This is a genomic window from Methylobacterium sp. J-090 (assembly GCF_022829345.1).
Lineage (GTDB): Bacteria > Pseudomonadota > Alphaproteobacteria > Rhizobiales > Beijerinckiaceae > Methylobacterium.
On sequence record NZ_JAKSXV010000119.1, the window covers coordinates 1 to 40,500 of the forward strand.

38 protein-coding genes are annotated in these 40,500 nt (G+C 70.2%); 14 read left to right on the forward strand and 24 right to left on the reverse strand.

Features of this window, described 5'->3' with window-relative positions; translation table 11 throughout:
• Positions 1–2,791: phosphoenolpyruvate carboxylase (locus MKK49_RS24250; RefSeq protein WP_244032777.1), on the forward strand; the 2,791-nt coding region annotated here is incomplete at its 5' end.
• Positions 2,792–2,894: 103 nt separating this feature from the next.
• Here MKK49_RS24250 and MKK49_RS24255 read toward each other — a convergent pair.
• From MKK49_RS24255 to MKK49_RS24265, 3 genes are all read right to left on the reverse strand, one after another.
• Complete coding sequence (locus MKK49_RS24255; protein ID WP_244032779.1) at positions 2,895–3,107, reverse strand: DUF1127 domain-containing protein; 213 nt, start codon at positions 3,105–3,107, stop codon at positions 2,895–2,897.
• A gap of 176 nt (positions 3,108–3,283) precedes the next feature.
• On the reverse strand, positions 3,284–4,573 hold the full coding sequence (locus tag MKK49_RS24260; protein WP_244032781.1) for a hypothetical protein: 1,290 nt from the start codon (positions 4,571–4,573) through the stop codon (positions 3,284–3,286).
• 119 nt (positions 4,574–4,692) lie between these two features.
• Complete coding sequence (locus MKK49_RS24265) at positions 4,693–5,514, reverse strand: hypothetical protein (protein ID WP_244032783.1); 822 nt, start codon at positions 5,512–5,514, stop codon at positions 4,693–4,695.
• A 406-nt stretch (positions 5,515–5,920) separates the two neighbouring features.
• On the opposite strand from MKK49_RS24265, the gene MKK49_RS24270 reads away from it, so the two are divergent.
• Positions 5,921–6,850 carry a lipid kinase gene (locus tag MKK49_RS24270; protein WP_244032785.1) on the forward strand — a complete coding sequence of 310 codons (930 nt, stop codon included), beginning with the start codon at positions 5,921–5,923 and terminating at the stop codon, positions 6,848–6,850.
• 52 nt (positions 6,851–6,902) lie between these two features.
• Positions 6,903–7,712, forward strand: a complete 810-nt coding sequence (locus MKK49_RS24275; RefSeq protein ID WP_244032787.1) for a TerC family protein — start codon at positions 6,903–6,905, stop codon at positions 7,710–7,712.
• A 109-nt stretch (positions 7,713–7,821) separates the two neighbouring features.
• Here MKK49_RS24275 and MKK49_RS24280 read toward each other — a convergent pair whose 3' ends face one another.
• The 6 genes from MKK49_RS24280 to MKK49_RS24305 form a co-directional block, all read right to left on the reverse strand.
• On the reverse strand, positions 7,822–8,700 hold the full coding sequence (locus MKK49_RS24280; protein ID WP_244032789.1) for an acid phosphatase: 879 nt from the start codon (positions 8,698–8,700) through the stop codon (positions 7,822–7,824).
• 135 nt (positions 8,701–8,835) lie between these two features.
• Positions 8,836–9,711: an alpha/beta fold hydrolase gene (locus tag MKK49_RS24285; protein WP_244032791.1), complete on the reverse strand. Its 876-nt coding sequence runs from the start codon at positions 9,709–9,711 to the stop codon at positions 8,836–8,838.
• 104 nt (positions 9,712–9,815) lie between these two features.
• On the reverse strand, positions 9,816–10,658 hold the full coding sequence (gene dapD, locus MKK49_RS24290; protein WP_244032794.1) for a 2,3,4,5-tetrahydropyridine-2,6-dicarboxylate N-succinyltransferase: 843 nt from the start codon (positions 10,656–10,658) through the stop codon (positions 9,816–9,818).
• A 61-nt stretch (positions 10,659–10,719) separates the two neighbouring features.
• A complete protein-coding gene (locus MKK49_RS24295) occupies positions 10,720–11,160 on the reverse strand; it encodes a hypothetical protein (RefSeq protein ID WP_244032801.1) in 441 nt (146 codons plus the stop codon).
• A gap of 164 nt (positions 11,161–11,324) precedes the next feature.
• Positions 11,325–11,783 (reverse strand): Crp/Fnr family transcriptional regulator, encoded by a 459-nt coding sequence (locus MKK49_RS24300; protein WP_244032803.1) that lies wholly within the window; start codon positions 11,781–11,783, stop codon positions 11,325–11,327.
• Between the two features lie 56 nt (positions 11,784–11,839).
• Positions 11,840–12,526, reverse strand: a complete 687-nt coding sequence (locus MKK49_RS24305; RefSeq protein ID WP_244032804.1) for a response regulator transcription factor — start codon at positions 12,524–12,526, stop codon at positions 11,840–11,842.
• A gap of 316 nt (positions 12,527–12,842) precedes the next feature.
• On the opposite strand from MKK49_RS24305, the gene MKK49_RS24310 reads away from it, so the two are divergent.
• The gene (locus MKK49_RS24310; protein WP_244032808.1) at positions 12,843–13,376 is read left to right on the forward strand and encodes a L,D-transpeptidase; all 534 of its coding nucleotides are present in this window, start codon (positions 12,843–12,845) and stop codon (positions 13,374–13,376) included.
• Between the two features lie 21 nt (positions 13,377–13,397).
• Here MKK49_RS24310 and MKK49_RS24315 read toward each other — a convergent pair whose 3' ends face one another.
• A complete protein-coding gene (locus MKK49_RS24315; protein ID WP_244032810.1) occupies positions 13,398–14,738 on the reverse strand; it encodes an MFS transporter in 1,341 nt (446 codons plus the stop codon).
• A gap of 115 nt (positions 14,739–14,853) precedes the next feature.
• Here MKK49_RS24315 and MKK49_RS24320 point away from each other — a divergent pair, with 115 nt between their 5' ends.
• Positions 14,854–15,279 carry a MarR family winged helix-turn-helix transcriptional regulator gene (locus tag MKK49_RS24320; protein ID WP_244032812.1) on the forward strand — a complete coding sequence of 142 codons (426 nt, stop codon included), beginning with the start codon at positions 14,854–14,856 and terminating at the stop codon, positions 15,277–15,279.
• A 25-nt stretch (positions 15,280–15,304) separates the two neighbouring features.
• On the opposite strand, the gene MKK49_RS24325 is transcribed toward MKK49_RS24320, so the two are convergent.
• A complete protein-coding gene (locus MKK49_RS24325; protein WP_244032814.1) occupies positions 15,305–16,018 on the reverse strand; it encodes a YggS family pyridoxal phosphate-dependent enzyme in 714 nt (237 codons plus the stop codon).
• 191 nt (positions 16,019–16,209) lie between these two features.
• Between MKK49_RS24325 and leuS the strand changes: the two genes are divergently transcribed.
• The 3 genes from leuS to holA all read left to right on the forward strand — a co-directional run bounded on the left by leuS (position 16,210) and on the right by holA (position 20,580).
• The gene (leuS, locus tag MKK49_RS24330; protein WP_244032815.1) at positions 16,210–18,813 is read left to right on the forward strand and encodes a leucine--tRNA ligase; all 2,604 of its coding nucleotides are present in this window, start codon (positions 16,210–16,212) and stop codon (positions 18,811–18,813) included.
• A 161-nt stretch (positions 18,814–18,974) separates the two neighbouring features.
• Positions 18,975–19,532, forward strand: a complete 558-nt coding sequence (gene lptE / locus MKK49_RS24335; protein ID WP_409565136.1) for an LPS assembly lipoprotein LptE — start codon at positions 18,975–18,977, stop codon at positions 19,530–19,532.
• 19 nt (positions 19,533–19,551) lie between these two features.
• Positions 19,552–20,580, forward strand: a complete 1,029-nt coding sequence (gene holA / locus MKK49_RS24340; RefSeq protein WP_244032818.1) for a DNA polymerase III subunit delta — start codon at positions 19,552–19,554, stop codon at positions 20,578–20,580.
• Between the two features lie 43 nt (positions 20,581–20,623).
• On the opposite strand, the gene MKK49_RS24345 is transcribed toward holA, so the two are convergent.
• From MKK49_RS24345 to MKK49_RS24385, 9 genes are all read right to left on the reverse strand, one after another.
• A complete protein-coding gene (locus tag MKK49_RS24345) occupies positions 20,624–21,520 on the reverse strand; it encodes a ParB/RepB/Spo0J family partition protein (RefSeq protein WP_244032836.1) in 897 nt (298 codons plus the stop codon).
• 123 nt (positions 21,521–21,643) lie between these two features.
• Positions 21,644–22,486 (reverse strand): ParA family protein, encoded by an 843-nt coding sequence (locus MKK49_RS24350; protein WP_244032837.1) that lies wholly within the window; start codon positions 22,484–22,486, stop codon positions 21,644–21,646.
• Between the two features lie 20 nt (positions 22,487–22,506).
• On the reverse strand, positions 22,507–23,145 hold the full coding sequence (gene rsmG / locus MKK49_RS24355) for a 16S rRNA (guanine(527)-N(7))-methyltransferase RsmG (protein WP_244032844.1): 639 nt from the start codon (positions 23,143–23,145) through the stop codon (positions 22,507–22,509).
• On the reverse strand, positions 23,135–25,018 hold the full coding sequence (gene mnmG / locus MKK49_RS24360) for a tRNA uridine-5-carboxymethylaminomethyl(34) synthesis enzyme MnmG (RefSeq protein ID WP_244032846.1): 1,884 nt from the start codon (positions 25,016–25,018) through the stop codon (positions 23,135–23,137). Before mnmG ends, rsmG begins: the two co-directional genes overlap by 11 nt.
• A 74-nt stretch (positions 25,019–25,092) precedes the next feature.
• The gene (gene mnmE / locus MKK49_RS24365) at positions 25,093–26,610 is read right to left on the reverse strand and encodes a tRNA uridine-5-carboxymethylaminomethyl(34) synthesis GTPase MnmE (RefSeq protein ID WP_244032819.1); all 1,518 of its coding nucleotides are present in this window, start codon (positions 26,608–26,610) and stop codon (positions 25,093–25,095) included.
• Between the two features lie 160 nt (positions 26,611–26,770).
• Positions 26,771–28,114 carry a transcription termination factor Rho gene (gene rho, locus MKK49_RS24370; RefSeq protein ID WP_244032820.1) on the reverse strand — a complete coding sequence of 448 codons (1,344 nt, stop codon included), beginning with the start codon at positions 28,112–28,114 and terminating at the stop codon, positions 26,771–26,773.
• Between the two features lie 260 nt (positions 28,115–28,374).
• Positions 28,375–29,040 carry a Smr/MutS family protein gene (locus tag MKK49_RS24375; protein WP_244032825.1) on the reverse strand — a complete coding sequence of 222 codons (666 nt, stop codon included), beginning with the start codon at positions 29,038–29,040 and terminating at the stop codon, positions 28,375–28,377.
• Positions 29,037–30,173 (reverse strand): MltA domain-containing protein, encoded by a 1,137-nt coding sequence (locus tag MKK49_RS24380; protein ID WP_409565135.1) that lies wholly within the window; start codon positions 30,171–30,173, stop codon positions 29,037–29,039. Before MKK49_RS24380 ends, MKK49_RS24375 begins: the two co-directional genes overlap by 4 nt.
• Positions 30,174–30,280: 107 nt before the next feature.
• A complete protein-coding gene (locus MKK49_RS24385; protein ID WP_056089758.1) occupies positions 30,281–31,006 on the reverse strand; it encodes a Tim44/TimA family putative adaptor protein in 726 nt (241 codons plus the stop codon).
• Between the two features lie 603 nt (positions 31,007–31,609).
• Between MKK49_RS24385 and secB the strand changes: the two genes are divergently transcribed.
• Complete coding sequence (gene secB, locus MKK49_RS24390) at positions 31,610–32,116, forward strand: protein-export chaperone SecB (RefSeq protein WP_244032827.1); 507 nt, start codon at positions 31,610–31,612, stop codon at positions 32,114–32,116.
• Between the two features lie 127 nt (positions 32,117–32,243).
• Here the strand turns inward: secB and MKK49_RS24395 are convergent, their stop codons facing one another.
• Complete coding sequence (locus MKK49_RS24395) at positions 32,244–32,417, reverse strand: hypothetical protein (RefSeq protein WP_244032828.1); 174 nt, start codon at positions 32,415–32,417, stop codon at positions 32,244–32,246.
• A 439-nt stretch (positions 32,418–32,856) separates the two neighbouring features.
• Between MKK49_RS24395 and hisS the strand changes: the two genes are divergently transcribed.
• Positions 32,857–34,380, forward strand: a complete 1,524-nt coding sequence (gene hisS / locus MKK49_RS24400) for a histidine--tRNA ligase (RefSeq protein WP_244032829.1) — start codon at positions 32,857–32,859, stop codon at positions 34,378–34,380.
• 72 nt (positions 34,381–34,452) lie between these two features.
• Here the strand turns inward: hisS and MKK49_RS24405 are convergent, their stop codons facing one another.
• A complete protein-coding gene (locus MKK49_RS24405) occupies positions 34,453–34,875 on the reverse strand; it encodes an organic hydroperoxide resistance protein (RefSeq protein ID WP_244032830.1) in 423 nt (140 codons plus the stop codon).
• A 252-nt stretch (positions 34,876–35,127) separates the two neighbouring features.
• Here MKK49_RS24405 and MKK49_RS24595 point away from each other — a divergent pair, with 252 nt between their 5' ends.
• Positions 35,128–35,706, forward strand: coding sequence for a MarR family winged helix-turn-helix transcriptional regulator (locus tag MKK49_RS24595; RefSeq protein ID WP_279595766.1), 579 nt, complete (start codon positions 35,128–35,130; stop codon positions 35,704–35,706).
• 71 nt (positions 35,707–35,777) lie between these two features.
• Here MKK49_RS24595 and MKK49_RS24415 read toward each other — a convergent pair whose 3' ends face one another.
• Positions 35,778–36,140 (reverse strand): c-type cytochrome, encoded by a 363-nt coding sequence (locus MKK49_RS24415; RefSeq protein WP_244032831.1) that lies wholly within the window; start codon positions 36,138–36,140, stop codon positions 35,778–35,780.
• A 329-nt stretch (positions 36,141–36,469) separates the two neighbouring features.
• Between MKK49_RS24415 and MKK49_RS24420 the strand changes: the two genes are divergently transcribed.
• The 3 genes from MKK49_RS24420 to MKK49_RS24430 all read left to right on the forward strand — a co-directional run bounded on the left by MKK49_RS24420 (position 36,470) and on the right by MKK49_RS24430 (position 39,259).
• Positions 36,470–37,903, forward strand: a complete 1,434-nt coding sequence (locus tag MKK49_RS24420) for an FAD-linked oxidase C-terminal domain-containing protein (RefSeq protein ID WP_244032832.1) — start codon at positions 36,470–36,472, stop codon at positions 37,901–37,903.
• A gap of 110 nt (positions 37,904–38,013) precedes the next feature.
• Positions 38,014–38,280, forward strand: coding sequence for a hypothetical protein (locus MKK49_RS24425; RefSeq protein ID WP_244032833.1), 267 nt, complete (start codon positions 38,014–38,016; stop codon positions 38,278–38,280).
• 292 nt (positions 38,281–38,572) lie between these two features.
• Positions 38,573–39,259, forward strand: a complete 687-nt coding sequence (locus MKK49_RS24430) for a YoaK family protein (RefSeq protein WP_244032834.1) — start codon at positions 38,573–38,575, stop codon at positions 39,257–39,259.
• 330 nt (positions 39,260–39,589) lie between these two features.
• Here MKK49_RS24430 and MKK49_RS24435 read toward each other — a convergent pair whose 3' ends face one another.
• Complete coding sequence (locus tag MKK49_RS24435; RefSeq protein ID WP_244032835.1) at positions 39,590–40,285, reverse strand: spermidine synthase; 696 nt, start codon at positions 40,283–40,285, stop codon at positions 39,590–39,592.
• Positions 40,286–40,500 lie beyond the last annotated feature (215 nt).

Here is a 40,500-nt window from a genome sequence, read left to right on the forward strand (position 1 = left end):
GTTCCGCAACCCCGTGCTGGCCGTGACCCTGGCCATCACCCGTCGGTTCGATCGCGGCGAGATCGACGAGGAGGCCCTCGACGGCCTGTTCGCCCGGCTGCGGGCGCAGTCCCTGGCGGACCGGGCCGGACGCCTGCGGGCCTATGTCGGTCTGGAACGGGATGCGGGCGCGTCGCACGAAACCCTCACGCCGGCGCGCCTCGTCGCGGCGATCCCGAAGCGCCAGGGCGATTTCGAGGTGTTTCGCGATCTCGTCGGCCGCACGGGCTTTGCCGTGGTGTTCACCGCCCACCCGACCTTCGGCATGCCCAAGGCCGTGGCGCGCCTCATCGCCCAGGCCGCGAGCGAGGCGGATGCGGCCGCGCGCCGGCCCCTGACGGAGAAGGCCGCCGCCCTCTCGACCCGGCCCGATCCGGCGATTTCCCTCGACGACGAGTTCGACCAGGCCTGCGTGGCGGCCAACCACGGCCGCGAAGCCGTGGACGCCTTCAACGACGCCCTCCTGGAGGCCGCGCGCCAGCGCTGGCCCGACCGCTGGACGGAACTCGTACCGAAACCCTTCGCCATCGCGAGCTGGGTCGGCTGCGATACGGACGGGCGCACGGATATCGGGTGGTGGGACACCCTGCGCTACCGCATCGAATCGAAGCGCATGCAGCTCGACCGGGTGATGCGCCACCTGCCGCAGGTGCCGGCGACGCAGGTGGTGCGCGACCTCACGGCCGGGGCACTCGCCGCCGTCAACCGCCAGCTCGCCGTGGCCCCGCGGCTCGGCACCAAGCCGTCCCTGGAGGCGGTGCACCGCTTCGCGCTGGCCCTCATCATCGAGCGCGAGCGCGCCCAGACCGACGCCACCGCGATCCTCGCCGGCCTCGCCGGGGCCATGGGCGGGGTCACGACGGACGCGGAGCGGCGCGCCATCGCGATCCTGCGCTCGGGCATCGCCACCCACGGCCTCTCCAACGCCCTGCCCCACTTCCGGCTCAACGCCAGCCAGATCCACAACGCCGTGCGGCGGGTGACGGATTTGGAGGGCGAGCCGACGGACGCCGCCCAGCGCCGCTCCCACCTCTCGACGATCCACGCCCTCCTCAACGACGTCCACGCCGTCGACGTGGATTTCGGCGCGCTCGCCGCCGAGCGGGCCTCGGCCGCCCGGCTGATGATGACCATCACCCAGATCCTCAAGCACGTGGACGGCACGCATCCGGTGCGCTTCCTCATCGCCGAGACGGAGACGGGCTACACCCTGCTCGCCGCCCTCTGGCTCGCCCGCCATTACGGGATCGCCGACAAGGTCGAGATCACGCCCCTGTTCGAGACGGCGTCCGCCCTGGAGCAGGGCATCCGCGTCCTCGACGACGCCCTGCGCAACCCGCACTGGCGGCAATACCTCAAGCGCATCGGCCGGCTCACGGTGCAGTTCGGCTACTCGGATTCCGGCCGCTACGTCGGCCAGCTCGCGGCGAGCTTCTGGATCGAGCGCCTGCGCCTGCGCATCACCGAGCTCATGGTGCAGAACGACCTGACCGGCGTCGAGCTCGCGATCTTCGACACCCACGGCGAATCCATCGGCCGGGGCGCCCACCCGGCGAGCCTGCGCGACCGCCTCGCCTACCTCGCCCCCGAGGATGCGCGCCGGCGCAACCGGGCGGCGGGCATCCGAGTCCGCCTCGAATCGAGCTTCCAGGGCTCGGACGGCTACCTCATGTTCGGCACCCTGCCGCTCGCCAAGGCCACGGTGGAGCGCATCGCCGAGCACGTCTTCGCCCTCGATCTCGCCGACGACGATTCGTTTGCCGACTACGTGCTGTCCGATGCGGCGAGCGGCGCCGACGAGGCCGACGACCCGATCTACGGCGAGGCCGACTTCTCCGCCGAGTTCTTCACGGTGGTGCGCCAGGACATGGAGGCCCTGGTCGACGATCCGGGCTACGCCGCTCTGCTCGGCACCTTCGGCCCGAGCCTCCTCGACCGCACCGGCTCACGGCCCGTGGCGCGCCAGTCCGATGGCGGCGGGCCGACCATGATCACCCACCCGCGCCAGATGCGGGCGATTCCCAACAACGCGATCCTGCAGCAGCTCGGCTTCCTCGCCAATTCCGTCCACGGCATCGGCCGCGCCGCCGGCCGGGCGCCGGACCTGTTTCGCGACATGCGCCGCGATTCCGTGCGGTTCTCCCGCGCCTTCCGCCTCGTCCAGCACGCGGCCAGCGTCGGCGACCTCGACGTGCTGCGCGCCTACGTCGACACCCTCGATCCGGCGGTGTGGCTGGAGCGGGCGCGGCGGACCCAGCGCGACGGCCGCCGCGAGGAGCTCGTGGTCATCGCCACCGCCCTCGACCGCCTGCGCCTGGCGCCGGATCTCAGGCGCCTGTTCGGGCGGCTCACCTGCGACTGGCTCAGCCTCCAGGCGGCGGCCCCCGATCTCGGCAAGATGTCGCCCCGCCTGACCCTGCTGCACGCCATCCGCCTCGCCCTGATCCACCGGATCTGGTTCCTGGCCGTGCACATCCCCGGGTTCCGGCCGCAATCGGGCGTCAGCCGCGAGGCGCTCATCGAGCGCTTCCTGCGCCTCGACATCGACGGCTGCCTGACCCTCCTGGAGGACATCTTCCCGGTGACGCCGGACCCGACCCTCGGGCTCAACTTCGGTGAGCCGGCCGGGCCGCGCGACGTCGGCACCTATGAAGCCGAGCACAGCACCCTGTTCGAGCCGATCCGCCGCTCCTTCGCCCGGGTGCGCGAACTCTCCGGCATGATCCAGCACGAGGTCGGGGCGTTCGGATAGCACCGTCGCGGCGTGCTGCACCGCACATGGAAACGCCGGCCACAAGGGGCCGGCGTGTTCAGGCGATCGCGTCGACTCCCCGACCCTCGGTCGGAAAATCCGGTCAGGCGGAGGGAAACGAGGCGTAGCGGAGCGGCGACTGCGTTCCGCGCAGGCCATCGGCGACGCGGTAGTTCTGAGCCTTCGAAAGGATGCGGCCGCCGATCTGCTGGGCGCCGATATCCGCGAGTTCGCGGTCCGTCAGCCGGGCGATCTGGCGGGCGGTTTCGTTGTCCTTCCAATGGGACTTGAGGCTGGTGATGAGGGAGAGGGTCACGGGCTTTGCTTTCCGGCTTTGTCTTCGCCGCCCTGGTCTCGTGCGGCGGCGTCTGAGCGGAAAGTAAGGTTTGTGCACCGCAACGACGAGGGGGAAAGCCGGTAGATCACCTATGCCCCCTGAGCATGGAGTGAGCAGGACTTGCTTAATCCCTATGCAATCCGACCTCCGGATTCCTAACGGGCCCAGACCCCCAGGCGCTCCGAGCGGGCGCGATCCTCGGCGGCGACGAGATCGGGCGTGGCCTCGGACGAGGCGCGGCCGCCGCCGTTGAACAGCACCACCTCCGAGAGGTCGCGGCCGTCGACGTTGCACAGGCGCGCCTCGCTGCCCGCCACGGGCTGGCAGGTGACCGTGCGACCGGCAAGGTAGCGCGTCAGCTCGTCGGCCTGCCCACCGCGCACCCACTCGACGCCGAACAGGCGCACGAGCTTGCCCGCCACGCGCAAGGTCGCGGTGTCGATGACCTCGACGGGACCGCTGAGCGCGTTGGCCGCCCGCTCGTCCGCGACCTTGGCGCCTTCGTCCGCTCCCTTGGCCCCCTCATCGACGCGCGCGGCCGTCTCGGGCGCGACCGGCGGGGCGACGGCCTCGGACCGCGGGGGCATCGCCGGCGGCGCGGACGGGGGGCTGGTTTCCTCGCCGGACCGCGAGACCAGGGCGACCACGGCGACGAGGCCGAGCAGACCGGCGCCGGTGGCCAGGATGCGACGGTCGAGGAGGTTGCGGACCATCCCGCCCTCCCGGCCGGCGCCGCGCAGGCGCGCGCCCGCATCGGCGAGACGACCGCGCGCCTGGCCTGCCACGTCGCTCAGCATGGGGGCGAATCCCCCGGACCTGCTCGGCGCATCATTCGGCGCGGCGGCGGCATCCGGGGGACTTGTCGTGGGGCGGGCCTCGAAACGTTGGCGCAGCCCGCGCCATCCCCCGGACGCCGAGGCCGCCAGCGCCCGCCCCCGCGTCGCCGAACGGGTCAGCGCGGTCCTGGCGAAGACGGCTTGGGTCTCGACGAGGCGGGCGGCGGCACTCCGGCCGGCCGTCGCATCGGTTCGCGGTCCGGCTGCCGGAATCTCCTCGGCCGCGACGCGCGTCACCACCGTGGCGGGCACGAGTTCTTCGGGCACGGGGGGCACGAACAGGGCCGGGTGCCGCTCGCGCAGTTCCGTCACGAAATCGGCCAGGGTCATGGGCCGATCGGGGACGGTTTCCACGGTCCTGCCGTCGGCCGTCGGCGCCGGATCGGCCATGCGGCGCGGAAGGCCGGTCCGGTCGAGGATGCGGTAGCCGGGGGCCGCATCCTGCGGATCGACGGCGGCTTCCGTGAGCAGCAGGAGGGTGCGCTGGGCCAGGGGATGCCCCCCCTGGCGGGCGACCTCCTCGGCGATCCGCGCGCGAAGGGCCACACGCGGCCCCGCATCCGAGGACTCGATGCGCGCGCTCCTGTCGTCCGAATCACGGGTCTTCACGGCACTCGCTTCCAAGGTGTGGCGCACTCCCAAGAACCCTCGTCCAAGAACCCTCGCCGAACGATCTTGTCCAAGAACCTTGTCCAAGAATATCACCCAGGGATCTCGGCGCGGCGGCGTCAGGCCCCGCGCCGGGGTCCCGCTATAGCGCCGAGCGGTCCCGGACCATAGCGGCGCAGCACGCGGCTCGTCTCCGAGACGATGACAGGCCGGCCGCCGGACATGTCGAGGGTGAGGACGAGTTCCGACACGCCCTGCGCCCGCGCGCCCTTGCCCGGGTTCTCGGCGCGATAGTCGAAGGTGGTCTGGACGATGCAGGTCGCGGTGGCGGCGTTGCAGGCCGTGCGCGTCGCGCCGGATTGCGGGTCGTAGCGCCGCTCCGGCCAGCGGGCGACGAAGCGGCGCTTCTCGTCCATCAGGGCGGCCAGCGACAACATCCGGCCATGGAACCGCACCCGCTCGGCATAGAAGCGCGGGGCGGCCGTGACCATGCCGAGGCCGGGGGCGGAGACGCTGTCGAGGTAGTCGTCGCTCAGGCGGCTTGCGGCGGCGGCCCATTCCGGGAAGCGGTCCGCCGAGGCCATCGGTGTCGCCGGGGCGGCGAGTGCGGGCGTGCGCGACAGGGGGCGGATCGCTCGCCCGTTCGTGCCGGCGTCCCGGCGCCGGCCCTCGCGGACGGACGTCCGTTGGCGGGACGGATGAGCCGCGCGGCGCGCAGCGGCGGGGGTGCTCGGCTCCACCTCGACGGACGTGTCCGGCCTGGCGCTGCCGGCGGCCGGTGCGCCGATGTCGGCCTTCGCATCCCCCTTGGCTTCCCCCTTGGGCTCGGTCCGGGCCGGCGGATCGACCCAGCCCGGCCGCGACTGCGCCGTGGCGGGTCCGGCGAACCAGGCGAGGCCGATCAACGCGGCGGACCAGACGGAATACGAACCGTAGCGCATGGCATCATCACCGGGGTCGCGACCGATTCGGGAGATCTGGGGACGGGTTCGGTCGATCGAGGAATGAACGTTTCGTGCGCGCGCTCGGTTTCGCGCCATCGGCCCGCGCGTACGATCCTCGGCAACCGTGGCGTCGGGGTCACAGTCCGGCGGTCCCCGACCCTCCCCTCGTGCGGGCGCGAGGCCGGTTTCGTGCGTTGTCCGCCCTTGCCATCCCCATTCGGCAACCCACCTTGACCGTACCGGGTCCGGGCCCCTCTGGCGGTCGAGGCGTTGACCGTGATGTCGGACCCCTTCTCTGCCTTTGCGCTCACGCGGCGCGAACGCACCGGAGGGTCCAGAACCCCATGACGATCCAGCATCCTGTCCGTGCCGCATCGGGGCGAGCCTCGTGGGGGAACGCCGCGTGAGCGCCGGCCAGACCACCCGCCGGGGCCTGCTCCTCGTCAACCCGAATGCCCGCAACGGCGGCTTCTCCCTCGACGCCGTGCGCGAGGCCCTGCGCCAGGGCGGCATCGAACCGTTCGAGCCGCCGGGCGATCCCGACTGCACCGCCGTGATCAAGCGGCATGCGGGGCAGAGCGACCTCGTGATCCTGGGCGGCGGCGACGGCACCCTGAACGCGGCGGCCCCCGCCCTCGTCGAGACCGGCCTGCCGCTGGGCATCCTGCCGCTGGGCACCGCCAACGACCTCGCCCGGTCCCTCGGCCTGCCCGCCGATCCCGTGGCGGCGGCCGGCCTCATCGCCAGCGAGGAGGCGCGGCCCGTCGATCTCGGCTGCGTCAACGGACATTACTATTTCAACGTGGCCAGCATCGGCTTCTCGGCGGAGCTCGCGGGCGATCTCACGGCCGAGTCGAAGAAGAAATGGGGCACCATCGGCTACGGCATCGCCGCCATGCGGGTCCTGCGCCGGGTGCGGCCGTTCACGGTCTACCTCGAGCATGACGGCCAGACCGAAACGATCACCACCATCCAGGTCTCGGTCGGCAACGGGCGGCACTACGGCGGCGGCATGACCGTGGAGGAGACCGCCACCGTCGACGACGGCAAGCTCGATTTCTACAGCCTCGAGGTGAAGCACTGGTGGCGGCTGCTCGCCCTGCTGCCGGCCCTGCGGCGGGGCACGCAAGGGAAGGCGGCGGACGTGCGGGCGTTTCACACCACCGAGATCGTGGTGAAGACGAAGAAGCCCCGGCCCGTGAACACCGACGGGGAACTCTCGACCTACACGCCGGCCCATTTCAAGGTCATGCCCAAAGCCGTGCGCATCTTCGCGCCGGAGGCGTCGCAGCGCCCGGGCGTCGCGCGCCCCGGCTTCACCCTGCCCTTCTAGACCCTCGCCCTTCCAGCACCCTGCCCTTCTCGACGTTCGGAACAGCCTCCCCGTGGACAGCATCCTTCCCCTCTTCAGCGATCCGACCGCCTGGGCGGCGCTCGCGACCCTCATCGTGATGGAAGTCGTGCTCGGCATCGACAACCTGATCTTCATCTCGATCCTGACCAACAAGCTGCCGGCCGGTCAGCAGGACCGGGCGCGGCGCATCGGCATCGGCCTCGCCCTGGTCCTGCGCTTGGGACTGCTCGGCACCGTCGCCTACATCGTCGCCCTGACGCAGCCGGTGTTCACGGTGTTCGGCAAGGCGTTCTCCTGGCGCGACCTGATCCTCATCGGCGGCGGCCTGTTCCTCCTGTGGAAAGCCACCAAGGAGATCCACCACACCATGGAGCCGGAGCCCGAGGATGCGGGTCTGGCCAAGGTGGTGACCCTCAGCTTCGCGGCGGCCATCGGCCAGATCCTGGTCCTCGACCTCGTGTTCTCCATCGACAGCATCATCACGGCGGTGGGCATGACCGAGCACGTGCCGATCATGGTGGTGGCCGTCGTCGTCGCCGTCACGGTGATGCTGCTCGCGGCGAACCCGCTCTCGCGCTTCATCGCCGCCAACCCCACGGTGGTGATGCTGGCGCTGGGCTTCCTCATCATGATCGGCATGACGCTGATCGCCGAAGGGTTCGGCGCCCACGTCTCCAAGGGCTACATCTACACCGCCATGGCGTTCTCGGCCGGTGTCGAGGGCCTCAACATGCTGTCCCGCCGCCGCCGCAGGGCGAAGCAGGCAGCGACCGACCCGGTCTCAGCCAGCCAAGTCTCCGCCAACAGAGTCTCAGCCAGCCGAGACACGGCCAGGCGGTGAACCCGACGACGGTTTCACGGGAAAACAGAAAGGCCCGCCGGAGTGATCCGGCGGGCCTTCTTTTCGGGTCGCTCTTGCGAAACCCGCGCGGGGTGCGTCCGCGACGTCCCTACAGGATCGAATCGTATCCGGCCGCCTCGCGCTTGCAGATCGCCTGATCCGGAGCGGCGCCGCCGCTGGCGACGAGCTTGGCGACTTCCGTCCGGGCCCGCTCCAGATCGGTGCGAAAGCCCGCGTCGCCCTGAAGCGCTGCGAAGACCACGCTCCCGGTGGTGCGTCCGGCCTGGATATCGCTCATCCAGTGCAGGCCGCAGACGACCCGGCTCTCGCCGTAGGACCGGGCGCGCAGGAAGAACTGCGTCGCCTTCTCGGGGATCAGGGCGGCCATGATCGACGCGTAGGTCCAGCCCTGCGTGGCATGGCTCGACGGGAAGCTGAAGGCGTTGGCGATCTCGGCCGAGCGGACGACGCAGATCTCCGCGTCGTTGCCGACGAACGGGCGGATGCGCCGATAATGCTCCTTCGGGGCCCGCGTTGCGCGGGCGATGTCGAGGCGGCTGCGCTCGAGCAGGGTCATCAGGGCCGGAGCACGGGCCTGATCGATGCGCTGGCCGATGACGCAGGCGAAATCGTCGAGGATCGCCGAGGCGCCGTCGGCGACGTCCGTGGTGGCCAGATCCCAGCGCGGACTGCCCTTGAGGGAGCGGGTCGCCGTGAAGGCCGCCTTGTCGGCGGTCTCCGCCGCCGACTGGCCGCGCGGCGGCGCGGGAAGGATCGCCACGAGGTCCGGGGCCGCCGTGTCGGAGAGGTAGGGCTGGCGCGCGACCTTGGCCGGCGTCACCGGCGTGGTCGCGACGGACGGGGCCGAGGCCGGCTTCGGAGCGGCATCCTTGGACTGCGCCTCCTTGGACGGCGCATCCTGCGCGAGGCCCGGGGAAACCCCGGCAACGGTCGCAAGCAGGACGAGGGCGAAGGATAGGCGGGCCATCGGCGTCTCTGGGATCGTGTACGGAACGGAAGCGTCGGAGGGGAAACGGCCTCACACCATAGGGTTCCCGTGCAACACTCCTATGGCAACGGGTCCGGTCTTCGCACACCCCGCCTGAACGGCGTCCGACCGGCCTCAGGCCGCGCGGATCGCCGCCGCCACTTCGCCCGGATATTCCTCGTGCGGACTGAGGGCGCCCGGCACCGACGCACGGGCGACGTGGCCGGTGGCGACGAGGGCGTCCATCTCCGCGCCGGAGCGACGTGGCGCGCGCTCGGGGCGCAGGACGAGGATCGGCGGCAGGCCGTCATCCGCGAACAGGTCGAGGAAGTCCCTGCGGGTCTCGCACGGGTCGAGGCCGCCGGTGACGAAGGCGGCGGTGCCGAAGCGGCCGCCGGGATGGCGGGTGACGGCGTGCTTGTCGGCGATTACCCCCGGCGTGACGTGGGCCGGGTCGGCGTAGACGTGGGCCCGCATCATCCGGCCGATCACCGGCGGGCTGATGTTGAGGCGGTAGAGGGCCTCGCCGAGGATCGGCAGTTCGACGGCGCGGCGGATGCCGGCGATGAGGCCGCGCCGGTCCGGCCCCATCATGGTGGGAAACGGCCCGCGCCAGGTCGGCGCCACGAGGACGAGGCGCTCGAACAGGCCGGGATGGCGCCGGGCGGCGGCCACGAGGTAGCCCGCCGCGTGGCCGGCGGCGACGCCGAGCGCGTAGGGGCCGCGCTCCACCGCCAGCAGGGCGTCGAGGAAGGCGTGCATGGTGGCGGGGTTGAGGGCGATCCGCGCGCGAGTCCGGTCGCCGAAGCCCGGCCAGTCGGGCACGTGGCAGCGAAAATCGTGGCCGAGATCCTTGGCGAGCGGCCGCATCTCGGCCCGGGCCGAGATCGACGACAGGGCCGGGAGCAGCAGGGCGTCGGGGCCGTTCCCGATCACGTCGCAGGGCGTCGGCATCGGCCGCCCGGCGACGGTGAGGGACAGGCTACGGGCGGAACAGGCCGGCTCGATCATCGCGTGGTCTCGACGGTGCAACCTTCAGGAAGATGGGGCCGGCCCCGGCCTTCCGACATGCGACACAGGCGGCTCGGGCGGCCCCGCCCGAGCCGCGCCCCGTATCAGGTCCGCAGCAGTTCGTTGATGGCGGTCTTCGAGCGGGTACCCGCATCGACGCGCTTGACGATGACGGCGCAGTACAGGCCCGGGCCCGGCGTCCCGTCGGGCAGGTCCTTGCCCGGCGTGGTGCCGGAGACCACGACGGAATAGGGCGGCACGCGGCCGTACATGACCTCGCCGGTCGAACGGTCGATGATCTTGGTGGAGGCGCCGATATAGACGCCCATGGACAGCACGCTGCCCTCGCCGACGATCACGCCCTCGGCCACCTCGGCGCGGGCGCCGATGAAGCAATTGTCCTCGATGATCACCGGATTGGCCTGGAGCGGCTCCAGAACGCCCGCGATGCCGGCGCCGCCGGAGATGTGGCAGTTCTTTCCCACCTGCGCGCAGGAGCCGATGGTGACCCAGGTGTCCACCATGGTGCCCTCGCCCACATGGGCGCCGAGGTTGATGAAGGACGGCATCAGGACCGCGCCGGGCGCGATGTAGGAGCCGCGCCGCACGATGCAGCCGGGCACGGCCCGGAAGCCGGCCTCGCGAAAATGCTTCTTCTTCCAGCCCTCGAACTTGGACGGGACCTTGTCCCACCACGTCGCGCCGTCGGGACCGCCATGGATGATCTCCATGTCGTTGAGGCGGAAGGACAGCAGCACCGCCTTCTTGAGCCACTGGTTGACCTGCCAGTCGCCGTCCACCTTCTCGGCGACCCGGGCCTTGCCGGAATCGAGGAGGGCGAGGGCGTCCTCGACGGCCTCGCGCACGGCGCCCTTGGTGGCGGTGTCGATGCCGGCGCGGTCCTCCCAGGCGGTCTCGATGGTGGTGGCGAGGTCGGCGTGGGACATGGCGGCTTCCGGGGGGTGAGAGAGGGCTTCGTGCTTACAAAAGCCCGCCCGCCCTGTCACCTCAGCCGGCGGTCAGGGGCTTCGACGCGGCGTGGCCGCAGGCGTCGAAGCGGCGCTGGATCAGGACGTAGTCCTGGCGCGTGGTGTTGAAATACTTGGCCGAGACCGAGACTTCCGGCTTGCCGGGGGTCCCCGACGGGAGCCTGTCGGTGATCCGTTCGATGAGGCAGCACTCGGTGCGGTCGCCGAGATAATCGAGGCCGTTGCCGTAGGCGCGTCCGCCATGGTCGCCCTCGCGGACGATGTTGGCAATCATGATGTCGATGTAGTTCTGGTCCGTGAGATAGCTGTTCGTCTCGTGGCAGACCATGATCCGGCTCGAATAGACCGTGGCCGCGCAGACCGCTCCCAGGACAGCCAGGACGAGGAAGGCGGCCCCGGCGATCTGCGCACGCCGCTCCCGGGGTTCGTCCCGGGACGTGTTCGGGAGGGTGTTCGGCATGGCTCTGACGACCCCTCGGGTTGGCGGCCCTCGGAGACAGGTCGGGACCGCACGGGGCGGAACGACCGAGGGCGCTTGATCGACGGAGCGATCATGCGCCCCCGCATCTTAGGAAAGCGCTCACGCGGCCGTGAACATTCTCGCCATTCCGGCGGGATCGGTCGTCAGGACGCGACGGCGTCGAACCGGAGGCGCACGCGATCGAGGTCGCGCGCAAGCTGGGCCAGATCGTCGGCGAGTTCGTCGTGGATGGCCTGCGCGGCGTGCGGGAATTCCGCCAGCACGCGCCGCATCAGGGTGGGGGTGATGCGGATCACCGCCGCCGCCTCCGCCGCATGGGCGTCCGTGGGCCGCTCCCCGGGCAGGAGCAGGGCGAGGCGCCCGACGAGGGCCGAGCGGCCCACCGTCACCGTCTCGCCGCCGGCCACGCGCGGGGCCAGCACGATGGTGCCCGACAGGACGACGAAGCCGCCATCCGAGGCCTCGCCCCGGGCGAACAGCCGGTCGCCGGGGGCGAGGCTGCGCCGCTCGGCGGCGAAGGAGAGGAGGCGCAGGGCATCCCGGCCGAGGAATCCGAACAACGGTGCGGCGGCCAGGATCGCGATGTCGTCGTCGAACCCCAAGCCGCTCCGTCCCTTTTCCGTTCCGGCGCGAGCTTAGCGCAAGCGGCGGCGCGCGACTACGGCAGCAGCTTGTAGCCGCCGCCCTCGGTCACGAGGATCGCGGCGAGCGCCGGGTTCGGCTCGATCTTCTGGCGCAGGCGGTAGATGTGCGTCTCGAGGGTGTGGGTGGTCACCTGGGCGTTGTAGCCCCAGACCTCGGCGAGCAGGGTGTCGCGGCCCACCACGGCGCATCCGGCACGGTAGAGGAAGCGCAGGATCGCGGTCTCCTTCTCGGTGAGCTTCAGCTTCGACCCGCGCGCGTCCACGAGGAGCTTCGCGCCGGGGCGGAAGGTGTAGGGCCCGATCTGGAACACCGCGTCCTCGCTCGCCTCGTGGCTGCGCAGGTGCGCGCGGATGCGGGCCAGCAGCACGGCGAACTTGAACGGCTTGGTGACGTAGTCGTTGGCCCCCGCCTCGAGACCCTCGACGGTGTCGTCCTCGGAATCCTGACCGGTGAGCATGATGACGGGGCCGCGATAGCCGTTGCGGCGCATGGCGCGCACGGCCTCGCGCCCGTCCATGTCCGGCAAGCCGACATCCATCACCGCGAGGTCGATCCGCCCCTCGGTCACGCAGGCGATGGCGCCGTTGGCGTCGCCGGTGCCGATCACGCGGAATTCCTCGTAGAGATCGAGTTGTTCCGACAATGTTTCCCGCAACGCGGCATCATCGTCGCAGATCAGCAGGCGATGGGTATTGGGCATCGACCAGACGACTTTCACGCACGAGCGAGATCACACCTTACCGCGTGATCACCGGACAAAGGATAGGGATGGAAGCATCGGCGCCAAGCCGATGCCGAGGTAATTCAATGCCGAAGCCGGTCGATGCCGAGGGGAGACAACGACCGGATCGGAGACCCTGTGCGGACTGGACTGCGTTGTGGGGAAAAGTCCGCGACTCTCTCACAAACGGGTGATGACGACCTAAAGTTTCAGCCGCGCGGCGACGCAGAATGCCGAGGGGCCGTGTCGCCGGTGCGGATGGTCTCCCGCGCCCGCCCAAGCGATAAGGGGCGCCATGAAGCGAACCACCCTCTCGCGCCTGCAGGTCCGCCCGCTCGTGGGCGATCGCACCCGTGGACAGGTCCTGGCCGGTCCCGTCGTCATCCCCTGCGCCCTGGGTCGCTCCGGGATGGTCCAGCGCAAGCGCGAAGGCGATGGCGGCTCGCCCCGGGGACGGTTTCGCCTGCGGGGCGGCGTCTACCGCCCGGACGTCTTCGCGATCCGCCCGCGCACCGCCCTCCCCCTGCGCCCGACGCGGCCCGGCGACGGCTGGTGCGACGAACCCGGCGACCGGCGCTACAACCGGCCCGTCGCCCTGCCCTGCCCCGTCAGCGCGGAGCGGATGTGGCGCGACGACGGGCTCTACGACCTCGTCGTCGACCTCGACTACAATCGCGGACCGATCCGGAAACGCCTCGGCTCGGCGATCTTCTTCCACTGCGCACGGCCCGGCTACACGCCGACGGAGGGCTGCGTGGCGCTCAAGCGCGCGGACCTGGTCCGGCTCCTGCGCCGGCTCGGGCCGCGCACGCGGATGGGGATCGGGTAGCCTCATCGTCACGCTCCCCGGTCAGTGCGCCGGCACGGCATTCGGGATGCCGCCGGTGCGCCGGGCCGGATCGCCCAGGGTCAGGATCAGGGCGGCCGCGATCAGGCAGAGGGCGCCGGCGGCGAAGAAGGCCGGCAGGTAGCTCGACAGGGCCGTGCGCGACAGGCCCGCGCCGTAGGCGATCGTCGCCGCGCCGAGCTGGTGGCCGGCGAACACCCATCCGAACACGAGGTTCGCCCGCTCCCGGCCGAAGCGCGCCGTCGTGAGGCGCACGGTGGGTGGCACGGTGGCGATCCAGTCGAGGCCGTAGAACGCCGCGAACAGGGACAGGCCGACGAACGAGAAGTCCGAGAACGGCAGGAACATGAGCGAGAGGCCGCGCAGGCCGTAGTACCAGAACAGGAGCCAGCGGTTGTCGTAGCGGTCGGACAGCCAGCCCGAGGCGACGGTGCCGACGAAGTCGAAGATTCCCATGGCGGCGAGCACGCTGGCGCCCTGGACCGGCCCGATGCCGTAATCGGCGCAGAGCGGGATGAAATGGGTCTGAATCAGGCCGTTGGTGCTGGCCCCGCAGATGAAGAACGTGGCGAACAGCACCCAGAACACCCGCGTCCGGCCGGCCTCACGCAGGGCCGCGATGGCGCCGCCGGCGCTCGGGGCCGCACTGGCGCCCAGGCCGGGGGCCGGCACGGTCGCCGAGGCGGCGAGGGGGACCGTCTCGCCATAGGGCAGCAGTCCGAGATCCTCCGGCCGGTCGCGCATCAGGGCGAGGACGCCGAGGCCCGCGACGAGCAGGAGTCCGCAGATCAGCAGGAGGGCCGCGCGCCAGCCGAACTGCTCGGTCAGGGCCGCCAGGATCGGCAGGACCACGAGCTGGCCCGTGGCCGAACTCGCCGTGAGCAGGCCGACCACGAGGCCGCGGCGATGGGAGAACCACCGGGTCGCCACCGTCGCCCCGAGGACGAGGGCCGTGAGGCCGGTGCCGATTCCGACGATCACGCCCCACAGCAGGATCAACTGCCAGACCTGCGTCATCCCGAGGGACGCGATCAGGCCGCCGGCGATGAGGGACAGGGCGATCAGGACGATGCGGCGCGGACCGTAACGGTTCATCAGGGCGGCGGCGAAGGGCCCCATCAGGCCGAACAGCACCAGCCGGATCGCCAGCGCCGACGAGATCGTCGCCGTGTCCCAGCCGAACTCCTGCTGCAGGGGCAGGATCAGCACCCCGGGCGCGCCCACGGCACCCGCGGTCACCAGCATGGTCAGGAACGTCACCGCCACCACCACCCAGCCATAGTGGATGTCGCGGCGCGCGAAGGCGCCGGCCAAGTCTGTCGAGAGGGTGAGGGCCAAGGCCATGCGTGACTCGAAGCTCGGGGGAACCGCCCGTCGTCAGCACCTTGAATAGGCGTATATGCGCGCTTTATTCAAGCGTCACCCGCCACGCCGTGGCCATGGACAGGAGAGGGCCGTGATGACGAAGCCCATGCCGGTCGCGCTCTGCACCTGCCTCGCCGTTCGCCAGGGCGCGCGGCAGCTGACGCAGCTCTATGACCGGCACCTCGCACCGGCCGGTCTGCGGGTGACGCAGTATCCGATCCTGGCCCGGCTCGACCGGGCCGGGCCGATGCCGATCAACGCCCTGGCGACCTGGCTGGTGTTGGATCGCACGACCCTGGGGCGGGCGCTTCGCCCCCTCGTGCGCGATGGGCTCGTGGCGATGGGCACGGGGCGGGATGCCCGCACCCGGGAGCTCTCCCTCACGCCGGCGGGTACGGCCCGCCTCGCGGAGGCGGTTCCGCTCTGGCGCGAGGCGCAGGCGGCGTTCGAGCAGTGCTACGGGGCGGACGAAGCGGCCACCCTTCGCGTCGCCATGGCGCGCGTGGTGGCGACGCTCTGACGGCGGTCTCGTTCGCGGGGGCGCGTCACCCGGTCCTGGCCGGCCGTGCCCCGAAGATCGCCGTGCCGACGCGGACGTGCGTGGCGCCCATCTGGATCGCGGCCGGGTAGTCCGCGCTCATGCCCATGGACAGGATCGGCAGGTTGTGGCGCGCGGCGATGCGCGCGAGCAGGGCGAAATGCGCCGAGGGCGGGTCTTCGGCGGGGGGGATGCACATGAGGCCGTTGATCGCGAGTCCGTGGGTGTCGCGGCACTCGGCGAGCAGCACGTCGACCTGCGCGGGCGACACTCCGCCCTTCTGCGGCTCGTCGCCGGTGTTGACCTGGATGAGGAGCTTCGGGGTCCGGCCGCTCCGCGCGATCTCCTTGGCCAGGGCGGCGGCCAGGGACAGCCGGTCGAGGCCGTGGATCACGTCGAACAGCTCCACCGCCTCGCGCGCCTTGTTCGACTGGAGCGGCCCGACGAGGTGCAGCTCCACGTCCGGGAACCGCTCCCGCAGGGCCGGCCACTTCGCCTTCGATTCCTGCACGTAGTTCTCGCCGAACACCCTTTGCCCGGCCTCCAGGGCCGGCAGGATGCCTTCGGCCGCGATCAGCTTCGAGACGGCCACCAAGTTGACCGACGCCGGATCGCGCTCGGAATCCTCGGCCGCCTGCCGGATCTGTCCGCGCACGGCCTCCAGGCCGGCGACGACGTCGGCGGGATTCGGGCGGGCGTACTCGAAGGAGGCGTCGGCCATGGGGATTGTTCTCGGATCGGTGAAGGGCGGTTGCGGTCGGACTATCATTCCGAACGCACGCCGCAAGGCAGGGCTCCCGGCGCGACCCTTCGTGTTGACCGGATGACGCCGCGTGCTAGTCCGGCGGCCAATCCTTTTTGCCGAGCGGACAGCCTTGCCGTCCGCGCCCCTGACAGTGAACGGCGCCAGCCATGACCAGCCCTGCCCGCCCCGCCCCGCCCGAGCGCTACAACGCCAAGGAGACCGAGCCGCGCTGGCAGCAGGCCTGGAGCGAGGCCGGCATTTACGCCACGAAGAACGACGACGCCCGGCCGAAATACTACGTGCTGGAGATGTTCCCCTACCCGTCCGGGCGCATCCACATGGGGCACGTGCGCAACTACGCCATGGGCGACGTGGTGGCGCGCTACAAGCGCGCCCGCGGCTTCAACGTGCTGCACCCCATGGGCTGGGACGCCTTCGGCCTGCCGGCGGAGAACGCCGCCATGGAGCGCAAGGTCAACCCGCGCGAGTGGACCTACGCCAACATCGCCACCATGCGCGGCCAGCTCCAATCCATGGGCCTGTCCCTCGACTGGAGCCGCGAGATCGCGACCTGCGATCCCGACTACTACAAGCACCAGCAGCGCATGTTCCTCGACTTCCTCGGGCGTGGGCTGGTGACGCGCCGCACGGCAAAAGTGAACTGGGACCCCGTGGACCACACGGTGCTGGCCAACGAGCAGGTCATCGACGGGCGCGGCTGGCGCTCGGGCGCCCTGGTGGAACAGCGCGAGCTGACCCAGTGGTTCTTCAAGATCACCGACTTCGCGCAGGACCTCTACGACGCCCTCGACGGCCTCGAGCGCTGGCCGGAAAAAGTTCGGGTGATGCAGAAGAACTGGATCGGCCGATCCGAGGGGCTGGAGGTCCGGTTCGCCGTGGACGCCCCTCCCCCCGGTGTGGCGCCGGAGGTGAAGGTCTACACCACCCGCCCCGACACCCTGTTCGGCGCGAAGTTCTTGGCGATCGCGGCCGATCACCCCATCGCGGCGGCGCTCGCGCCCGCGCGCCCCGAACTCCAGACCTTCATCGAGGAATGCCGCCGCACCGGCACGGCCCAGGCGGCCATCGACACGGCGGAAAAGCTCGGGTTCGATACGGGATTGCGGGTGCGCCATCCCCTCGACCCATCGTGGCTGCTGCCGGTCTACGTCGCGAACTTCGTGCTGATGGAGTACGGCACCGGCGCCGTGTTCGGCTGCCCGGCCCACGACCAGCGCGATCTGGATTTTTCCAACAAGTACGGCCTCGGCAACACCCCCGTGGTCTGCCCCGAGGAGCAGGACGCGAAGAGCTTCGTCGTCACCGACACGGCCTATGACGGCGACGGGCGGATGATCAATTCGCGCTTCCTCGACGACATGACCACGGACGAGGCGTTCGATGCGGTGGCGAACCGCCTCGAATCCGAGACCCTGTCGGGCGCCCCTGTCGCAGCGCGAAAGGTGCAGTTCCGCCTGCGCGACTGGGGTGTGTCGCGCCAGCGCTACTGGGGCTGTCCGATCCCGATCATCCATTGCGACGCCTGCGGCCCCGTGCCGGTGCCCGTGGCCGACCTGCCGGTGAAACTGCCCGACGACGTCTCGTTCGACGTGCCCGGCAACCCGCTCGAGCGCGATCACGCCTGGCGCAACGTCCCCTGCCCCACCTGCGGGAAGCCGGCGCGGCGCGAGACCGACACCATGGACACCTTCGTGGATTCGTCCTGGTACTACGCCCGCTTCACCGCACCGTGGCTCCAGGACGCGCCGACCGACCGCGCGGCCGTCGATCAGTGGCTCGCCGTGGATCAGTATATCGGCGGCATCGAGCACGCGATCCTGCACTTGCTCTACGCGCGCTTCTTCATGCGGGCGATGCAGGCGACGGGCTGGTCCGGCGTGTCCGAGCCCTTCGACGGGTTGTTCACGCAGGGCATGGTGGTCCACGAGACCTACAAGGATGCGGCCGGGGCCTGGGTCCAGCCGGCGGAGATCCGCATCGCCGCCGAGTCCGGCGAGCGCCAGGCGTTCCACGTGAAAACCGGTGCGCCGGTGAGCATCGGCGCCATCGAGAAGATGTCGAAGTCGAAGAAGAACGTCGTCGATCCCGACGACATCATCGCGAGCTACGGCGCCGACACCGCCCGCTGGTTCATGCTCTCCGACTCGCCGCCGGAGCGCGACGTGATCTGGACCGAGGACGGCGTCCAGGGCGCCGCCCGCTTCGTGCAGCGGGTCTGGCGCCTCGTCTCCCTCGCGGCCCAGGCGGATGGCACCGCCGGCGCCCCTGATGCCGCCCTGCGCAAGGCCGCGCACAAGGCCCTGGCCGCCGTCGAGGAGGATGTCGAGCGCCTGCGCTTCAACCGCTGCGTCGCGCACATCTACACCCTCGCCAACGCCCTCGACGAGGCCCTGCGCGGCGGCGTCGATGCGGGGGCGGCGCGTGAAGCCGCCGGCATCCTGACCCAGCTCGTCGCGCCGATGATGCCGCATCTCGCCGAGGAATGCTGGCGGGCGCTCGGCCGCGACGGCCTCGCCGCGCAGGCCGCCTGGCCGGTGGTGGACCGCGCCCTGCTGGTCGAGGATACGATCACCCTCCCGGTCCAGCTCAACGGCAAGAAGCGCGCGGACGTCACCGTCCCGCGCGACGCCGACAAGGCCGAGGTCGAGCGCCTCACCCTCGCGGACGACGCCGTGCAGAAGGCTCTGGAGGGCCGCGCCCCGAAGAAGGTGATCGTGGTGCCGGGCCGGATCGTCAATCTGGTTGTATAGGGCATCGGCCCGACAGGGAATTGCCGGCTTTCGGACAAGGACGATGCGCGCGGTCACGATCCGGCCGGAGACGAAGCGTAAACCGTCCGGCAATTAAGGTGACGGCGGGCATGGGTTCGCCGTACACAGCGAAGCTGAGCAATCGGGACGGCGGCGGCATGATGCGTTTGGCGATTCGGACGGAGCGGAACGGCCTCGCGCGCCGGGCGGTGCGGGCGGCGCTCGTGTGCGCCCTCGGCCTCAACCTCTCCGCCTGTTTCCGACCCCTCTACGGCCCGACGGCGTCGGGCGAGCCGATGGCGGCCCTGCTCGCCTCGGTGCAGGTGGACGACGTCAGCATGGCCCAGGGCCAGGAGCGCATCGGGCATTACCTGCGCAGCGAACTCATCTTCGATCTCGACGGTTCGGGCCAGCCCTCGACCAAGCGCTACCGCCTGAAGATGCAGGGCAGCGAGACAGTGCAGACCCCCATCGTCTCGTCCCAGACCGGGCGCGCCGAGGCCGGCACCATCATCGCCAACGTGAAATACTCCCTGGAGAACCTCGACGGCACCAAGATCATCAGCGAGGGCGTCGCCACCTCGACGGCGACCTACGACCGCTCGGTGCAGCGCTTCGCCTCGCTGCGCGCCGCCCGCGACGCCGAGATCCGCCTCGCCAAGACCCTGGCCGAGCAGATCAAGACCCGCATCGCCTCCGTGCTGGTGACGAAGCCCTGACCGGGACCGAGGCTCCGCGATGACCGCCGTCAAGGCCGGCGACGTCGAGGCGCTGATCCGGCGCGGGCCGGACCCGCGCATCGCGGTCCTGCTGCTCTACGGACCGGACACCGGCCTCGTGTTCGAACGGGCCAAGCGCCTCGCCGAGGCCTTCGTGTCCGATCCGGGCGACCCGTTCGCCATGGTCAAGATCGACGGCGATACCCTGGCGCAGGATGCCGGCCGCCTCGTCGACGAGGCCGGCACCGTCGGCCTGTTCGGCGGCAACCGCACGATCTGGGTACGGGCGGGCAGCCGCAACTACGCGCCCGCCGTCGAGGCCGCCCTGAAGGCCGAGATCACCCAGGCCCGCATCGTGGTCGAGGCAGGCGATCTCGCCAAGACAGCCCCCCTGCGCACCCTTTGCGAAAAATCGCCGAAAGCCCTCGCGATCCCGTGCTACCCCGACGACGAGCGCGCGCTCGGCGACCTCATCGAGCGAACCCTGCAGGAGCAGGGCCTGCGCATCGCCCGCGAGGCCCGCGACGTACTCGCCACCAGTCTCGGGGGCGATCGCGGCGCCAGCCTGTCGGAGATCGAGAAGCTCGCCCTCTACGCCCGCGGCCAGGACACGGTGAGTCTCGACGATGTCGAGGCGGTGGTGAGCGACGTCGCCGCCAGCGTCCTCAACACCCTCATCGACGCGGCCTTCTCCGGCCGCAGCGCCGACGTCGAGCGCGACTACCGGCGCTTTCGCCACGAGGGCATGGACCCGTCGGTGATGCTCGGGTCGGCCCTGCGCCACGCCCTGACGCTCCTGAGCACGCGCCTGGCCGGGGAGGGGCAGAGCGCCAGTCTGATGGTCGGCAATTGGCGCGGCCTGCATTTCCGCCGCAAGGCCACGGTGGAGACCCAGCTCGCGCGCTGGACGCCCCCCGCCCTCCGGCACGCGATCCAGCTGCTGCAGGAGGCGGTGCTGGCCTGCCGCCGCTCACCGCCCGACCTTGCCCACGCCAACGCGTCGAGCGCGCTTCTGCGGATCGCCTCGGAAGCCGCGCGGCGGCGCTGACTGAGTGGGCGCCTTCCCCGTCCTGTGCGGACGGGGAATCGTCTCAACCCTGCGGAGCGACCTTCAGCAACCGGCACAGCCCATCGAGTTCCTCGGCCGTCTCGTAGCGGATGCGGATCTCCCCCGTGCCGGCGGTCTTCGTCTTGAAGGAGACGGGCATGCCGAGGGCTTTGCCCATGGCCTGTTCGAGGGAGCGCAGGGTGGCGTCCTTGTCGGCGCCGCGCCGGGGCCGGCCGGGGCGGGGGGCGTCGCCGTCCGGGACCTCGGCGGAGGCGAGGGCCTCGACCTCGCGCACGGACATCCCCTCCTCGACGATCCGGCGGGCGACGGATTCCGGGTCCTTCACCGCCAGGAGGGCGCGGGCATGCCCCGCGGTGATCTCCCCGGCGACGACACGATCCTGAATCGCGGGCGAGAGCTGGAGCAGGCGCAGGGTGTTGGCCAGATGGCTGCGGCTCTTGCCGATGATCTCGGCCAACTCGCTCTGGTTGTACTGGAACTCGCTCATCAGCCGCTCGTAGCCGGCGGCCTCCTCGATGGCGTTGAGGTCCGTGCGCTGCACGTTCTCCAGGATGGCGAATTCGAGCGAGGTGCGGTCGTCGATCTCGACGGTCACCACCGGCACCTCGGTCAGGCCGGCGCGCTGGGCCGCGCGCCAGCGGCGCTCGCCGGCGACGATCTCGAAGGTGTCGGGCACGCCCGACAGGGCCCGCACGACGATGGGCTGGATGATGCCCCGCACCTTGATGGACGCGGCGAGTTCTTCGAGGTCCGCCTCGCTGAAGCGGCGGCGCGGGTTGCGCGGGTTCGGCCGCAGGAATTCCACCGCCACCTTGCGCTGGGCCTGGGATTTGTTCGCGTCGGCACCCTCGTCGCCGAAATCACCGATCAGGGCCGCGAGACCGCGCCCGAGCCGGGGCCGCACCACATCATCCGCCATCGCCACCCGCTCGACCTCGTTACGCATTGCACTCATGGTTTGTTCAGTGTCTCTCGCAAAACTCCCGCTGAGCCGTGACGCTGAAGGCGAGAACCGGCCGTGGTCGGAAGTTTTGTGAGCACTCTAAGCCGCGACGGGCAGGCGCCCCTCGCGCTGGATGATCTCGGAGGCGAGGCGCAGATAGGCCTGGCTGCCGGCACATTTGAGATCGTAGAGCAGCACCGGCTTGCCGTGGGACGGGGCTTCCGACACGCGCACGTTGCGCGGGATCATGGTCTCGTAGACCTTGTCGCCCATGAAGCTGCGCACATCCGCCACCACCTGGGCCGAGAGGTTGTTGCGCGGGTCGAACATCGTCAGGACGATGCCCTGGATGGTCAGGCGCGCGTTCAGGGCGCCCCGCACCTGCTCCACCGTGCGCAGGAGCTGGCTCAGACCCTCAAGGGCGAAGAACTCGCATTGCAGAGGCACCAGCACCGCGTCCGCCGCCGCGAGCGCGTTGATGGTGAGCAGGTTGAGGGAGGGCGGGCAATCGATGAGAATGTAGGTCACGCCCTGCGTCGCCCCGCTCTGGCCGACGCCCTTGAGGACGTTGCGCAGGCGATGCGCCCGGTCCGGGGCCGTCGCCATCTCCATCTCCAGCCCGAGCAGGTCCATGGTCGAGGGCGCGACCATGAGGCGGGGCACGGCGGTCTGCACGCAGGCGGCGCCGAGTTCGGCCTCGCCCGCCAGCACATGATACGTCGAGACCTTGCGCTGACGCCGATCGACGCCGAGGCCGGTGGAGGCGTTGCCCTGGGGATCGAGGTCGATCACCAGCACCGACTCGCCGATGGCGGCCAGAGCCGTGCCAAGGTTGATCGCCGTGGTGGTCTTGCCGACGCCGCCCTTCTGGTTGGCGAGGGCGAGAATGCGCAGGGGCCGGTCCGGTTTTCCATCCGAAGGGACTTTGCCGCCGGACGACATGTCAGTGAGGGGAGCGCTGGTCATGAATCCACGCGGGAGAGGGCCGTGACGCGGACGATCCGCGCGTCAGAATCGGTACGGCTCGGCACAAGATCGTAAACGAATCTCCACCGTTGTGCCGCCTCGGTCAATTCGGATTGCACGTCACGCCCCTTGGGAAACAGCGCGACGGTGCCGGTTTTCAACAGAGGCTCGGTCCAGGCCAGGAGCTGGGTGAGGGGAGCGAGCGCCCTGGCGCAGACGACCTCGACCCTCGTACGGGCCGCGATCGCGTCCTCGATTCGGGCATTGTGGACCTGGGCCGGCGCTTCGGTCAGGCGCGCCGTCTCCAGGAGGAACGCGCATTTGCGCGCGTTGCTCTCGATGAGATCGACCTGAAAGCCCGGACGCTCGTGCCCGGCCAGGGCCAGGATCAGGCCGGGAATTCCGGCACCCGAGCCCAGGTCGAGCCAGCGCGTGGCGTTGGGCGCCAGAGCGATCAGCTGCAGCGCATCGGCGATATGCCGGGTCCAGACCTCTCCGAGGGTCGCGGGGCCGACAAGGTTCTTGACGGTCTGCCAGCGCCGGAGCTGCGCCACGTACAGATCGAGGCGGGTCGCTGTTTCACGTGAAACACCGGCCTCGGCGAGGACGCGCTCGCGCCCGGGCTCAGCCGGCATGGGTACCCACCGAACGGTCGCCGCGGCGGGCATGGGCGGCGAGCAGGGTCAGGGCCGCCGGGGTCACGCCTTCGATCCGCGCGGCCTGGCCCAGGGTTCCGGGGCGCACGGTCTCGAACTTGCTGCGCATCTCGTTCGAGAGGCCGGGGATCGCACCGTAGTCGAGCCGGATCGGCAGCGCGACGGCCTCGTCCCGGCGGAACGCGGCGATGTCGGCCTGCTGGCGGTCGAGGTAGACCGCGTAGGTGGCATCGGTCTGAAGCCGCTCCGCGATCCGATCCGGCACCTCCAAGAGATCCGGCCACACGGCCGCGAGGCGGTTCCAGTCGATATCCGGGTAGGACAGGAGCTGGAACGCGGAGCGGCGGATGCCGTCCTGATTGAGCGGGATGCCATGGGCGGCCGCCTGGTTCGGTGTCAGGCTCAAGCCGTCGAGGCGTGCCCGCGCCGCCTGAAGTGTGCCCTGGGACCGGGCGAAATGATTGGCCCGGTGGGTCCCGACGCAGCCCAGGGCCGCACCGCGCGGCGTCAGGCGTTCGTCGGCGTTGTCGACACGCAGGGACAGGCGATATTCGGACCGCGAGGTGAACATGCGGTAGGGCTCGCTCACCCCGTGGGTGACGAGGTCGTCGATCATCACGCCGAGGTAGGATTCGGCCCGGTCGAACACCGCCAGGGGCGACCCGCCGGCGAGGCGCGCCGCGTTGAGGCCGGCGACGAGGCCCTGCCCCGCCGCCTCCTCGTAGCCGGTGGTGCCGTTGATCTGCCCGGCGAGGAACAGGCCGGGCAGGCGGCGGGTCTGGAGCGTGGCGTCGAGCTCGCGCGGATCGACGTAATCGTACTCAATGGCGTAGCCCGGCCGCACGATGCTGGCCCGCTCCAGGCCGGGGATCAGGGCGATCACAGCGCGCTGCACCGCCTCCGGCAGCGCCGTGGAAATGCCGTTGGGATAGACCGTCGGGTCGTCGAGTCCCTCGGGTTCGAGGAAGATCTGGTGGCCCTCGCGGTCGCCGAACCGCACCACCTTGTCCTCGATGGACGGGCAGTAGCGCGGGCCGCGACTGGCGATGCCGCCGGAATACATCGGCGAGCGATGGAGGTTCGTGCGGATCAGGTCGTGAACCGCCGGGGTGGTGCGTGTAATGCCGCACCGGATCTGAGGGGTGGTGATCCGATCCGTCAGGGTGGAGAACGGGACGGGATCGCTGTCGGCCGATTGCATCTCGAGGCCGGACCAGTCGATGGTGCGCCCGTCCAAGCGCGCCGGGGTCCCGGTCTTGAGGCGGCCGAGGCCGAAGCCGTTGCGGTCGAGGGTCTCGGCGAGACCGACGGACGGACCTTCGCCGACGCGGCCGGCGGGCGTGCGGATCTCGCCGATATGGATGAGGCCGCGCAGGAAGGTGCCGGTGGTCAGCACCACGGCACCGCAGGGGAGGGCGCGTCCGTCCGCCAGGACCACGCCGGTGACGCGCCCCAGCTCGACGGTGAGATCGGCGACCTCGCCCTCGATCACCGTGAGGTTCGCGGTCTCGGCGATGGCCGCCTGCATGGCGGCGGCGTAGAGCTTGCGGTCGGCCTGCGTCCGCGGACCGCGCACGGCCGGCCCTTTGCGGCGATTGAGCAGACGGAACTGGATGCCGGCCGCGTCGGCGACCCGGCCCATGAGGCCGTCGAGGGCATCGACCTCGCGCACGAGATGGCCCTTGCCGAGGCCGCCGATGGCCGGGTTGCAGGACAGGGCGCCGATGGTGGCGGCCTTGTGCGTCACCAGGGCCGTGCGGGCACCGAAACGCGCGGCCGCCGCCGCGGCCTCTGTACCGGCATGGCCGCCGCCGACGACGATGACGTCATAGGGCGAAGGGGAATGGGACATGGCGTTGGAGTACGCGTGCAGGCGTGGCAGCGTCAACGCGTCTCGCGGTTTTTCACGTGAAACCGCGCGCCTGTCTACTTTCCGATACAGAAGCCGGAGAACAGGCGATCGAGCATCTCCTCGACGCTCACATGGCCCGCAACCTCCCCGAGCGCGCGCACGGCCAGGCGCAGGTCCTCGGCCGCGAGTTCGGGCAGGGCGGTGCCCTGCAACAGACGGTCGAGGTGGTCGCGACAGCGGGTCAGGCCGTCGCGATGGCGCTCGCGGGTGATCAGGGCGGCCTCGCCGCCGACGGCGTTCTCGGCATGATGTTCGATGGCATCGAGCAACGTGTCGAGGCCATAGCCGGTGACGGCGGAGATCGCGATCGTGTCGGAGCGAACCGAGACGGGTAAGAGATCGGCTTTGGTCGACACGCGCAGGACCGCGACACCCGAACCGAGAAGGCTACCGTATTCCAACCCCTGCTCGGGAGCGCTTGTCGAAAGCCCCGGCATATCGGTTCGAGGCACGACAGGCTTCCTCTCCTGGAAGGAGGGGGTGGGGGTGAGGTGTGGGACCTCTCCGGAAAGTTCGCACACCTCACCCTGTTCCTCTCCTTCCAGGAGAGGGGACCCGCGTGGATCGCGAGACGTGTCGGGGAGGGGAACAGGATCCGACACGATGCGGGCGTCGTCGAGGAGGAGCACGAGATCGGCCTGCGCCATGCGCGCCCGCGTCCGGCGGATGCCCTCGGCCTCGATGGCGTCGGTGGCCTCGCGCAGGCCGGCGGTGTCGACGAGGAGGACGGGCAGTCCGCCGAGGTCGCACCGCACCTCGATCACGTCGCGTGTCGTGCCGGGGATGGCCGAGACGATGGCGGCGTCGCGGCGGCTCAGGGCGTTGAGCAGGGTCGACTTGCCGGCGTTCGGCGGGCCGGCCAGGACGACGGTGAATCCGTCGCGCAGGCGCTCGCCGCGCCGCCCATCGGCGAGGGTGGCGGCGATGTCGTCGCGCACGCCGCGCGCTCTCGCGAACAGGGCGGCATCGAGGGCCGCGTCGTCGACATCGCCCTCGTCGGAGAAATCGAGGGCGGCTTCGACGCCGGCCAGGAGATCGATGAGCCCGTCGCGCCACGCCGCGACCCGATGTCCGAGGGCGCCGTCGAGCTGGCGCAGGGCCTGACGGCGCTGGGCTTCGGTCTCGGCGTCGATGAGGTCGGCGATGCCCTCGGCTTCCGTGAGCCCCATGCGGCCGTTGAGGAAGGCGCGGCGGGTGAAATCGCCGGGGGCCGCCGGAACGCAGCCGGGCACGGTCGCGAGGGCCCGCAGGACCGCCGTCCGGACGGCCGGACCGCCGTGGAGATGGAGTTCGGCCATGTCCTCGCCCGTGAAGGTGCCGGGACCGGGCATCCAGACGACGAGGGCCTGGTCGAGGGTCTCGCCCGTCTGCGGGTCGCGAAGGGGCCGCAGGACGAGGCGGCGCGGGGCGGGGAGGGGGCCGGCGAGCCGGGTCAGGAGCCGTTCGGATTCTGGCCCGCTGATGCGGAGGACGGCGACGGCCGCGCGGCCGAAGCCGCTGGCGGGGGCGAAGATGGTCGACGGCGCATCCATCGCGGCAGGCTTTTCGGACGGTGTGGCGGCCGAACAATGAGCCGGCGCAAGAGTTAACTTCCGTTGGAAATCGTAGTGCAATGTCAACGACTTGCGAGAACGGTTCGCATCATCGCCGAACAGCAGAAGGGCTCCCCTTGGGGAGCCCTTCGCAGTTGCCTCAGGTGTTCATCGAGTCGAAGAAGTCGTTGTTGCTCTTGGTCTGGCGCAGCTTGTCCATGAGGAACTCGATGGCGTCGGTGACGCCCATCGGGTTGAGGATGCGGCGGAGCACGTAGGTCTTCTTGAGGGAATCCGGCGGCACCAGGAGCTCTTCCTTGCGGGTGCCCGAGCGGGTGATGTCGATGGCCGGGAAGATGCGCTTGTCCGAGACCTTGCGGTCGAGGATGATCTCGGAGTTGCCGGTGCCCTTGAACTCCTCGAAGATCACCTCGTCCATGCGCGAGCCGGTGTCGATGAGCGCCGTCGCGATGATCGAAAGCGAGCCGCCCTCCTCGATGTTGCGGGCGGCACCGAAGAAGCGCTTCGGGCGCTGCAGGGCGTTGGCGTCGACACCGCCGGTGAGCACCTTGCCGGAGGACGGCACGACGGTGTTGTAGGCCCGGCCCAGGCGGGTGATCGAATCGAGGAGGATCACCACGTCGCGGCCGTGCTCGACCAGGCGCTTGGCCTTCTCGATGACCATCTCGGCGACCTGCACGTGGCGGGTGGCCGGCTCGTCGAAGGTCGAGGCGATGACCTCGCCCTTCACCGAGCGGATCATGTCGGTCACTTCCTCGGGGCGCTCGTCGATGAGCAGCACGATGAGGTAGCATTCCGGGTGGTTGATGGTGATCGACTGGGCGATGTTCTGCATCAGCACGGTCTTGCCCGTGCGCGGCGGCGCCACGATGAGGGCGCGCTGGCCCTTGCCGATGGGGGCGACGATGTCGATGATCCGAGGGCTGAAATCCTTCTTCGGCGGATTGTCGAGCTCCAGCTTGAAGCGCTGGGTCGGGAACAGCGGCGTCAGGTTGTCGAAGTGGACCTTGTGCTTGATCTTCTCCGGGTTCTCGAAGTTGATCGTGTTGACCTTCAGCAGGGCGAAGTAGCGCTCGCCGTCCTTCGGACCCCGGATCGGACCCTCCACCGTGTCGCCCGTGCGCAGGCCGAAGCGGCGGATCTGGGTCGGCGAGATGTAGATGTCGTCGGGGCCGGGCAGGTAGTTCGACTCGGAGGAGCGCAGGAAGCCGAAGCCGTCCTGGAGCACCTCGACGGTGCCGGCGCCGATGATCTCGACCTCCTTGGCAGCGAGCTGCTTCAGGATCGCGAACATCAGCTCCTGCTTGCGCATGGTCGAGGCGTTCTCGACCTCGACCTCTTCGGCGAAGGCCGTCAGTTCGGTCGGCGTCTTGGACTTGAGGTCCTGGAGCTTGACCTCGCGCATGCCGTCGAGATCGGCGGCGACGATGCTGCCCTCGGCCGGCGAATCCACGGGTTCAAGGGCGTCGTAGGTGGATGTCATGGGCGTTCAAAACCGCGGAAGGACGGACAACGGGCGACAATGTCGGGAGTGAATTCGCCGGGCGCTGTTTTGAGCGCCTGTGGTCGGGCCATCGGGGAGACGGCTCCGCGCATCGTCTTGGGGGAGCCTTGGGGCTCACGGGATGCAGCACGGCGTAACGAGGAGGGAGTTCACCGTTATCGCGTTTCGCTCGCTTGCTCAAGTCCCGGGTTCGCTCGAGTCCCGGCTCAGTGCAAGTCTCCGCTTGGTAATGGACGACGTCAGCGCCGGCGCAGGCGGACATAGAGGGCGCCGGCCCCGCCATGGTGGCGGGCCGCTTCCTCGAAGCCGAGCACGAAGCCGCGCAGTTCGGGCGCCCGCAGCCAGTGCGGCACGCTCCGGCGCAGGACGCCGCGCTCGGAGAACGCGTCGTCGTAGTCCAGGCCGCCCTTGCCGATCCCACCCTTGCCCGTGACGACGAGGACGTGGGTGTGCCCGGCCGCCCGCGCCCGCATGAGGAACCCGGTCAGGGCGCCGTGGGCCTCGGCCTGGTACATCCCGTGGAGGTCGATGCGGGCATCGACCTGCAGCGCCCCCCGGCGGAAGGCGAGGCGGACGCGCCGCTCGAGGCCCGGCGCTAGGGGGGGGGGGGCGATCACCGGAGCCGGGGCCGGCGGTGGCGGACTCGGCTTCAGGATGACGCGCTTGGCCGGCGGTTTTACGGGGAGCTTCACGGGCGGCTTGGCGGCAACCTCCGCCACTGCTTTGTGAGCCGGCTTCGCAACGATCGCCGCAACGATCTTCGGCGGCGTGCCGACGGGCGCGTCCGCAGGCTTCGCCTTGGCGGGCCTGGTCCTGGCCCGCAGGGGCGTGATCAGGCGGGCGATCTCGCCCCACAGGTAGGCATCCTCGCCCGAGAGGCCGCGCGGCCGGCGGGGGGGCCTCATGGTCCGGTCGGCGCGGCGGAGGGCGCCGCCGGCGCGACGGGGCGCGGCAGCAGCACGACGAAGCCGGCCTGCGCCCGCAGATTGCCGGCGGCGACGCCCGCCGCGTCTCCGGTCCCGAGGTAGAGGTCGCCCCGGGCGGGACCGACGATGGCCGAGCCGGTGTCGGCCGCGATGGCGAGCCGGCCCGTGGCGGGATCGTCCGACCCTTCGAGCCAGAACGGCAGGCCGTACCGCCACAGGGTGGAATCCACGGCGAGGCTGTGTCCGGGGCTCAGGGGAACGCCGGCGGCCCCCGGCGGCCCGAGGGCCGGGTCGTCGATGGGGGCGAGCTTGAAAAAGATGTACGATTCGTTGCGGCGCATGAGGCGGCGGGCCGTCCCGGGATTGTCGCGCAGCCAGCCGGTCCAGCGCGCCAGGGTGAGGCCGTCGAGGGGCAGGTGACCCTCCGTGACGATGAGCTTGCCGATGGACGTGTAGGGCCGGCCGTTGCGCCCGTCGTAGAGCACGCGGACCACGCGCCCGTCCGTCAGGCGCACCCGTCCCGAGCCCTGGACCTGGAGCACGAACAGATCGACGGGGTGCAGCCACAGGAGCGGCCTCGCGGCCTCGCCGAGCGCCCCGTCCTCGATGGCGGCGCGGTCGGGATAGGGCGCGAGGCCCGTCTCCGTTCGGCGCGCGGCGCGGAACGCCGGATCGAGGCCGGGCCGGGTCTCGCCGGGCTCCAGGCTCACGAGGTCGCCGGGCCGGGCGAGGACGGGGGCGGTGAAGCCCGGCGCCGCGACGGGCGAGCCCGTGAGTTCGGGCTCGAAATAGCCCGTAAGGAAGCCCGTGCGTCGTTCCGCAAGGCCGTCCGCCGCCGGCCGGACGATTCGGTAGGCGGAAAACGCCGTGGCGAAGAAGGCGGCCGCGCCGTCGGACGTCACGGCGGCGACCCGCGCGCACGCCGCGGCGAGGTCGGCGGCCGAGCCGGTCGCCGAGGCGGCCATCGCGACGGGTGGGGCCGCGCAGGTGCGGCGGAACGCGTCGAGGGCGACGGCCGGATCGGGGCCGGGAAAGCCCGGCAGGCGCGCGGCATCGACGGCTTCCAGCACGGCGCCGCCCGACACCGCCCCACCCGAAACTGCCCCGCCCAAGCGCAACGGCTCGGCCGCGCGAGCGACCGAGCCGGGAAGGGGAGGGCAGAGGACGAGGGCGGCCAGGGCCGCCCCGACAGGGTGAGCTCGCACGCGGATAAGGCGCGTCAGGCGCCGGCTTCGGTGGCGACGAGCTGCCAGTTCGGGTCGCGGGTGCCCAGCGTCCGGGCGAAGGTCCACACGTCGGGCACCTCGACCACGGTCTCGGCGCTGCCGTCGATCACCTGGCCCTGCGCGTTGCGGGTGGCGGTGATGAGGTGCGACAGGAAATGCACCGTCACCTGGGCGACGCGGTTCTTCACGTCGACGGCGACGATCTCGGCCTTGTCGAGGGAGACGAAGGTGGTCTCGACCACTTCCTTGCGGCCCTCGCGGGCATCGATCTCGCGCTCGAAGCCCTCGCAGACCTCCCGCGACAGCAGGCTGCGCAGGGTCTTGCGGTCGCCCTTGGCGAAGGCGATCACGATGGCCTCGTAGGCCGACTTGGCGCCCTCGACGAAGCCGCGCGGATCGAAGCCGGGCTCCACCTGCACCACGGCCTCGAGGCCGTTGGCGATGGCCGAGCCGGGCTCGGCGATGCCGCGCCAGTCGCGGACCTCCGCCTTGGGGGCCGCCTGCGTCCGGTCCGCCGGCGCACGGTCGGCGCCGGGCAGGCGCACCACGTTGTCGCCCTCCGTCCGGGTGGCCGGCGGCTCCGTGCGGCTGCGGTCCACGGGCTTGAAGGGCGAGCGCTCGGCCCCGGTCTTCTGGCCGAGCACCGAGCGCAGCCGCCAGATCACGAACACCGCCAGGGCGAGGAAGATCAAGGTCGTCACGTCGAAGGAGTCCTGCATCACCGATCCTGATCGTGGCCGTCGCACGACGACTTCATTTCGAGGGGTTACCGGAAACCCCGCCTGATGCGCGCCGCGTGTTGCTCGCAAAACGCCCGCCGCGCCGTCATGCCCATAGCGATAACGAGCCCGGGGCAGAAGTTGTGTTAGCCCTCTTAGCGGAGCGCCGCGCCGGGAGCGAGCCGGGTCGTTCGAACCGGCCCATCGCCTGCGCCCGCCACGACGGCCCGGTGCGATGTTGAAATATGGTACGCCGCCGGCCCGGTTCCAGGCGTCGTCGGCTTCGATCAGGCTGCCGCCGGCTTCGATCAGGCTGCCGCCGGCTTCGATCAGGCTGCCGCCGGCCCGGTTCAGGCTGCCGCCGGCCCGGTTCAGGCTGCCGCCGGCCCGGTTCAGGCTGCCGCCGGCCCGGTTCAGGCTGCCGCCGGCCCGCGCCTTGTTCGCACCCGGCGGGCATGATAGCGCGCTCTCGCACCGGATGGGTGGTCGCAACCGTCGCAAGCGAACAAGAACTGGCTCGGTCGTCGGCCCGCGCGTGCCCCCAAGAATCGCGTCCCCCAAGGGTATCGTGCCCCCGGGGATCTTGAGAAGGACGAGAACGCCATGGCCGACACATCGGCACCGAACGGGAACGGTGGCGCCACGGCGCAGACCGAGGACCAGCTTCCGGGCATCAACGCCCTCGGACAATACGCCAAGGATCTCTCCTTCGAGAATCCGAACGCCCCGCGCTCGCTCCAGCCCCAGGACGCCGCGCCGCAGATCAACATCCAGGTCAACGTCAACGCCAAGCAGCTCGCCGAGGAGGATTTCGAGGTCGAGCTGACCCTGGAGGGCGACGCCAAGACCGCGACCGAGGTGCTGTTCGCCTTCGAGCTGACCTATGCGGGCATCTTCCGCATGCGCAACATCCCGCAGGACCAGCTCCATCCGGCCGTGATGATCGAGTGCCCGCGCCTGCTGTTCCCGTTCGCGCGCCAGATCGTCGCCGAGGCCGTGCGCAACGGCGGCTTCCCGCCGCTCTACATCGACCCCATCGATTTCGTCGGCCTCTATCGCCAGAAGGCGATGGAAGCGCAGAGCGCCGAGAGCGGTCCGCTCTCGTCCTGAGCTGGCCGCCCCGCCGTGGGCGGGGCTGGAACCTCGCGAAAAGCCCCGGCCGGATGGTCGGGGCTTCTTGCTGTCGGCTGGCCGGGAACGCTGATCCTGTCTCCGCTATGATCGCGTGGAAAGAGGATCAGGGCTTCTCGCCGGGCCTTCCATCGGATCGGCCGGCCCGGTGCGGCAGGGCCGGATTCTGGGGGCCAAACCGCTTGTCGAAGGCTTGCGCCAGGCCACGGGCATAGAAGTAGGCCCCCGCGCCGATGGCGAGGGCGAGGGCCGCGACCTGGACGGTGAAGAGCCACGTCATGCTCAATCCTCGCTTCGCATGAATGCGAGAACACTCTGGGCCAAGAGATGTAGGACGAGTCCCGTCGCGATCCAAGCGAGTGTCTGAAGGGCAATCCGTGTCGGATCATGAACCCCGGGAACGATCACACCGGCCCCGATCACCCCGATCCCGAGGGAATTCAGAAGGTTCGCCAAGAGCTTGACGCGTTCATTGACGCGTTTGGCCGCGAGCTTTCGCGCAGAGACTTCCGACCCCGAGGGGATGCCGCCGTCGCTCACGTTCGCGTCCAGTCCGTATCCGTTGTTTTGCACGATACAACCGAAGGTCGATTTTTAAAGGGAAATGATCGCGTTCTGTGTGGGGCATGGTGTCTTCCCCACCCCCGCGCTTGCCGCCCCGGCCCCCCCGCGATAGAGCCCGCGCAACCCCCCAAAACCCTCCGCAGAGCGAAACCAACATGGCCAAGGCCGATTCCCACAAGGCCGACACCCTGAAAGCCCGCCTGCCGCGCGGCTTCGTCGACCGGCGCGAGGACGAGATCGCCGCCCAGCACCGGATGCTGGAGACGATCCGCCAGAGCTTCGAGCTCTACGGCTTCGAGGCCCTGGAGACCCCGTTCGTCGAGTACACCGAGGCGCTCGGCAAGTTCCTGCCCGACCTCGACCGGCCCAACGAGGGCGTGTTCTCGTTCCAGGACGACGACGAATCCTGGCTGTCCCTGCGCTACGACCTCACGGCGCCGCTCGCCCGCCACGTGGCCGAGCATTTCGACGCGATCCCGAAGCCCTACCGCAGCTTTCGCGCCGGCTACGTTTTTCGCAACGAGAAGCCGGGCCCGGGGCGCTTCCGCCAGTTCATGCAGTTCGACGCCGACATCGTCGGCGCCGGCTCCGTCGCGGCGGATGCCGAGATCTGCATGCTCATGGCCGACACCCTGGAGAAGCTCGGGCTCGCCGGGCAGTTCGTCGTCAAGGTCAATAACCGCAAGGTCCTCGACGGCGTCATGGAGGCCATCGGCCTCGCCGGAGCCGACAAGGCCGGCCAGCGCCTCACCGTCCTGCGCGCCATCGACAAGCTCGACCGCCTCGGCGCCGACGGCGTGCGCGATCTCCTCGGTGCGGGCCGCAAGGACGAGAGCGGCGACTTCACCAAGGGGGCGGGCCTCGACGCGGCGGCGGTGGAGCGCATCCTCGCCTACGTCTCGTTCCAGTCCGCCCCCGTGGAGGGCGCCGACCGGATGGCGTTCTGGGAGCAGTTCTTCGGCGCCTGGACCGACGTGGTGGGCGATTCGGCCACCGGGCGCGAGGGCATCGCCGAACTCCACGCGATGATGCGGCTCTGCGCGGCGGCCGGCTACGGCTTCGACCGCATCCGCGCCGACCCGAGCGTGGTGCGCGGCCTCGAATACTACACCGGCCCGGTCTACGAGGCCGAACTGACCTTCCCGGTCACCAACGAGGACGGACAGGTGGTGCGCTTCGGCTCGGTGGCGGGTGGCGGGCGCTACGACGGCCTCGTCGGCCGGTTCCGTGCCGAGCCGGTGCCGGCCACGGGCTTCTCCATCGGCGTCTCGCGCCTGTTCTCGGCCCTGCAGCTCATCAAGAGTCCGCTGCTCGAGGGCACGAAGAAACCCGGCCCCGTGGTCGTGCTGGTGCTGGATCGCGAGAACATCGCCGACTACCAGCGCCTCGTGGCGGCCTTGCGCGGCGACGGCATCCGGGCGGAGCTCTATCTCGGCGGCTCGGGCATGAAGGCGCAGATGAAGTACGCCGACCGGCGGGGTTCCCCCTGCGCCATCATCCAGGGCTCGAACGAGCGCGAGGCCGGCGAGGTCCAGATCAAGGACCTCATCGAGGGCGCCAAGGCGGCCGAGGGGATTGCGAGCAACGCCGAGTGGAAGGCCGCCCGCCCCGCCCAGTTCTCGGTGCCGGAGGCCGAGATGGTCGCGCGGGTGCGCGAGGTGCTGGCGCGCCACTACTGAGAGCCCGCGCGGCGCTCATGAAAAAGCCCCCGCGCGAGAACAGTCGCGCGGGGGCTTTTGTTTGGGTGTCGCTCAGGCGGCCGAGATGTCGACCTGGATGTTGCCGCGCGTCGCGTGCGAGTACGGGCACACCACGTCGGCGCGCTTCACGAGGTCTTCGGCGACGCTGTGGTCGACGCCCGGCAGGGTCGCCTTGAGGGTGACGACGAGGCCGAAGCCGGTGCCGTCGTCGCGCTTGCCGATGCCGACGGAGGATTCGACCTTGGCGTCCTCGGCGATCTTCACCTTGTCCTGGGCCGCCACGAACTTGATCGCGCCGAGGAAGCAGGCGGCGTAGCCGGCGGCGAAGAGCTGCTCGGGATTGGCGCCGGGGGCGCCGTTGCCGCCGAGCTCCTTCGGGGTGGTGAGCGTGACGTCCACGGTCCCGTTGTCGCTGGCGGCAGAGCCTTCACGGCCGCCGGTGGCATGGGCGTGAGCGGTGTAGAGTGCCTGCATGATCGGTCTCCTCGCGAGGATGGTGCGGTCTGGATCAGCGTCAACGCAACGTGCCGGGGCCGGCAGATGAGTTGTGCGCAATCTGGTTTCTCCTATCGCACGATGATCGATTGCGCGCAACTTAGTTTCCGCGTCGCGACGGTCGATTGTGCACAATATGAGTCTTGTCTAAGATAGGGCGCGCCGATGGCCGTGGCACCCCGTCGGCGGATGTCGCGCCGCGTGTCACCCTTCGAAATGGAAAGTCGCCGCATGTCGGGCCGCGCGGACATCCCGACCCACCCGGATCTTCCCGCCCTGCCGACCTCGGCGCAGAGCCTGGACGCGCAACTGTGCTTTGCCGTCTATGCGGCGGCGCATGCCTTCGGCCGGGCCTACCGGTCGCTCCTGGCGACCCATGACCTGACCTACCCGCAATACCTCGTGCTCCTCGTCCTGTGGGAGCGGGAGGGGCAGACGGTCAAGGAGGTCGGGGCCCGGCTGTTCCTCGATTCCGGCACCCTGACGCCGCTCCTGAAGCGGCTGGAGGCATCGGGCCATGTCCGGCGTGCCCGCGACCGGGCCGACGAGCGTCAGGTGAGCATCTTCCTCACCGAGAAGGGCCGGGCCCTGCAGGGCCGGATGGAATGCGTGCCGCACGCGGCCGGCGGCCTCACCGGCCTCGATCTCGATGGGCGCCTGGCGCTCCTCGATATCCTGGTGAACCTGCGCGGGGCCCTGCATGCGGGCTCCGGCGAGGCCGGCGACGCACAGGCTTCCGAGAAACAGACTTCCGAGAAACAGGTCTCCAAGAAAAAAGCCGCCCCCGCGGGGGCGGGAACGGCTTCCTGAACCGGGTCTCCGACGAACCGGCCCGTCCGCGACGGGCCGGCCCGACAGACCTCAGGACGTTACGTTGAGGCTCAGGACTTGGTCTTGAGGTAGGCGATGATGTCGTCGACCTTCTTCGGGTCCTTGACGCCGGGGAAGACCATCTTGGTGCCGGGGATCTTCTTCTTCGGGTCGGTGAGCCACTCGTGCAGGTTGGCCTCGTCCCAGGTGATGCCGGAGCCCTTCATGGCCGCCGAGAAGGCGTAGCCATCGGCGCCTTCGCCGGCCTTCGAGCCGACGACGCCCTTGAGGGTCGGGCCGACGCCGTTCTTCTCGAAGTTGTGGCAGGCCTTGCAGGGGGCGAACGCCTTCTCGCCGGCGGCGGCATCGCCTTCGGCATGGGCGGAAAGAGGGAGCACGAGCGCGAGGGCGACGCCGAGGATGAGATGACGCATTCTTGTTTCCTCCTGAGGGGCAGATGGAGCCACCCCGGCTTATGGCAGAGCTTGGTCCTTTAGAACAGATCAAGGGTGAAAACGTTCCAGTCCGTCCCATGGCGTCTGCGGCGAAAGGAAGCTTGGGGCGGGCCGCATCCGTGGGGCGATCCCGCCCCCGGCCGAAGCCGCTGGGACAGTCGCGGATTTGGTTGTACCCTGCGCTTCACGCCGTTGCAGACCACGCCATCGGTCCTACGCCGTCCAAGCTGAGCGCAGGCTGAAGAACGGTCGTGCCAGTGCGGAACGTCCCTGAGGAACGCCCCCGAAGAACGACCCGAGGAACCGAGATGTCCATCGCCTTTCCCGTGCCGGATGCCGGCATCGTCGCCCGCCGCGACGCGATCATCGAAGGGCTTCGCCCCCTGGTGGCGGCCGAGGCCCTGGTGACGACGGAGGACGAGCGCCGCGCCTTCGAGACCGACGGGCTCACCGCCTACCGCAAGATGCCGCTCGCCGTCGTCCTGCCCTCCACCACGGCGGAAGTCTCGGCCGTGATGGCGTATTGCCACGCCAACGGCGTGCGGGTGGTGCCGCGCGGGGCCGGCACGTCGCTCGCCGGCGGCGCCATCGCCCAGGAGGACGCCATCATCCTCGGCGTGGCCAAGATGAACCGCATCCTCGACATCAGCTACGAGAACCGGACCGCCCGGGTCGAATCCGGCATCACCAACCTCGCCATTTCGGGTGCCGTCTCCCACGAGGGCTTCTTCTACGCCCCCGACCCGTCGAGCCAGCTCGCCTGCACCATCGCGGGCAACATCGCGATGAATTCCGGCGGGGCGCATTGCCTCAAATACGGGGTGACCACCAACAACCTCATGGGCGTCACCCTGGTGATGAACGACGGCACCGTGGTGGAGATCGGCGGCGACCACCTCGATTCCGGCGGCTACGACCTTTTGGGCCTCGTCTGCGGCTCGGAAGGCCAGCTCGGCATCGTCACCGAGGCCACCGTGCGCATCCTGCGCGGGGCCGAGGGCGCGCGCCCGGCGCTGTTCGGCTTCGCCTCCGTCGAGGATGCGGGCGCCTGCACCGCCGCCATCATCGCCGCCGGCATCATCCCCGTGGCGATGGAGTACATGGACCGCGAGGCGATCCTCATCACCGAGGATTTCGCGCAGGCCGGCTACCCGCGCGACGCCGAGGCGATGCTCATCATCGAGGTCGAGGGCTCGGACGCCGAGTGCGAGGCCATGCTCGCCCGCATCGTCGCCATCGCGGGGGACTTTCGCCCGACGAGCCTGCGGGTGTCGAAGTCGGAGGGGGAAAGTGCCGCCATCTGGAAGGGCCGCAAGTCCGCCTTCGGCGCCACGGGCCGCATCTCCGACTACATCTGCATGGACGGCACGATTCCCACGGGGCAGCTGCCCCTGGTGCTCGAGCGCATCGGCGCCATCTGCGCCGGCCACGGCCTGCGGGTCGCCAACGTGTTCCATGCCGGGGACGGCAACCTCCACCCGCTGATCCTGTTCGACATCAACAAGCCGGGCGAGCTCCAGAAGGCCGAGGCCGCCGGCGACGCCATCCTCAAGCTCTGCGTCGAGGTCGGCGGTTGCCTCACCGGGGAACACGGCGTCGGCATCGAGAAGCGCGAGCTCATGCGCTTCCAGTATGCCCAGGCCGACCTCGACCAGCAGATGCGGGTGAAGAACGTGTTCGATCCCGGCTGGCTCATGAACCCCGCCAAGGTGTTTCCCCTGGAAGGCCGCGTCGCGGCCTGACCCAGCCTGTTTTCCCAAGGCCGCGTCGCGGCGTGAACGACGACGCCTCGGCCGTCGGAACGGAGCGGTTCGTCCCGATGTTTGATCCTCCGCAATCGTGGAGGATCACCATGCGGATCGTTTCGACCCTGTCGGCCGTCGCCCTCGCCACCCTGGTCAGCGCCGGCGCCGCCGAGGCCAAGGGCTGCATCAAGGGCGCGATCATCGGCGGTCTCGCCGGCCACTACCTCGCCGAGCGCGGCGTCGTCGGCGCCGTGGCGGGCTGCCTCGGCGGGCGCTACCTCGCCAACCGCAAGGCCCGGCGCGAGCGGGAGATCGACTACGGCTCGCGCGTGCAGCAGGGCGGCGGCTACGGCCAGCGCGGGTACAATTACTGAGCGTCTCTGACCGAGCGTCTCTCGCAAACCTCCCGCGGCACTGCCGTGTTCGGACCGCGAACCGACGGCGATCGGGCGGTTTGCGACGCGCCCGGAACGGGCCGGTCACGCCGGGCGGCTCCCTGTCTCCCGGCGGGCGGTGCGGTTCCGCTCGCCTTGGCGGAGGAAGACCGTTTCCGCTTCGTCGCTTCGGATCGGAGCGTCGCGCCGGGGGGCGCGCGTCGCGTGGTGAAAATTCGGCGGAGGGTCCCCGTCCGAAGCGTCCGAGGGGTGGTTGGGAGACCGATGCAACGTGTCCACGCACGCTTATAGGGATGTGGCGATCGGTGCCGGGCTCGCCTTCGTCGCCGGCTTCGTCGACGCCGCTGCCTTCATTGCGCTGACCGGCCTCTTCACGGCTCACGTCACCGGCAATTTCGTCCTGATCGGCGCGGAACTGATCTCGACCTCGACCGGCGTCCTCGCCAAGCTGCTGGCCCTGCCGATGTTCGTCCTGGCCGTCGCCGTGACACGCCTGATCGCTCTGGCCCTGGAGCGGAGCGGATCGCCGCCGCTGCGCCCCCTGCTCGCGTTCGAAGCCGCCGTTCTCATCGCCTTCTCGGTCGCGGGCGCGGTCCTGTCGCCGCTCGGCTCACCGGACGGCGCGAAGGCGATTGGCGTCGGCATGCTCGGGGTCGCCGCGATGGGCATCCAGAATGGCATCGGGCGTCTCGTGATCGGTCACTTGGCCGCGACCACCGTGATGACCGTGAACGTCACGCAGGCCGTAATCGATCTGACCGACCGCCTGTGCGGGGCAAGGCTCGGTGACCAGGTCCGCACCCGCCTGCGGCGGACGCTGTCCGCCGTGCTGGCCTTCGCGGCGGGCGCACTGGCGGGGGCCTTCGGATTTGCCACCTTGTCCTTCTGGTGCATGCTCGTGCCCGCCGCCATCCTGGTCGGATTGCTGATCGTTCCTGAGCAGAAACCTGCCGCGTGATTACCCGCCATGGGTCGAACCCGGATGCGGCCGAGGGAGCCCAAGCGTCGTGCCAAGCGCCGGATGTCCTGCCTTTCCAGGCAGGGCGATCGCAAATGAACCGCGACGGGACCCGTCTCCTTCCGGGCTCCGGCATCCGCCCATCGCGCGGGCAGCACGGGTCCCCTCTCCTGGAAGGAGAGGGACAGGGTGAGGTGTGTGACCTTTCCGGAGAGTTCGCACACCTCACCCCAACCCTCTCCTTCCAGGAGAGGGGGCCTGTCGTGACGGTTCGAAGCGCTTTGCTTCGCGTCCGAGACGCCACCAGCCGTCCCGAAACGGGCTCCGCCGTCAGGCCGCCGAGGCCTCGGCGCCCACCTCCACCCGCACGGCGATCCACAGCACGTGCCGGCGCCCCCCCGGATGGGCGGGAAAGCGGATCTCCTCGACGGCAAAGCCGCAGCGCTTGAGCCGGGCCTTGAACCGGCGGTCGGGGGAGCCCGACCATACCGCCAGGAGGCCGCCCGGCCGCAGGGCGTAGTGCGCCCGCTTCAGACCCCAGACGTCGTAGAGCCGGTCGTTGGAACGCCGCGTCATGCCCTTCGGGCCGTTGTCGACATCGAGCAGGATCGCGTCGAAGCGCGCCGGGTCCGACTGGATCAGACGGTTCACGTCCGCCTCGACGAGGGTGACCCGGGGATCGTCGAGGCTCGTGCCGTGCAGGTGCGCGAGGGGCCCGCGGGCCCAGGCGACGACGCCCGGCACGAGTTCGGCGACCACCACTTCGGCTTGGGGCCCGAGCACGTCGAGGGCGGCCCGCAGGGTGAAGCCCATGCCGAGGCCGCCGATGAGGATGCGGGGGCTCGCGCGGTCCGTCAGCCGTCCGCACGGGATCGTGGCGAGCGCCTGCTCCGATCCGCGATCCTGGTCGGTCATCAGTTCGGCCGTGCCGACCTGGATCGAGTAGGCCTCGCCCCAGCGGCGCAGGTGCAGGATGTCGACCCCACCGGGAATCGGGGTGCTGTCGAGATCGACCCAGGCCGTCACCGTCGCGTCTCCACCAAAGCCCCTACGCAGGTTTCGCAAAAATGGCCCCCGGTTCTGCGTTGAGAATCTGCACGCAAACATCCGCTCGATGGCGCTTTCCGAAAGCCGCACTCAGCAGGCGTGAAGCGCAACAGGCCCCCTCTCCTGGAAGGAGAGGGTTGGGGTGAGGTGTGGGACCTATTCGGAAAGTTCGCACACCTCACCCTGTCCCTCTC

Coding starts and splice junctions, on each gene's coding strand:
- MKK49_RS24295 (WP_244032801.1), bottom strand. CDS start 11,160: ATGCCGAACACCCTCCCGAACACGTCCCGGGACGAACCCCGGGAGCGG.
- mnmG (WP_244032846.1), bottom strand. CDS start 25,018: ATGTCCCATTCCCCTTCGCCCTATGACGTCATCGTCGTCGGCGGCGGC.
- holA (WP_244032818.1), top strand. CDS start 19,552: ATGACCGCCGTCAAGGCCGGCGACGTCGAGGCGCTGATCCGGCGCGGG.
- MKK49_RS24395 (WP_244032828.1), bottom strand. CDS start 32,417: ATGACGTGGCTCTTCACCGTCCAGGTCGCGGCCCTCGCCCTCGCCATC.
- MKK49_RS24405 (WP_244032830.1), bottom strand. CDS start 34,875: ATGCAGGCACTCTACACCGCTCACGCCCATGCCACCGGCGGCCGTGAA.
- lptE (WP_409565136.1), top strand. CDS start 18,975: ATGCGTTTGGCGATTCGGACGGAGCGGAACGGCCTCGCGCGCCGGGCG.
- MKK49_RS24415 (WP_244032831.1), bottom strand. CDS start 36,140: ATGCGTCATCTCATCCTCGGCGTCGCCCTCGCGCTCGTGCTCCCTCTT.
- MKK49_RS24425 (WP_244032833.1), top strand. CDS start 38,014: ATGCGGATCGTTTCGACCCTGTCGGCCGTCGCCCTCGCCACCCTGGTC.
- hisS (WP_244032829.1), top strand. CDS start 32,857: ATGGCCAAGGCCGATTCCCACAAGGCCGACACCCTGAAAGCCCGCCTG.
- MKK49_RS24280 (WP_244032789.1), bottom strand. CDS start 8,700: ATGGCCCGCCTATCCTTCGCCCTCGTCCTGCTTGCGACCGTTGCCGGG.
- MKK49_RS24345 (WP_244032836.1), bottom strand. CDS start 21,520: ATGGCGGATGATGTGGTGCGGCCCCGGCTCGGGCGCGGTCTCGCGGCC.
- rsmG (WP_244032844.1), bottom strand. CDS start 23,145: ATGCCGGCTGAGCCCGGGCGCGAGCGCGTCCTCGCCGAGGCCGGTGTT.
- MKK49_RS24285 (WP_244032791.1), bottom strand. CDS start 9,711: ATGATCGAGCCGGCCTGTTCCGCCCGTAGCCTGTCCCTCACCGTCGCC.
- MKK49_RS24350 (WP_244032837.1), bottom strand. CDS start 22,486: ATGTCGTCCGGCGGCAAAGTCCCTTCGGATGGAAAACCGGACCGGCCC.
- MKK49_RS24320 (WP_244032812.1), top strand. CDS start 14,854: ATGACGAAGCCCATGCCGGTCGCGCTCTGCACCTGCCTCGCCGTTCGC.
- MKK49_RS24375 (WP_244032825.1), bottom strand. CDS start 29,040: ATGAGGCCCCCCCGCCGGCCGCGCGGCCTCTCGGGCGAGGATGCCTAC.
- MKK49_RS24420 (WP_244032832.1), top strand. CDS start 36,470: ATGTCCATCGCCTTTCCCGTGCCGGATGCCGGCATCGTCGCCCGCCGC.
- secB (WP_244032827.1), top strand. CDS start 31,610: ATGGCCGACACATCGGCACCGAACGGGAACGGTGGCGCCACGGCGCAG.
- MKK49_RS24310 (WP_244032808.1), top strand. CDS start 12,843: ATGAAGCGAACCACCCTCTCGCGCCTGCAGGTCCGCCCGCTCGTGGGC.
- dapD (WP_244032794.1), bottom strand. CDS start 10,658: ATGTCCCACGCCGACCTCGCCACCACCATCGAGACCGCCTGGGAGGAC.
- rho (WP_244032820.1), bottom strand. CDS start 28,114: ATGACATCCACCTACGACGCCCTTGAACCCGTGGATTCGCCGGCCGAG.
- leuS (WP_244032815.1), top strand. CDS start 16,210: ATGACCAGCCCTGCCCGCCCCGCCCCGCCCGAGCGCTACAACGCCAAG.
- MKK49_RS24265 (WP_244032783.1), bottom strand. CDS start 5,514: ATGCGCTACGGTTCGTATTCCGTCTGGTCCGCCGCGTTGATCGGCCTC.
- MKK49_RS24325 (WP_244032814.1), bottom strand. CDS start 16,018: ATGGCCGACGCCTCCTTCGAGTACGCCCGCCCGAATCCCGCCGACGTC.
- MKK49_RS24315 (WP_244032810.1), bottom strand. CDS start 14,738: ATGGCCTTGGCCCTCACCCTCTCGACAGACTTGGCCGGCGCCTTCGCG.
- MKK49_RS24385 (WP_056089758.1), bottom strand. CDS start 31,006: ATGCAGGACTCCTTCGACGTGACGACCTTGATCTTCCTCGCCCTGGCG.
- MKK49_RS24595 (WP_279595766.1), top strand. CDS start 35,128: ATGTCGGGCCGCGCGGACATCCCGACCCACCCGGATCTTCCCGCCCTG.
- MKK49_RS24305 (WP_244032804.1), bottom strand. CDS start 12,526: ATGCCCAATACCCATCGCCTGCTGATCTGCGACGATGATGCCGCGTTG.
- mnmE (WP_244032819.1), bottom strand. CDS start 26,610: ATGGATGCGCCGTCGACCATCTTCGCCCCCGCCAGCGGCTTCGGCCGC.